This window comes from Metabacillus sp. RB-C-LZQ-3-1, assembly GCF_058315175.1.
On sequence record NZ_JBZFLI010000002.1, the window covers coordinates 403,056 to 458,971 of the forward strand.

The following is a 55,916-nucleotide window of genomic DNA, read 5'->3' on the forward strand; positions in this document are numbered from 1 at the left end:
CCACCTTCTTCACCAGCACCGCTTGTCCCGCCTTCATTACCGCCACCGCAGGCAGTAATAATCATCGCGAGTGTAAGCACCATGATGAATAAAAAACTACTACGAAGTTTTTTCATCGTGTAAAGCCCCCTTTTTATGGAAATTTTGTGTAGAAAACACATCATTATACTACCATAGGTTATTATAAGCTTGTCAAATGAAATGTTAGATTTTTCGACACGATGTTTTAGAATATTAATAGGACAATGCTTGTCAAGGATGCGTTATTCTATCAATCACTCAAACAACAACACATCCTCTAATCATGTAGAGGATGTGTTTATTAATCTTGCTTATTAATCCTGTTTATTCATCAGATTCTTCATTGGAACGATTTGTTTGGGTCGGTAAAGTATCCCAAAAACTCGTATCAGCTGAATTGATCGAACCATCTGCAATCGCTCGAACAGCAGCATCTAATGTTGTGACCGTTTGTTTGATTAAATAACCATTGCTTTTTTGACCGAGAGCATAAGATTCGATATAGTGGTCTGACATACCGCGCATTTCAAATAATAATGTCGAAATGTCATAACGAACAGCTGCACCATTACGTCCGATGTTTTCACCACTGCCGCCATTGTATTTACCGATATGACCCCAGCCAGTTTCTTCAAGTGTATGATAAACAACTGAACCTAGTTTTTTAGATCCTTCTAATACTTCTGGTTTTACATTAGAATTTGTAGGGTACAAAATCGACCCAGACACAAGCTCACCTTCTGTTTCGCTTCTTGTACCCTGGTGATGCAGATCGATCATATAATCAATATCATACTTTGCAAAAACATTTTCATGAAGGACTCTAGCTTCAGGCTCCATCTCACTAGTAGCTTTATCATGTTCACGATTTAAATCAACATAGTTGGCATTATAACGGGTTAAGTGTCGATCTCCATCAGCTAAATAATCGTCCAATGAAAAGTTAACGTCACCCATAGCTCCATCTGCATTTAACATCGGAATGATAAGAACGTTTACGTTATCTAAAACGCCTTTTGTTTTGTTTGTACCTAAATGTTTAATAAATTCAAGTGCCCCTTCAGTCGTTAACTGTTCATTACCGTGCTGCTGAGTGAGAAATAAAATGGTTGGATTTTCTGGATTAGATATGTATTTTGCCATGTAGATGTCTCTGCCCTTTACCGTTTGTCCTATTACTTCAAGCTCCATCGCATCTTGTTTGCTATCTTGAGTTTTTAAATACTCTACTAAGCTATCATATGTATGGAGAATGGACGTTTGAATCGAACCATTACCTGTATTTGGCCCATTACCAACCGCACTTACAGGTAATGATACAGATGTCATTGCACCAAAAGCTAATAGACTAGTTAGTGAAACAGATACTACTTTCTTCTTTAAACTCATTATTTTTCTTCCTCCCCTTTGGATAAAACTTCCTACAATGTTATTGTACAAATGTTTATAGATAGACTTAATAGAAAAGATCTCCTATTGTTTAGACATTTTCTGCAACCATGTTCATGGTTAGTCTTCTATTTAATTTTCCAAATATTATATTTTTATAGTAAAAAGGATGTGTTTACGAATTGGAAACACAGGTGTTTTAAACTAGAATATGGGGAATATTTTCAGTATCTATTTCTAAAGTAGCTACTAGAAAAGGAGTGTTTATACATTTTGTCGAACGAAAAGTGGTATATCTATTTTTTTCGATTCTGAAAATAAATTTACTACGAGTCACTCCATTATAGATTAAACAAAAAAGAACAACCAATAATGGATGTTCTTTTCACAAATTTTCACCCTACTCCTACTGATTCCATTTTATCTGAAGTAATCAGTCCATATTGTCCATTTTTCCTTTTGTATACAATACTAAATTGGTCTGTGTTTGCGTCCTGATAGACAAAGAATTGGTGGTCAAGCAAATTCATTTGTAAAATCGCTTCTTCCGTGCTCATCGGTTTAAAGTGAAAGTGCTTAATTCGAACAATCTCATCCTCTGCATGTTCCAATTGAGGAGGGTCTATTATTTCTGGTTGTATGCAAGCTCTACTTTTGCGTATTTTTCGATTTACTCTTGTTTTGTATTTTCGAATCTGTCTTTTCAGCTTTTCTTCAACCAAATCGATTGATTTATACATATCGTTTGTAGTTTCTTCAGCACGTATTGTCATATTTCCCAGTGGAATTGTTACTTCGATGCAATGATGATATTTAATTGTGGATAAATTAACATGTAATTGTATGTGAGTTACATCATGAAAGAAATGGTCTATGATTTGGCCGATTTTTTCGTCAATATATGCTTTCATCGCTTCTGTTAATTCAAGATTTTTGCTGTGAATAATCAGGTTCATATTTATTCCTCCAATTAGCTTAGTCCTCTTCTTTTTTCGTTCTAACGATTAAAACGTCACATTTTGCGTATCTAAGGATATGTTCAGATACACTGCCTATAAAAATTCTTTCAACAGCATTTACGCCTGTAGCACCACAAACAATTAAATCCACTTTTTGATTTGGAGCAATTTCTTTTGCAATCTTAACTTTTGGCGAGCCAAATTCGATAATCGGTTCAATATCTTGTATACCACTTTCTAATGCTAGCTTTTTATATTTTAATAATAGAGATTGTGAGAATTCTTCTGCAAGCCGAATAACCGATGGTTCGATAGGTGTGCCAAAAGCTGTCAATACTACTTCTCGTGTATCAATAATGTTGCATAAAATAAGACGTGCCTTGTTTCTTTTGGCAATGCTTAGAGCTTTTTTAAATGCCCACTCCGCTTCCGTTGAGCCATCAATCGCAACAAGAATTTGTTCATAGACCATATTCATGATCATCTCTCCCCTGGAATTCGTTTGTAGGAAGGAACTTCCTATGTCTATATTTTATCGACTTTTGGTGCAATACTATGTGATGAATATCACAATCTAGTTTTTTTTAAAAAAATCTATTAGTTTACATAATATTATTATTAGTTAGTACATATTTTCTGTATTTAAAGATAGTTGATTTTCGAATATGGTATTATCCCACAAAAAACAGCTCCTCTTAAAAACGAGAACTGTAAAATAACAATTAGTTAGTCAATGAATTTCTAAACCAATTGTTTCATGTTTTGACCCTTTTACAGTTGCCCCTATTGTTCCATATAGAGAGACGGCTATCCATTCACCTTCCTGCTCCAGCTCATATGGATTTTCACATAAAACCGCAAAGGAAAGCCCGACGGTTCTGATTACACTCCTAATTGAAACCGGCCACGGGTCACGCCATGTAAGGTTTCCATAATTGCATGTTATAAGGCATGTGATTCTCGTTCTATGGATGAACACAATAATTCAAAGTAATGGTTTAAGAAAACCTCAAAAATGTCATACTGTTTACTGGAGTCTTAAAAATAGTCATAGAGGTGATAAAAATGGCGTTACAACGGACGTTTATTATGGTGAAGCCAGATGGTGTTAAACGTGGATTAATTGGCGAGATTGTCAAACGGTTTGAACAAAAAGGATTTACTTTATTGCATGCAGAGTTAATGACTATTGATCGATCAAAGGCAGAATATCATTATGAGGAACACAGAGAAAAGCCGTTTTTTGGAGAGTTGGTTGATTTTATTACATCTGCTCCAGTGTTTGCGATGGTATGGGAAGGTGAAAATATTATCGAGGTTTCTCGTATTATGATTGGGAAAACAAGTCCAACTGAAGCACAGCCTGGAACAATCCGCGGAGATTTTGCCTTTAAAAAAGAGGAAAATGTCATTCACGGCTCTGATTCAATGGAAAGTGCTGAAAGAGAGATTGCAAACTTTTTTGATCCATTGCAAATCCGTTCTTCTGATCAATTTTACCAAAATCGTAAATCAAGTTAATTTTAATATGTCTTTTGTTTGTCAAAACCCTGCTTTGGCAACGAAAGACATTTTTAGATTGAAGGTGATGACTAGTGTTATGTCGATCAAGTGATGAATTACAGCGTTATGTGGAAAAATCAAAAGAATGGACGCAAAAAGGGAAAGTGGCAGATTATATTCCAGCACTTGGTAAAGAAAACCCCGATGATCTTTCTATTGCGATTCACTATCCAAGTGGGGATTGTGTGTCAGCAGGAGATATAAAAAAGAAGTTTACTCTTCAAAGTATTTCAAAGGTGATTAGCCTTGCTCTTGTGTTAATGGATCAAGGGAAGGAAGTAGTGTTCGAACGAGTGGGAATGGAACCGACTGGTGATCCCTTTAATTCAATTGCCAAACTGGAAACTATGGCACCTGCAAAACCATTAAATCCAATGATTAATGCTGGAGCACTTGTTGTGACACATCTGATTGCTGGAAATTCTGTTGAGGAAAGGCTGCACCGGTTATTATCATTTGTTCAAGAGCTGACGAATGACCAATCCGTTACCTACAATAAAGAAGTTGCTCAATCAGAATATGAAACAGCTGATCTAAATCGGTCTTTGATTTACTTCTTAAAACAGCACAACATTATAAATGAAGATGTTGAACAATTAATAGACTTGTATTCTAAGCAATGCTCAATTGAAATGAATTGCTCGGATTTAGCTAGAATTGGTGCTGTTTTTGCAATGGATGGGGCTGATCCGCAGAATGGTAACCAAATCATCCCTTCGGATATAGCCCGCATTTGTAAAACATTTATGGTCACATGCGGTATGTACAATGCATCAGGAGAATTTGCAATTAAAATTGGCATTCCAGCAAAAAGCGGTGTCTCCGGAGGAATTATGGGGGCTGTTCCAGGGAAGTTTGGAATTGGGATATTTGGTCCATCATTAGACGAAAAAGGGAACAGCATAGCTGGGATACGGTTATTAGAATTATTATCAAAAGATTATCATCTAAGTATGTTTTAGCGAAAATGCCCTCTATTTTTGTTAGGGCATTTTTTCTATCAGAGAGAATTTCGCCATTTGGACTTGATTTTTCCAATTAGATATCATGGGCTTATAATACCTTGTTATAAATCCCCTAAGAAATCAGTGATATAAAAAATCCCATATTTTCTCACTAAATAATTACTAAGCACACCTTGTGTAGCTTTCTCAATAGGCGGGTTTGTTAAGGTATACGCTCTTGCATTTATTTTTTCAAATTCTTCTTTATCAACTTCATTGTGGTATGTATCATCTACAATACCTGAAGTAAATGCCTGAATCGGATACCCAGTAAAAAAGACGTATGTTCGAACAGACAAATGTGGTGTGGAATGTAGGATATAGATAACGATAAGTAAAACAGTTAAGGAAATCCACGTTCTTTGTTTTTTCATCTTTTTTCTCCTAAAAATAGTATGTAAATCAATTCTAGTTTTCTACTTATTCACCAATTTTTAATAACCACTCACGTAATTGCTTTTTTGGAAAATAAATGGAGCCGTTAAGTTTTAAGTGTGGGACGTTTGGATATTCCTTTAACAAAGCTTTTGCATCATCCTTCGATGTACCAATGAAATGGTGCAAATCTTTTTCATTAATTAATTCATGATCATCATTTTCCTTAAAAATACTAGTTAAACTGTTCTCATTTGGATGACGGAAATTCTTCAGTCCTTCTCCGATAAAATATGCGGCTCCCACTAATCCAAATGCAATCCACATTAACTCCATAGTATATCCCCTCCCCCTATAAATATTGTTAACTTGCTTACGTTTTTGACAATCAAAAAGTTTCATATCGACTTTTATAAGTAACACTAATTCATAATGAAGGGCCATCCATCATGTTTTGCACCAACTAAATTGCACCATATCTATCCAGGATTGAATGATAGAAAAATTTGATTAATGAAATAATTCACAACAGCCATATGCTATAATAAAAACACTTGTTTAGTTTAGAAAGGAACAAAAATGCTAGTAGAGAAATGGCCTGTAATAAAATTTGTTAAATATAGTTTTGTTGGAATATTCTGTACGGGGATTTATTTTCTTTGTATGTTTCTTTTAGTGGAGTTATCGGGTGAAAATCCTGTATATAGTGCAATGATCGCGTTTGTGATCATGACAATTTGTTCATTTTATTTGAATAAAAGATTTACATTTGGCGGTAATTATTCTCATCAAAAACTTCTACGTTTTACAATTGTTGCGATAATTGGATTTAGTATGAATGTTGGTATAATGTTTACTGTGGTAAGCTTACTTAATTTTCATTATCTCATTGGTGAATTGGTGACAATTTTGGTAATACCTTTTGTGAATTTTTGTTTGAATCATTATTGGACATTTAATTAAGGTTGACTTCTGTTTAATAGAAGTCAACCTTATTGTATTTTATAGTTTTTTCACAAATTCCGATTTTAATTTCATTTCACCAAATCCTTCAATTTTACAATCGATGTTATGGTCTCCTTCTACTAATCGTATATTTTTTACTTTTGTTCCTATTTTTACAACAAGTGATGTTCCCTTTACTTTTAGGTCTTTGATCACAGTAATTGAATCACCATCATGAAGAATATTTCCATTTGCATCCTTCACTGCATATTGATTTTCTTCTATTTCCGGTTCAGTTTGTATCGCCCATTCATGAGCACATTCTGGACACACATAAAGCATACCGTCCTCATAAGTATATTCAGACTGACACTTTGGACAATTTGGTGTTTCTGTTATCATGATTTTTCCTCCAGATCCAGTATTGTATATTTTATATGGATCAAATACTACGCCCTATCTTGATAAAAAACTTTAACCCCGCTGTGGATCATCCCAATTATCCCACAGAAAAAGAGATAAGCCCCAAAACATGTGAGAAACGCAACAGGTGACAAGATTTTAATAAATGATAATCCTATCATACTTACTCCTACTAATAAATAATGATGAACAGCATGTAATGAATAGGAAGCTTGTTTTATATGCCATGCACGAAAATAACCTTGTAAAAAGCCTAATAGAATTTGAATAATAAGGGCAAAATAAGGAATGATTTCTATTTGTCCATTCATAAAGTAAATGGATAGATAAATCATCCCCATTACCAAATAAACGGAAGAAATACTTAAGAGTTCTTTCTTTTTAGATTGATAGACTCTATAACCCCAAGCTGCCGAAAAAGAAAAACCGGCAAAAAACCAAGCAAATAGCGTATAAGTGTAAGAAATTTCTTTTAACCAAATAATATAATAAGGGAAAATGACAACCTGACCAACAGTAACAACAAGTGGAAAGTTCTCAACTATTCCCTTTTTCATTCGTTCTTTTCTCATTTTAAATAATGCTCATAGAATAAATTTTGAAAAACACCATTTGGATCTCTCCGTCTTTTTTCTTCTTGGAAGTTTTCCCAGTTAGGGTAAGCTGCCTGAAACTGTTCCCTTGTCTGATAAGGATAATAAGGAAGATAATATGTACCACCATGTTTTATCGTTAGATTCGTCCATTTTTGGATAATGTCCTTCGCCTCTTCTAGTTCTTCTTCGTCTACACCATGCTGAATTAATACAACAAGACCTAGCATATCCTTTTTAGCATAGTGTAAGCTCGTAACATCATCTTTTGCTATATAACGAACCGTAATATTATGGATTTTAAAGTCTTTATCCTGTTCATTTCCTGAAAGCAATTTCTTTAGGTCTGATATATATTCTTCATATTTATTTACTGGTACAAAAAATTCCTGTAGAACTTCAACCCTCCCTGGTTGTGTAAACTCCATAAAGGTCGATTCAGATCTCATTGCATTATTCCGTGTAATGGTATCATGATTAAGTGATTGGATATATTGTTTTTGAGTTTCCCAAAAAAGATCTTCTAGCCAACCACCTTTCCGTCCCACATCCAAAGCTAATTTACTAATCTTTATCCCAGTTTCTTCTTTTAAATTTGTCGTTTTGTCTATTTTCCCAGTATTCTTATAGTCAATGACATACATTTCATCTAAAAACGAACTTGGGGCTACACTAATTCTCGCATAATGCATAGCTATATCTTTATCATTTAGTAGTGATGTAAGATATGGTTCATATTGATCTGGCTCAATTTCTTTAGTATGGATTGTATATACGTTATTGTCAGTTAATTCTAGTGTCATATCAAGGATAATTCCAAATAATCCATAGCCACCGAATACATATTTCATCCATTGCTCCTTATTATCTCGGGAAACGGTTTTGATATCTCCTGTTGGCGTAAGCAGGGTCATTTCCTTTACAGTGTCAGCCATTTGACCGAAACGAATATCACGTCCATGTGCATTAACAGATAGCGAGCCTCCGATCGTAAAAATAGACTGTGACTGCGTTACTTTTAGCGCTAATCCATAGGGATTTACAGCTTCTTGAACATCTTCCCATGTCGCACCAGCTTCAATCTTTACTGTTTTCTCACGTTTGTCAATGTTAATGATCTTATTCATTGCCTTCATATCGACCATTACACCATTTTTATAGTATGTATGACCACCTTGTGAATGCTGTAAGCCTGAAATTGAAAGCTTATCCCCATTTGTATTTGCTTCCTTTACAATTCTTTGTAATTCATTTCGATTCTCTGCTTTTTTAACTCTAGCGATTTTTTCAGGAAGTAAACCTGTGTAATCTGTTGCAAGAAAGTTTTGATCAACACCATATTTTCGTTTCTCTATCGGAATATACCACAGCGTTATGATCAAAAATAGACAAACCAGCATACCAAGAAACCATGGTTTTTTCGTAATACCCTTTACCGCTTGCATGTGCTCTCCCCATCTTTAATAAAGTACCTTACCTTAATCCCATCATCACTTTTTCGTCAACTACCTTGTAAGCTTAAGTTAAATGAAATTCCTATTACTGTCAGAATACCACATAATCAAAGCATTCCTAATGATAAATAAGAAAAAAATTGACCTCAATACTTGTTGATTGAGGCCAATCTTCATGCACTAATCAATAGTAAGGATAGTAGGGGTAGTAAGGATAATAAGGATATGGATAACCGAATCCATATGGGTAAACTAAAGAGCTAGCTAACAGACCACCTAATACTCCTCCTAGAAATGGGCCTCCCCAAAACGGACGGTAAAATCCAAAAGGTCTTCCGAAACCAAATCCAAATGGTCGACCAAAACCAAATCTCCCAAAAGGTCTTCCAAAGATTCGTGTGTCATTAGGGTCAATTACGTTATTTTGATACTGATTCATTGCTGGTATTTGATATTCAGTTTGCATAGTAAGCACTCCTCCCTTTTTTAATATAAACTTATGCTGCCTGGGAGGGTAACTCTTGGGTATATACCCAAAACAGGAAAAATATTCCCGAAATTTCGATCTGTTAACAGCTCATTATTTTATAAATAAGACCATTAACTCATCATCATAATACGTTTCTTCTATTTTTAACGCTCTTTTTTCGATGCCATACATTTCAAAACCGATTGAATGGTAAAGTTTTTTTGCAGGAAGGTTGCTTGCTGTTACTGTTAAATAAATTTGTTCAATTCTTGGTAATGATTTAGCTTTCTTTATAAGTTCAGACAATAACCGTTTCCCTAATCCTACATTTCGGTGCTTCGGATGAACATAAACAGACACAATGGTTGCGCGATGTTGAATTTTCTTTTTTGTTTCAACAACTAATGTAGCTGTTCCAACAAGTTTTTTGTCAATAAATGCACCTATCGTATAAGAATGCTCAGCATTTAAGCGGTTTTGCGTTTGGTGTAATGGAATATTTATTTCTTCTTCATAGCTTGAACTATAAGCTTCTGGATTATTTTGCAGAGCTTCTAGTCTCAACGATTTATAGTGGGTTGAATCTATTCCAGTTAAAAATCGAATATCCACTTATTTTTGACCTCCATTTTGAAGAAACAATCTAACCTTTATCCTTCGTACAGTCATATTTTTCTGAAATTAACACATGATAACTAATAATCATTTTTAAGAGTTGGTGAATATATGGACGTAAAGGTCCGTTTAAATAAAAATTCTATACCGTTTTTAATCCTAGTGGTTTTTCAATTATTTTTTGTTTGCTTACTAAAAAAACGTAAATTAAAGAACACGTGGACTTTACTCTTTGCCAATATAGGAATGGCGTTTTTATTTGAATATGTTGTGTTAAATTTATTTCAGGCTTACACATATAAACCCAAATTATTGAAAAAGCGGTATTTTGACAATATTTTAGGAGCCATTCTCTCACAGGCAATTTATATTCCAGTGTCATCAACATTTATCACAATTTTTAAAAAGGATTGGAAATGGAAAATTGGCTTTTCAATCTATTTTTATTGTATAGAACGGCTTTTTATATGGCTAAAGATATATGAAATCAAATGGTGGAAACCAGTTTACACTTTTTTCTTATTACCAACCTATTATGTAATGAGTGATTTCTTCTTTAAAGGACTTAACCAGCAAAAAATGATCGTAAAAAAATTAGCCCATTATTTAACAATAATGGTAATTGACACAATTTTTATGTATATTTTAGCTTATAAACAAGTGATACGATTTAAAATCAGGAAATTCGATTCAGTTCGGGTACATTTTATGATTGCACCACTATATAGTATCATTATGTCAATCATATCCACATTTCTAGGTAAGAGAAATGGAGTGTATAGTCGAATCTTTCACCTTTGCATTTATCATTTGTTTGATGCGATTCTAAAAAATTGTCGGATTCTCTTTTTCAATAGACGTCAATATAAGTGGACAATAGTTTGGCATATCTTTATGGTCTGTACTTCAAGATTCGTTTACCGAAGAATATTTCAACATAATAATCATGACTAATCAGCAGTACGAAACTAGGATTAGGGTAAACTCTCATCTTTATCTATATGGTTAGTCAAGATTATTTTTTTGTGAATTTCATTATAATTCCTTGCGTAATAAAATCATATCTCTACATTGAATTCCATTTTCTATAATAACTTCGGAATAATGGCGTATGAAAAAGTTCAGATCAACACCAATCATTCGAAAACCGCATTTTTGGTAAAACGCTAATTGACCAATACTTGAATTACCTGTACCAACCTCAAGTGCTTGATATCCTTTTTTTCTAGCCTGTTCAATCGAATGAACAAGGAGTTTTTTTCCTAAGCCTTGACCTTGAAATTCGTCCTTTATCACTATATTTTTTAATTCAATTGTATCTAAGGTTTTCTCAAGTAACACATATGCTCCAATTACTTGTTGATCTATTTCTGCTACAAAGCATTGACCTCTATGAACATAATCCATAATTAATTGTTCAGAAGGATCTGCCTCAAGTAATAATTGAATTGGCACTTGCTCGTTCAACTCTAATTTTTTGATATTCATCCTTATCTCCTAGTTAAGATGGAATCATTTTTTCATCTTCTTTATGATCTTTGAAATCCGCCCTCAGAATGAATAATTTGCCCTGTAATCCACTCCGCATCCTCACTAACTAAAAATTTAATTGTTCTTGCAACATCTCTTGGTTCACCGATTCGTCCAAATGGAAACCTTGGTAGTAAGACCTTTTTTATGTCATTTGTCATCCAACCTGTATCAGTAGGACCTGGATTGATTGCATTCACAGTGATACCTAAGGGTGCTAGCTCGGCAGCTAATGTAATGGTTAATGCATCAACAGCGCCTTTAGACGTTGCATAGGCTAATTCTCCAGGCATAGGCCCTTGAAATTGACCTGAAGTCAGATTAACAATTCTTCCACCACTTTTTTTATTAAATACTTTTGCAAAATGACTGCTAAGAAGAGTTGTCGCGCGAATATTGATTAAATAATGCTGATTCAAGTCTTCTGCAGTAATAGTTGAAAAGCTATTATTAGTACTATATGCTGCATTGTTTATCAAAATATCAGGATTACCAAGCTCTTCACAAACTTTATTCATTAAAGTTGTTGAAGCATCCTCTTTCCTAAGGTCTAATTCCATACACACTACGTCAACACCGTATTCACGTAGTTCATTTAGTAGAATTAATGGTTCATTTCCTTCTACTCCCCATGGCATTTCCTTATCATAATTCGTCCAATACGTAAAGAAGATATGATAACCTTCTTTTGCAAGCTCCCTTGATATAGCAGCTCCAATCCCTTTTAGCCGACTTACTCCCGTTATGATTGCAATTTTATTTTTCAATTTGTTCATCCCCCAATTATGATTTGTTGGCGAATCCCAATCATTTATCAAACCATATGCTTTGTACAATTAAACAAAGGACAATGCCATCCGCTTTCGTCTCTTTGTAACATCGTAATAGATGTATTCAAAAGAGGTTTTTCAAATGATTCATTGGGTAGAATCCTTTTTATTATCTTTTTTAAAAAAGAACCATGACTAACAATGAGTACATTTTCATAAGGATGCTTTACACAAATCTCATCTATAAAAGAAAGACCGCGTGAAAATACAGCATCATCTGATTCAATTCCTAGATCTAATTCTCTCCACTCTTTTCCCCATGTTAAAATTCTTTCCTCTTCAGTCGTTCCTTCAATTAATCCTCCCCCAACCTCTCGAAGCCTTGAATCTAAGTTTACGTTTTTCATTAATTTTTCTGCAATAATATTTGCGGTTTGATGGGCTCTTAATAGATCACTGGAATAGATCATATCCCATTCTTCAGAGAGTAAGCGCAGTGCAAGCCGATTTGCTTCCTCAATACCTTCATTATTTAAAGGGATATCACACCATCCTTGGGCTTTTCCTTCAATATTCCACGGTGTACGCCCATGACGAATAAAACCAATTTTCGTCAAGTATTATCAACTCCTTATTTTTACATAACGATGAAACGTTTATTTCGTATTCTCCTTAAGTACATTCATGAAAATGATGAATAAAATTAGAGAGAATAAAGATACATTAAATAAATGAAATTAACTCTATCATTTTTTTACTCTCCTAAACTTAGCTTTATTCACTTCATTTTATAACAATTAACTGGAAAAACACACCTATTTATCCAACATTTTTAGCAGGATTTATACAGGAATGGATCAGGTTATTTGTACAAAATCGTGTAAAATACCACATTATTTTTTATTCTCTAGGCGGTTTCATAGTCCAAAAGTTTATGAGGTGAATAGGTTAATAACATAGTCGAGGTGAAAAATGATGAAGAAAATAGATAAAGAAAATGAAAAACAACTGGAAGAATTAAGAGATCAACTAAAAAAACAAGCTGAAATTGCCACTTGGATACAAGCTGTTGGCATCATTGCAGAAGCAATTATTTTAACAAAGCTCTTAGCGATAAGTGAAGAATCTGAAGGAGAAAACAAAGTCGTTCTTGGGATGTGGATTCAAACCATTGGACAATTATCTGAAGCAATTGGCGTATCTAAACAAGTCAGAGCAAAGGATCTCCAGTCGTTATTATCTGCGCAGGAGTTGAGCGTTAATGGAGATATTCTTCAATCTATTGGCGCGGCTATTGAAGCAATCGGAGGAAAAGAGGTCATCGTAGAAGAACAAATCAAAAATAATGGTGGTTTTGTCACGTAGCTCAATATACGATAAAGAAAGGGACAGACACATCCCCCTCTTTAAAGATATTGTCATCGAAGCTGTTGCAATTCATTTACCGTTAGAAATTTATATCCTTCTTCTGACAAGGACTTTAATATCTGTTCCAATGTCTCTAATTCTGTTTCATCATACATCGGGTGTAAGAGGATAATAGATCCCGGTTTAACATGTTCAGTTACATAGCTTACCTTTTCAATGACCGATGAATAAAAAGTGTCCGGCTCAAGATTCCATGTAATGGTCTCAATGCCTTGCTTATTTAAGAAGTATGGTAAAAGGAATAGCTTTTTACCATTGGGTGGACGAAAATCAATATCTCCTGAAAACCCTGATTCTTCAATGAGTTGATTCGTTTTTTCAATTTCTCGTTGGATAAATGATGGTTTTTTAAAGATCATCCGTTGATGGGAATATGTATGGTTTCCAACTTGATGTCCAGCTCCGACAATTTTTTGTCCTAGATCCATATTTTGTTCAAGGTCATTTCCAATCAAAAAAAAGTCGCTTTGGCATTATATTTCTCGAGTAAAGGCAGAATTATTTCAACATTTTTTGTTGGCCCATCGTCAAATGTTATGGCGACAACCTTTTCCTCTGTTTCAATTTGATTTGTTAACCCGCCAAATAGTTGAAATGTTCTTGAATTCATTAATTTATATGTACCTATTAACAGTAATACAATTACCACAACTGAAAGGCCAATGACCAATAATTTTTTTCGCATGTTTTCTTATCTCCTCTTTTTATCCTTTCATATTATACCAAATATAAAGACAAGAAAAAGTTATGAAACGCTTTTCCTTTATCACACGACTATTTAGAAAAGGAGGAGAAGATGGTGAAAAGATTATTCATGCTTTTATTTCTTCTTGGATGTTTAACAGGCTGCACAATAAACACTTTAAGCGATCATGAATTTGATGCACTATCAGAAGATAAGATTATTGAAGGGCGCGTAATAGAAATTAAAAAAAATAACCTCATCCTTTCAATTGATGAGGGTTCTAATTGGGGTTCAGGAGAAATACATGTTTCTACCCAAGAAGCTAAAACGGAAGAAAATATAACAAAAGGTCAGAACCTTAAGATTTGGTTCTCTTATATAAGAGAGTCTTATCCACCACAAACCAATGCTTTAAAAATTGAAATTAAATAATTTGATCATTGATTATGATATTGCAAACCTCCTGACTGACCTCTTTAGCATGCATTATCAATTAATTAAGGAGGTTTATTCCTACTTCAAAATCCCTAAGTATTCCTGCCATGGCCCAACATCTTCGCGATATCTTTTTGCCATTACTCGAACAATTTGTGACAGATGGGTTAAGTCATGAACAGCCCAGGTTGAAATTAATTCTTTAACCTTTACTGTTCCAAATGCAGGATGAAAACCAATTTGGTCAAGTTGGAAATCAGAAGTTACAATGCTTTTTAGCTTTTTTATATTTTCAGATCTAATACGAATAAATTCTTTTAAAAGATTATCAAATGAGGTTTGGGTCACGTTGTGTAAATGTGAAAAGCGATCAAATGCCGGAAACGGCTGACTATCACCTTCTTGAAGAATAAATTCTAACCTGGGAATCCAATTATGTTTTTCAGCTTCGATTAAGTGCTCAATCACTTCCTTAGTATTCCATGTTCCGTCTCCTTCATTACATTGCAGCCAAACATAAGATAAACCTGTTAAAAAAGTAGACAATGTTTTCGGTGTACGCTCCAAAATTTCTATTGCTTCATCTATCCTAAATTCCATGATCTCACTCCTATCGTTTAAATAAGATCCATTCTGCCTGATTGTGCTTTACTGTAATATCTCATCATTGGTTTATTTTCTATCGTAGTAATCTATGTGCAATGTTATGCCCTAAATAGACAATAACAATGGTTATAAGCCCATAAGGTAAGGATGTCATTATGGTTGATATCTCGATTATGTTCTCATCTACTAGCCTATAAAATAAGTAAAGCGAGTATGGTAATGTAACAGTCACAGCTGTCCCTATTCCAAGAGCGTATACTCCTAAAAACAACGATTGGCCAATATGCATAACCACATGGAGAAGTAAAAATAAATTAAAACCAAGAAACATCGGGTATAAATGATGCTCAACAGCTAAGTAAGTAGAAATAGTGTACATAATGAATTGCAGGGCAACCGGTAAAGTAAATTGCGCTGCAGTGACCGTTGACATTTGATGAAATGTCTTTTTAAAAAATCCAGGTACTTTTTGAGAAGCCTTTGAATAGTTCTTTTTAAACCATAATTCTACAAAAAGAATTTCTTCAAAATCATGCAATAAAAACGTTATTGGAAATAACCACAAAAGGGTTGCTAGACTAAAATGGAGATTTAGCCATTCATACATTTACATTCTTCCTTCTCTAAGTGGATTTAATTTTTTGGGATTATATTAACAATATGATTCAAATAGCTAGAGTCAGCATGCATTAATGTTCCTTTTGTATATTTATTTTGTTAATTTGCATATTGAACTTTTTGTAAAATTTCGTTAATGTTGAGGAAGAATAGATTGCCAATAAATACCAATAGAAAAAGGAGAATTTCATTGAAAAATGTTGCATGGGGTTTTTTATTATGGTTAGTAGCCACTTTATTTTTTCGTTTTTGGGGTCATCTGTTTTTGATACCGGAACATAAACCCCTATTGTTCGTCACCTTTTTAATGGGGATCCCCCTTATTACAGCAGCTACCTATCCATATTATTATTTTATGAAAATACCAGGACATAAGCTCACGCTAACAGCCATTCAAATAGCTGTTCCCGGCATGTTTTTGGATATATTTAGTATGATCTTCTTTAGCAACGTTTTTCCTAACCTGCATAATGATTCTCTCCCTTATTTTGCTGCTTGGTTACTATGGGCTTACAGCTTGATCCTAATAACTGGTATACCACTTAAGAGAAAGAGAGTATAGGTGTCTGCGAGGAACTTTTATTCAGAAAAAGTTCCCTCTTAAAATAAATAAGGAGTAGCGGGAGTTAATAACAAATTCATTTCATTCCAGGGATTTAAAATATTAACTCCATTTCTGAATCCTTATCAGTAAAACCCAACTTCTTATAAAGGAAATAACCTTCTTTTGAAGAATGTAACCAAATTCTTCCTACTCCTAAGCTCTTACATTCAGAAATACAGTCTTCTAATATTGAACGAGCTATTCCATATCCTCTATATCCTGGTTTTGTGTACATATTCATGATATATGCTTCTAATCCACTTATGTTTTCGCCGTGAGGAGGCCTTATAAAAAACACCAAACCGCTTATCGCAACAATCGTTTCCTTAACTTCTCCCACCCAAGCCGAAAAACCGCCGTTAGACAATTTTTCTTTAAAGTAATTTTTGTTTGCATTCCATACTTCTGACTTATTTCCCTCATTTACATCGCCTATTTCTGTTAAAAGCTCTATCCGCAATTCAGTTAAAGCATCAAGATCATTTAGGGTTGCTTTTCGAATAATAAAGTCCATCGTTCATTCTCCATATTTTACATTGCATTTTCGAACACCAACCTATTCTTGAGTTTAGTTTGATGTTGCCTTTGTTATATCATTCTGTTTTGCACATGCAAAACAATAAACCTCGGAATCTATTACTATACCATCCAAAAATCCATCCACACAATAAATGATTTTTTCGCATGATACGCATTCTCCGACTTTTTCAACCACAGGAACTCCTCCTATTTTTGATGGAATACCTCATAGTGGACCAGGTCCTCTTTCGGGATTATTTTCTTTTTGGATGGTTGTTCATCCATATAGCCTAAACCTAAAATAGCAATAATTTTTCGATCAACAGGGATTGAAAGTGCTTTTCTTACGTATTCTTCTCTTTGGAATGACTCCTCTTCATCTTTTATATTAAAAACGGCTCCAAAAGCACATCCTAATCCTTGATTTACTGCTGCCAGCCATATGTAACTACAAGCGATGGAGGCATCCTGAAGCCAATACTTGCTTATGCTTGGGCGCCCTGTTACCACAATTGCTCCCTGCGACTCTTTTAACCATTTCATATACGGGGTGGTTTCAGATAAATGGTCTAAATTTTGGCGATTTTTTATGATGATAAATTCTCTAGATGGTAAATTATTTCCGGTTGGTGACAAACATGCTTGGTGAATCATTTCCTCTAATTTTTCAGTAGGAATGGCTTCGTTTGTAAACTTCGTAATTTCCCTTCGCTTCTGGACAACTTCTTTAAAATCCATTAAAAAGCTCCTTTCGCATTCTATATAAAACATACATTTAATATATATGTTTAGTTTACAGGAAAAGGAGAAATATGTTAATTTTATCTTTCCTATTTTTGTCTAATATAGCCTTATTATTTTATAAAGGCAGAGTCACATCGATGACTGTTCCTTTATTAACTTCACTCGTAATCTTGACTGTACCTTGATGGTTTTCGATAATTCTTTTACTAACCATAAACCCTAGGCCAGTCCCTTTTTCTTTTGTTGTGTAAAAGGGTTGTCCTAATTTCGATAGTAAATGCTTTGGAATCCCGCATCCTTCATCTATGAAACGGATCAGCACTTCTTTTTCACCAGAAATAAGCTTGATCATTAAAATGCCACCATTCGGCATCGCTTCGATCGCGTTTTTTATAAAATTAATAAAAACCTGCTTTAGTTGGTTTTCTTCGCACCTAATGCTCACATCATGATGTTCAAACTCGGTTATGATTTGAACATTATTCATGATCGCTTGAGGATTTAACAAGGTGACCATATCATAAATAAGTAGCTTGAGATCCTTTGGTGCAAAACGAACAGCCTGTGGTTTAGCGAGCATTAGGAGTTCACTAAGAATGAGCTCAATCCTTTCAATTTCAGACTTCATAATGTCATAGTAAATTTGTTTTTCAAATCCACTTGCTTGCAATAACTGAAGGAAACCCTTGATTGAAGTAATAGGATTACGTATTTCATGAGCAATCCCAGCAGCAAGCTCCCCGGCAATTGACAATTTTTCAGATTTGATTAAGAGTTCTTGCGCTGCTTTTTTTTCTGTAACATCCTTATATATAACAGCCCAACCATTTGGGGAGGAAGCTTCATCTAATAAAGGGAAGCTTGACAATAAAATATGAAGATTTTTTCCGTCCTTTGTTTTTCGAATTGTTTCATAACTTTTCAACTTTTCTCCCAAAATTGCGTAGCTTTTGCTTAAATTCGCTTCAAAGATTCTTTCATCAGGAATAATTGGCAGTTCAGAAACATTTAATCCAACTATTTCATTCGAAGAGTAACCAAATATCGACTCAAAAGCACCATTTACTGAAATAACCTGATCAGATTGATTATAGATAATGATCGGATCTAAATTTTCTTTAATAAATGACCTTAATTGATGTTTGGTAGCATTTAGCTCTCCTTTTAGTTTTGATTGTTCTTTTTGGCCAGATAAAGATGGAAAAGCAACAGACTTATAATTGTATAAACTTGACTTACCTAATTCCTCATCCGTCATAAAGTACTCATGATTTCTAAGCATATGATTTTGAAGAGATGCGGATATTTTATTACCGTCATAAGCACAAACTGAAATTAGGTTTGCACATCGTACACTATAATCAGCTCTCTTTTCAAATTCTTTGAGCTCTGAAAGAATGTTTTCTTGTGCTTTAAATTCAACATTAGCCCAAGTTCGTACAGTTAAATTTTTATTCTTAAATTGATCAATTACATTAGAGAAATGTTCGACAATAAGGTCACATTGAAAGTCTCCGTATAATCGGTAGAATTCAGAATTATCCAAGTAATGAATGTGTGTTAATTGTTCATAAGATAAGATTTCCTGCAAATTAAGTAATAGCCTTTGATATATTTCTCGATTTTCAATGCATAATACATGTTGACCTTGTTCTATTCCTGTAAAAATATAGTAAGAAGCATTTTCGATATAATTATCAATTGAGTCATAGATGTATAAAATATGTCCATGATTATTCATTTCAATCATTTGAGTTAATTGCACAATTTTCTCTTTCATATGTACCTCATGTATATATATAGTTTGATATTATTTTTAGAAATTTATAAAAATTTTGTATTATCTATTATTGTATACGATTTCGTCATAATTACAAAATGAATAAGAAAAAAGACCAACTTTATAAAAGTCAGTCTTTTGTGTTTAAGTCTTCTTTCTCATTTTCCACGAGATGTTTTAACATTGATAGTTTGTTATCCCAAAACTTTTCGTAAAATGAAAGCCAATCCTTTAGCTCAAGAAGTGGTTCTGGGTGAAATTGATAGATTTTTTCTCGTCCCACCTTTTTCCCGGTTACTAAATCTGCTTCGTTGAGGATATGGAGATGTTTTGTGATTGCAGTTCTGCTTATTGGAAAATGAGCGGTTATTTCAGTAATAGGTAATTCCTTTTCAGCTAGTAAACGAAGAACTTCTCTTCTTGTAGGATCAGCAATAGCTTGAAATATATCATGCTTTGCTTGGCCCACTTACCCTTCAACTGCCTTTCGAAGTTTTTCGTGCACAATGCTTTCCCAACCGCCGCTCATTCTATCACGAATAACAGAGGCCTTTTCATTCGCTTTTTGTTGGATATGGTCATCATCTTTCCATCCACTGTGAATTAACGTAAATTCTGTTTTCCCGCCTAAATCTTTTAAGAGAAATGAGACAATCCAACCATCAGTGTCCCAAGAAAAAACGACTTTCGATGGTTCGTCTATTTCTAAAACTTTACATGGCGAAGGTCCAAATGGTGATTGCACGTGAAATTCATGCCCAACCTTTGCTTCGAAGTCATTTGGCATGAACCATTCAGCAATTCCATCTGAAGTTGAAACAACCTTCCATACTTTACTAATTGGTGCATCAAAAATTGCTGTTTTCTTAATATCCTGTAATGACATATTATTCACTCCTAAGATTAACATAAAATGAAACCATTTGGTTACACTTAATTATAACACCTTTTGGTTACATGTCTATTATTAATTATATTCTTTGTTATATTCAGTCAAACGGAAAATTTGAATTCCCTTTAGTAACGAAAAGATAATTTGGGTAACATAATAATAAAACAGAAAAAATGTGGTGCTATTATTGAATATGATTATTGATTTTTTTCTAATTCAATTTATACATTCTATATCGTTAGATCAACTACTAAAAGAGGAAAAGCATTTTTATGAAGCGCTCCGCACTTATTGGTATGCACATAATTACTTAACTTTTAGATGGTGGATTTTGGTTTCGTTAAGTTGTCTGTCTCCTATCGTATGGTTTCTATTTGTTGATAAAAAAAGAATTACAGAAATAACAGCCTTTGGTATGTTTTTTGGCATTATCGCTATTTTCTTAGATTCTATTGGAAGCAATGCAATGGTATGGACATATCCTGTTCGATTAACACCGTATTTATATCCGCAGATGTATCCGTATGATGTAGGAATTATTATCATTCCTTTTATGTTTGTCTATCAAAAATTCGGAGAAAACTTTAAAAGGTTCTTTTTTGCAACAGGCTTACTTGCGTTATCTATTGCATTTTTCGCTGAGACGACAATGGAATGGTTGCAAATGTACAAAGAAATAACATGGGAAAACTACTATTCCTTTCCGATTTATTGGTTAATTGGATTGTTTTGTTGGAGTATTTTAAAAGGATTTAAAAAGATCGAACAAAAGTATAACAATGAATGATAGGAAGAAAATGACAGCAGTCAAATTTCAAATTGACTGCTGTCCCTATTTAATCAGTTAATGTTCTTTTATTTGTTAAAAATTCCTTTAAGTCAGTCATTTTCTTTTTAGAAACAAGGATATAAAGAATATCACCTGATTTTATTTTCGTTTCACCATGAGGTGTTACTAAGTCTCCTTTTCTAATAATCGCATTAACAAGAACATCTTTTGGAAACCTAATATCCTTTAGCGGCTGGTTAATAATATGTTCATGATCATTTATTTCTACCTCTATAATTTCAGCATTTGCTTTTCCAATTGAAACAAGCTCAAGAGTATGAGGTGCCTCCGATTTCTTTGGGCCATTTAGACCTAGTTTTTCTGCAATCATTGAAATTGTTGAACCTTGAATAAGTGCAGAAGTTAAGACGACGAAGAAAACAACATTAAAAATTAACTGGCTATTTTCAATTCCCATCGTCATTGGAAATGTCGCAAGTACAATTGGAACTGCCCCTTTTAGTCCTGCCCATGATAAGAAGATTTTTTCGTTAATACTAAATTTCATGTTTATTGTAGAAAAGAATACAGCAACAGGTCGAGCAACAAAAATTAAAATGATAGATAGCAACAAACCTTTAAAAATAAGATCAAAAGATAAGAATTGAGAAGGGAAAACTAATAATCCGAGGATAATAAACATTAAAATTTGCATCATCCAGGCAAAACCTTCATTGAAACGAAAGATTGAATGCCGATAGGTTAAATCTCTGTTGCCAATGACGATTGCTGCGATGTATACAGCTAATAATCCACTTGCGTTGATTAAATCTGTCAGACTGTAGGTAAGTAACGAAAAGGCCAATGCAAATATAGGATATAGACCACTTGAATCTAGATTGATTTTATTGATCGCATAACTTGCAAAACGCCCAAGGAAATATCCTAATCCTAATCCTACACCCATTTGCCAAATAAAGGAGCCAATTAACAATAAGTAAGATGTTGTATCAGCACTTAACATTTCAATAAGAGTTAGCGTAAGAAAAACGGCCATCGGATCATTTGTTCCGGACTCCGCTTCTAGTGTTGAACTAAGTCGTTCATTGATGTTTTGTCCTTTTAATACAGCAAAAATTGCTGCAGCATCTGTTGAACCTACAATCGCGCCAAATAGAAATCCCTCTACCCACCCAATATCAAAAATTAATTTTGCAGCAATAGCAACAACGATCGTTGTTAATAAAACACCTAAGGTAGCAAGGGATAGTGATGGGATAGCAACAGCTTTAACAGAAGACCACTTCGTTTGTAATCCACCTTCAAATAAGATGACAACGAGAGCAAATATTCCAATTAATTGAGCGAGCTTAGGATTATCAAAATATATGATGCCCAACACATCACTTCCCATGAGCATCCCAACCCCCATAAACAAGACAAGAGCTGGAACTCCAAGTCTTGATGAAAATTTAGTTGTGATGACCCCCATTATGAGTAAAAAGGCTGTAAAAAAAATAAAATAATCTATTTCGAAATTTTCTAACATCTATACTTCTCCCTCCCATATAGAAATAATTATAAATTTACATCAATTCTAACTTCATATACTTCCTTTTGAATTCCTATATATCTTAATGTTTCCGCACGTGTGGAATGATTAAATAGGTTTTGTAATAAAGAAACAGCAATTCCTTTTCGATAGGCGTGATACCCAAAGGTTTTTCGTAATGTATGTGTTCCAATCTTTTCGATCATTCCAGCCTCTCGTGCAACATTATGGATAATTCGATATGCCTGTTGTCTCGTAATAGGCTGATCGTTTTTCTTTGATTTAAACAAATAATCGTCATTTTTCAACTTAGCTTCATGTAAATATTCAATTAATGCCTTTTTTATTTTGTTGTTCAGATATATTTGTTTGGGGTGTGTACTCTTCGTTTCATATAATGGATAAAATTCCTTAACTCCATGTTCATCTAACACATCGCTTACTTTAATTTTTAGTAAATGGCTAACAAGAAGACCAGTGTTTATTCCAAAGACAAATAATAAATAGTCCCGGTGTGATTTTACTTTAAGGATCCTTTTTATCTTTTCAATCGTTTCAACATCTTTAATTGGTTCAACATACTCCATTTCATCACCCTATATAATGTTACATAATATAATCCTATCATATGTTATGTAACATTAATAATGTTTTGCTCATATGCAATTATTGTTTACTTAAAAGGATACATATACAAAAAGAGACTGCATAAAGCAGCCTCTTTAGTGTACCTATATCCACTGTTTTGGATATTGTCTATTTTTAAATAAATTATTATAAAGAACTGAAAACAAAATCAAAAGGATAGACGATAAGATAATCGATATTAGGAATCCCCATCCTGCTTCAGTATTGATTGCCACCATGGCGCTAGCTGCAGCAGGCGGATGGATTAGTTTAAAGGTAATCATAAGGAATAACACAATAGCTAAAGTTAAACCGATTGATAAATGTGATTTACCAAATATATTCCATATCACTAAAGCTGTAGTGGTTGAAATAAAATGACCACCAAAAATTGGTCGTGGTTGTGAAAATGGAAGCGAATGTGCAGCAAATACTAATAAACAGCTTGCTCCCATCGGACCTAATATCATGGGATAACCTAACATAACGGCTACAATACTTATAATAGTAATAGCAATCAATCCACCGCTTGCTGAAATGATCGTATCCCCAAAATTTACGTTTGTTTGGATTCTTTGATTGCCCTTCATTTTCATTATATAAGATTGAAAAAATATAATTTCATTTTGTTGTTTTTGAAGAGTTTTCTCAACATTCATTTATATTCCCCTTACGTTGAGTTTTTCAATAAGTATGTAAGATAATCTTCCGCAAAACTTATTGTAAAGGAATTTGTTTGAAATTTAAAGGATATTTTTCATCACTTAATGTTAAAAACGCTTACAAATAAACAGGTGTTTAGAAGGTTGAAAAGATTGACTGAAAATGTCGGATGAATGGTGGTTTAAACGCAGAAAATTTGTTGATAGAATAATAATTGTGTCAAGTTTAGTTGAGATAGTGTTCCTATCTCCAATATTAGTTGATCTATTGCTTTTGGTCATAACAGTTGGTTCAATGGTAGCGAATCCTGCTTGAAACTAACCGTCATTCTTCTTAAGCATGCTTTCATTCATTTGCATGGTTAAGTATTGACGGTTTTTATTTTTTGATCAAGAGGATTATCATAGAGCGAAAAATATGAATCATAATCTTAAGAGGAGGAGTAATTATGTTAAACCAAACGAGTACAATTAGTCAGCAAATTGTGGTGTATAAAGGAATAGAGTGTGAAGTCATCTATAATTATGGGAATGGGAATTATGAAATTGTTTTCGGAGAGCAAATTTTATTAGTAAAAGAATCAGAGATAAAAATGCAAAATAAAAAACATTAATTCCCAATAGTGTGGACTATATTTCTAATTCGGAAACAACATTCACCTTGATTACGATCGTAAAGAATTTAAAAATAAAAAACCAAAAGTTTTACTTTTTCCTATGGATTATAGGTTTCGTATTTTTTCAAAAGCTGTTGGAAATGGTCCATGCTTTATTCTTTGTTTAATCTGGTACGCACACTCTTCTGGAGAAAAAATAGATGTATCTACTTCTACATCGTAGATGCCTGGTTCATGAACGAGGTTTTGCCATAATAGAACTGGTTTTGGAATCTTCCCTTCAGTTGTGTAACCGATTTTCCAAGTATCAATTCTCCGTTCCATAATCACCTCAATGGGACATCGAACACCTACAAAATAAACAGGATAACCTTCTAAGATAGATGCGCATTTTTTGAGAATCCCTAATGGGGTTGAATAACCATCATGATGACCAACATCTACTACTACATTCAGACCTAGACGACTAAATGAAGCAATCGACTCGTACATAGCCATGTATAAAACTTCAACAATAGGCTCAAGATCTGGTCTTTCACCTCCAGGACGTAAACCAATACTTGGTTGATACGCATCTGGTGTCATTTTCATCAATTGATCAACACCAAAATTCATCCACACTCCTTCGAAAGTGGTTTGAATGACATTTGCAATGTTTGATTTACCGGACCTTGGAGTACCGTTTAAAATGATGATATTTCCTGTATTCTTCATTTTCCCCCTCCTAATAAGTAAGAAGTTGTTGAACATCTTGGAGTTATAACATTTATATTCCACTACTTTCGAAGACCTGTAAGGATGCAACTCAACCACAGATCTTCGATTTTTCCTATTATTAATGGGCTGTACTCTTTTTGAAATTACTTCCAGATACATCTGCCACATTTTCAATAGCAATCAATGCGCCAGGATCAATTTCTTGAGTAATAGATCGTAAATTAGATAATTCAATCCGAGTAACAATCATATAGATGATTTTTTTTGGTTCATTTGTATAAACCCCTTGACCGTGAATAAAGGTAATTCCACGACCTAATTTTTTCGTCAATATATCTGCCATTTCATCAGGTTTTTCCGAAATAATAGTAACAGATTTCATTTCTTCTATACCCTCAACGACAATATCAATCATCTTAAATGCTATGTAGTAAGTAATGATTGAATACATGGCTGTTTCCCAGCTAAACACTAATAAAGCAGCCAAAATAAAAATAAATAAATTCATAATCATAATAAATTGACCAACAGAGACAGGGCGTTTTTTGCTTACGAGGATCGCAATGATTTCCGTTCCATCAAGTGCCCCTCCTGTGCGAATAACCAATCCAACACCTGTTCCTAGGATGACTGCTCCTATAATTGTTGCTAAAAACAAATCATCTGTGAAGGGTTCATAATGATGGAAAATGGCAGTACTAGTTGATAAAATAATGACACCATATAGAGTATGGAGTGTGAATTTTAATCCTAGCCTTTTATATCCAATCACCAAAAACGGCAAATTTAGTAGAATTAGGAAAATACTCATCGTTAAGCCTGTTATTTCAGCGGCAATAATCGATAATCCAATCACTCCGCCATCTAAAATATTGTTAGGGACTAAGAAAAATTCAAGTCCAATTGCCGCGATAATTGCTCCAATTGTAATCATGACGATTTGTTTAATTTCTGTCTTAATAAATTTTCTCTTATTTTGTTTCATTCCTACTTTACCTCTCTCTCTCGAAAACCGGGAAAATACTTTTCAATCATATCATAAAACTCAAAAACGAAGGTTCATCGGAAAAAAGCATGACAATTTCCTTGTCATGCATAAACATTACACTAATTCATTTCGTCTATGAAGAATCTGATATAAAATATAGCAACTTCCAGAACATAATAAAGCGAGTAATGCAATAAATCCATAGCCTGCTTGTAAACCAATTAGTTCACTTTCAGCGTTGCTAAATAAATTCGCGACAAAATCAATGATGAAACCTATCATAAAGTTTCCGATTACACTAGCTATCCCCATTAAGGTTACTGTAAACGTAATAGCCGTTCCTGTTCCGTTTGGATATCGCTTAGCTAATAGCGCCATTACGGTAGGATATATAAGGGCAATTCCTATACCTGAAATCGCAAATAAAATGGCACCCTTCTCTCCTATCAATATCGCAGCAAAGCTGCAAATTCCTGAAAAAGCTGAAAAGAACATAATCGATTTGGTAAATCCAATTTTATCTGTTAAAGGGCCGAGCAATAATCTGGATAGCATGAAACAGAGAAAAAATAAAGACAGCATATGAGAAGCATCTGTTAACTCCCATTGATAGGCCTTTACTAAATAATTAATTAACCATCCACCAACAGCTAGCTCTGAAACAACTCCAAAGGATAAGATTGCAACGATTAACCAAGCAATTGGATCCTTCATAAGAGATTTAAAAGAAAGACCTGACCCCTCTTCAACATTTTCAGTTGGGAATTTTCCAAGTAATGAAGGGATAATTGGCAATAACGAAAAACATAAAATAAACAAATACATTCCCCGCCAGCCAAATACTTCTCCTTCAAACCAATTCCACCCCATGATGGAAGCGGCCATTATAGGTGCAACTGTTGAGCTTAACCCATAAAAAAAGTGAGATAGATTCATCATCATCCCGGTATTTTTCGTGAAAATCTGTGCTGCCAAAATCCCGAGTCCAATTTCTAACATACCGTTTCCAATGTATAAAAAGAAAAAGGAAGCGGAAAGGGATGTAAATGTTGTAGAAAAAAAGATTACCAATCCTGCTGCTGTCATGGACAAAAATGCTGCGATACCCGTCTACTTTATACCAATTTTGTTCGCTAGTATTGATGTAAATGAACATGCAATTAAATATCCGAGTGAATTTAAGGCTAATAGTGATCCAAGATGGGTTTGACTTAATTGAAAATCACTTTGAATTACAGGGATGGCGGGTCCCCTCACATTTTCGGATAATCCAAATATGAGAAAACCCCCAAAGACAATAAAAAGCATGAGCATATAATTATATTTCGCGTTATTCGAAACTGCTTTAAGTGATGGTTGCTTGTACTCAAGATCATTCATAAGTTGTCCTTCTTTCTAATTTGAGAGGAAGTTGTATGTTTTATGAAACAGTCTGTAATAAATAAATCGCTTTTACTTCATCTTCAATTTTTACGTAAATATCATAATGGCTTTGACCTGCTGTGGGAGGTTGAATTTTGTATGGTATATCTGCTGTTTTTAAAATGTTAATGATTAACAAATATTCCTCTTTATTTATACAGGAGCTAATAAGTTTCCATTTTCCATTTTGGTGTGAACGGTAGAGTGAAAAAATAACAAATAGCAAAGAAAGTACAGCAATGATCTCGTACAAAGGTTTCCCCCCTAATTGTCATATGTTATTCACTATATTAGCGGACTGTATAATTCATGTATGCTTCTTTAGTTCCACATATCCATTTGGAACTCCTGCAACTTTTACAGCGGATAACAAACAATTTTTATGTAATTAACACTCATAAATAGCCCGCCCTTATCAGATAAAGTAACGAGCTGTTTCATTATTAAGAGGAAATTTTAAATGTGTCAACGACTTAACAGATAAGGATAAAAATAATGATCTGCTTAATGTGAAAAGATGAAACGCAAGCCAAAGTTGATGAGGATTCAGGCTCCAATTAAAAATCCATAGAGTGACAAGAAATACAATCAGCGCATAAAAAATAGAGTTCCGAATAAAATGAGCCTCTGTTGCACCTGAAAAGACACCTTCTAATTGTAGCCCCCAAAAAGCAACAATTGGATAAACAGCCATCCAAATCATTAAATTAGCAGCTTGATTCTTTACTTCTCCAATCGATGTAAAAGCTAGTAATATAAATTCACCGCAAATGATCATGAATAAAGACAGGCAAATGGCTGAACCGATTCCCCATAAAAACGATAAGGAAAGAGTTCTCTTAAATAAAGAAAGCTGATGGCTTCCAATTGACCTTCCAACTAGAACGCTTGAAGCATTAGCAAAACCAGAAATTAAATATGCCATGATATAGTGTATTTGTAATAAAATAGCATTTGCAGCTAGAGTAATTTCCCCCATCCTAGCCCCAATTGTGGTAAAAATTCCTGTCATTAACAGTAAGCAAACTGATCGTAAAAATAAGTCGCGATTTACAATGAGCATTTTGATTAACGGTTCTCTTTGTAAAACCAAGGATAATCGGAGAGAAATCGAAGTTATCTGTTTAGACTTGACCACAAAAGCTAATCCAATTAATACCGTACTTATTTCAGCGAAAACCGTTGCATAAGCCACTCCGGCTACACCTAATCCGAAAGCCAACACAAACAGAAGATCTAAGGAAATATTTACAAGATTCATATAAATTTGTGTGGCAAGTGAAAGCTTTACCTTTCCAATTCCCATCAGCCAACCAATTAGTACATAATTTAGTAATGCAAAGGGCGCACCCCATATTCTGATAGAAAAATAGGTAGATGTCAGTACTTCAATTGTTGGACTTGCTCCAAAAAAATATAGAGATAACTGTAAAATAGGAAATTGAAGACAGATAAAAAGGCATCCTATAAAGATGGCAACAAACATTGGCCTTATAAACGATAACACAATCTCTTTATCATTATTGGCTCCACTTGCCTGTGAAGTTAAACCGGTGGTACTAACTCTTAAAAAACCTAGAAGCCAGTACATAGTATTAAAAATAACGGCTCCAACTGATACGGCTCCAATTGCTGAAGCTTCAGGCATTCTCCCTACAACCGCTGTGTCAACAGCACCTAATACCGGTGTAGAAATACCGGATATAATGAGCGGAATAGCTAATGTTAAATATTCTCGGTGTGTTACACTTTTTTTCATTTCTAATTGAAACGAGGATGGATCATGTTTCATTTCTTTCTCCTTAGATAAAAAATATGTATAAATTCAGGGTTAGATTTAAAATCGAAATAATTACGATTTATATTATAGACTGTTAGAATAATTGTCAAGTTTTAATAAGTTTAAAAATGAGCTGCCTCATTAAGATTTGAAGAGTTTCTTACGACTACGAAGATATATTCACGAATTTGAGAATATATTTACGATTTAAACAAGATATTCACGATTTTTGGCTATATATTTTCGATTTGCCAAAATTCGACATAGATCTTCAAGCGAAAACTGTCTAAATCAGCAGTCCCTTCCTTTGCAAAAGAAAATGCAATTCTTCTTTATGGAAGAATTGCCCCAGTTAGCCATCACTGCCCATTTATTAGAATAGTTCAAAAAAATTTAACAGAAGTTCCACAAATATATGAAAATAGCTGAAAGTATCCGTGCAATAAAGAGTAAACATTAAAAATTCAGATACTAATCAACACGACATATTCTACCCATGCTGACATGTTAATAACTAATCATCCCAAAGAACATTTATTTTTGGCTGTCAGTATCATACCCATTTTATATGAGAAAATAGCAAGTCTCCATAATCTGTAGAGTCAAATACCTCAAAAAATTTATATGTTGGTTTTTCATTTGTGAAATTTTGAAGTTCTTTTTCTAATTTTGGAAACAAAACTTGGTGTGCCGACTCTGCATCTTCTTTTGTATCCCAATAGTTTAATGCTCTATACTCACAAAGTGGATCATCAAAGAAATATACGTTACCTCTAAATCCAGACAATCTTCTACTCAATTTATCAAACTCTTTACTTAAATTCTCAGCAACTCCTCTTTGCCCAGTTCCTAATTTATAATGTACCAAGCGTGCATAATACATTTTATACCCTCCCCTATTCAGTTACTTCTAAATTTATGAAAATTTTAATAAGAATATGAAAATGAAATTCTTACTTAAGCGGAAGGGCTTTTTTATTACTTTATGAGAGAAATCTATAACTTTCTCTTTATACTTTATTAAAAAATCTTTTTTCTGTCCCTCTCATCTTTTAATATTTCTACAGCTTCACGAAAACGTTGTGAGTGTACAATTTCACGTTCTCTTAAAAACCTCAAACTATCGTTTAAATCCGGATCATCTGAAATATCAATTAGCCATTGATATGTAGCTCTTGCTTTTTCTTCCGCGGCTATGTCTTCATAGAGATCCGCAATAGGGTCTCCTTTCGCTTGGATATATGTTGCTGTAAAAGGAACACCCGCAGCATTATTATAAAAAAGGGCGCTGTCATGATTAACATAATGTTCTGTTAAACCAGCTTCTTTCAATTGTTCTGGTGTAGCATCTTTTGTTAATTTATAAATCATCGTTGCAATCATTTCTAGATGGGCAAATTCTTCGGTGCCTATATCATTTAATAATCCAACAACTTTATCTGGAATAGTATACCGCTGATTTAGATAACGTAGTGCAGCTGCTAATTCTCCATCTGCTCCCCCATATTGTTCCATAAGATATTTAGCAAGTGTAGGGTTACAGGTGCTTACTTTTACAGGATATTGTAATTTCTTTTCATAAAACCACATAAAGTCACCCCTTTGTTAACCTATATTTGCCAAGGCCATGGAGTTGTTCCCCAACTCCAGTTTGCATCAGTATAACTATTTCCAAATTGTTGAAGAGGTCCATATTTAGCTTCAAAATTCTTTTTTAGCTGTTGGGCATATTGAGCATATTCATTAAACTGGAGCATTGCCTGTTGATCATTGGGATGTGTATCTAAATAAAGAGTTAATTCAACAAGTACAAAATCAACAGCTTGAATTTCCTCTAAATCTTCGTAATACTTCGGAGGCACTTTTTTCATTTAGGATCCCTCTTTTTCACTTTATATGGGTTTTCATAATAATCCCAAAATGCTGGCCATAATGTTCCTTTTTTTAAGGCTTCTTTTGGAGAGAATTGTTGCATATTAGGTTGTTGAAATCCCATATAAAGGTTTGGAGGAGTAGAATAGTATTTTATTTCAATTGATCTGCAAGGGTCATAGAAGCCATGAAACGGTCTGTACGCTTTTAAAGGCGTAAATGTGGATTGTTTATGATTGTTCATTTCGGACCTCCTTCGCTTAAAAGACCTTGATACATCATATGCATCTAGAAAAATGATCATGTTAAAATTTAAAATGTACTTCAATATTGTATTTAGTGAAAAACATGATTAGGGCATCAAAAGACTGATCTAAAGGTTTTCCCACAATATCTTTGCCTCCATTAATTAAAGCTGTATAAAAAAGAGAACTCAATTTAGGATCTCCTTTGTGCTGCTTGTTTAAAAACTAATTCAATCAAGATATTCCATTTATTAATATTTGCGTTTTCGTTTATCTGATATATGATACAAAATATTCAGCAAATATTTTCAGATGATTTCTTGAAAAAACAAAAATTATCTTATTTAATATACCGGCGTACAATAACTTAAATATTTCCTATTTCTCCCTCTAACAATCTGATCATAATAAGTTCTTATTTCTTTTGTAATTTGTCCCTCTTCACCAGTTCCAATTATTCTATGATCAATTTGTATGATAGGTTTAATACCGATGGCAGTACCTGTAAAAAATGCTTCATCAGCTGAATATAGCTCAGATCTTGTTAGGCTCTTTTCAAAAAAGGGTAACCGTAATTCATGTTTTGCTAATTGCATAACGGTGTCACGAGTAATACCTGCAAGAATATCATCGGAAATTGGAGGTGTCATTAATTGGTTATTTTTTATGATGAAAATATTTTCACCTGGTCCTTCACTTACATTTCCTTCTTCTGTTAGAAAAATTGCTTCATCAAACCCATTTAACTTAGCTTCGGTAGAGGCTAATGCTGAATTTAAATAACCTCCTGTGGGCTTTGCTTGAGGCGGTATCATATTACTTCCTAAGCGCGTCCAGGAAGAAACACTAACATTTAAAGCTGGTTTTGAAAAGTAATGTTTAAACTGCATGCAATAAATCATTACTCGATTAAATGAACCTATCAAATCAGGACCGAGTGTATTTTCGCCTTTAATGCATATCGGACGAATATAAACATCTTCACGAACATTATTTATTTTTAATAATTGAATCGTCCAATTAAATAATTCTATCGGAGAGAAAGGTATATTTATATTTAAAGATTTCCCAGATTCATAGAATCGTTTATAGTGATCAAAGAGTCGAAAAATAAACAGTTGTTTTTGATTCTCATTCCAAAAAGCCCTTATTCCTTCGAAACATCCCAATCCATAATTTAATCCTTTATTTCGCACGCTAATAGAAAACTCTGACTCATGTAAGAATCTGCCCTGATCAAAAATATACACTATCGACCCCTCCTGTTTTATAGTTCAACATATATGTATAAAAAATGGAGGGAATTAATTCTTTAATGATTATAAAAAAGCAAACGAACATGACACCCTTAATGCATTGATACATTAACAGATTAATAAACAGTGTTTTTCACTTACTGTAGAAAAATCCTTGCTATATTAGATGACCAGATTGCTAAAGACGATCCTATGATTAAACTGGCTCAGGTTATCGACAATAAAAAAGATCTTCAATCGAAGATCCTTTTTGCTGATCGTTGTATTAAAACGCCATGATTGCGGAAGATTAAAGACTTCCTTAAAATATAGTAAATAATACTGATAACCACATTGAAACTATTATAATAACAAACCAAAAACCGATAAATTTAAGGGAAATAATTATATATTTATTCTTTTTCCATGAAGGTTTAATCCATGCTAATTCTAAAAGAGAATGAGTATTTTTAATGAATATATATGCAAATCCGCAAAAGATTAACGAGAATAGAAACAAAGACGAAACTTGACCTGCCATCCCTAACCCCCATTTATTTAGGCCGATTTTATCTTTTTACTTTTTAAACTAAAATTATTTTTAGATACTTTATTTTTTTCTAAGAAAAGACCCTTATCCTATTATGGATAAGCGCCTCAAATTGTTGATGATCCATTTTAAGTAATCTGTACTTTACTTTATGAAGAACTGTCAAGTTTAAAGAAATCCGCTGGATACATAAAACCTTTAATAACTACTCGTTTTTCATCATTTTCTACTTGAAAAATTTGCATGCCTTCATCTGTTTTACCAATTTGTTTGCCAATCTTGAATTGACCATAATAATCAGGATTGATAAACTGTTCTGGTTCAGATAGATATATGTTACCGTTAAGATTTAATTTATGAAAGGCATATTCTTCATCTTCAATAACAGTTGTATTATAGTTTTTCTCTAACTCATACGTCGGTAAATTATTGCTACAACCACCAATAATAAATAATAATGTGATCAATAAATTCATCAAAAGTTTTTTCATTTTATGGTATATTCCTCTACTCGTTATTAAGCATGCTCATTAACTTCAATACATTTGTTTACGAATTGCCTAATATCCTTTACATATCAAAGAATTTTAAAGCACATTTCTATTTATGAAAGTGAACAATGAACTTCGATTGTTGAAGAGTTTAGGTATAATATTTTTTTGATTAATGTATTTGTTGGTTTAAGTCTTTTTATCTTTAAACCTTACTAAGAACGGAGTTAGTAAAGAACCAATAAATGCTATGAAGATCCCAAGACCAAAAGTTAATAATGCATGATCAAAAAGGCGATAGAAATTCATAAAGGTTAGCATCGGTAAAACAGTAAGAAAAGTAACTACAAACCGTCCAGAAAAAGTAATACGATGCTTCGTACCACACTTATCACATATAATTGGAGAGTACACCCAACCCAAAAACGACCGATAAATACTATTCCAAATAAAAGGCATATTGCATTTTTGGCATTGTTGCACAGCAAGAACCACCTTCATCACAATATTTTCCTAATTTACATAATCTCAATCCTAATTATTCTACAATATGGCACTTTAATGAAAAATGCCGTTAGTCTTGTTCAAGATAAGCTCCTCGATTGTGGAAGATGTTTAATGAAATAAAGCACCTTATAGTTTAGTTTAAGTATAATCCTTCACAATTTAAAGTTAACTATTTTCAATAAGCTTTTTTATTGCATTGACTACCACTTCTGGTTCATCATTTTGTATATAATGAGCACTGTTTTCAGCAATGACGAATTCACCGTCTGAGGATATTTCAAGAATCTCTCTCTGCATTTCATTCCATAACACTTGTGATTCCTTTGAATAATGATCTTTTTTACCAGCCGATAGAACAATTAGTGGGATATTTAATTTTTGTCTAGTTTCTTTTAACTGCTTTAGGCTTTCCATAAATTCATCATAATTACCTTCATAAATAAATTGGTTATTGTATGCTTCCTGAAAATCTTTAGACATCGTTATAAGAAATCTTTCTCTATATTTTTCTGGTGTAGAGTCAACTAATATTAAGCCGCAAACCTCGTTAGGATATTCAGTAGCATAAATCCGTGCATTGACTCCACCAAATGAATGACCTACTAATATGTAAGGTGGTTTTATTTTTGCTCGATTTAGAAGTTCATTCAGTTCTTTAACCATCTCTCTACTAGTCCTAGGATTAGAACTTTTTTCGCTTTTCCCTAAACCAGCTCTATCATAAATAAGTACTTCCGTTAACATTGAAATTTTTGAAATGATCGAATCCCAAGATTTTGAATAATCTCCATACCCTGATTCCATTACAATTGTTGGTTTGTCTTTTTTCTGTCCAAACAATTTTGCAAATAGTTTAAAATCACGAATTTGCACAAATATTTCTTTTGTCAAAAAACTCTTCCTCTCACAATGTATTAGATTTTTATACAAGGAATATTTAACGGAATACATTTTGTTTATCAAGGATAAATGAATCCCTTTTTGATTATTTTAATTTTACAAACTGGAACTTGGCATTCCTATTTTGTTGTAATATTACGATATACGATAAGATTTATTGTATTTAATATGATGGTACCAATAAGTAGAACTGTTGCTGCAAACGCCACAGCATACATGGTGTCCATTAGAGCACTCCAATCCTCAATCTTTACGAGATGATAGTTATAGAAAATTTGGAAACATAGCGAAATAGCACATGCACTGATGCTCATAAGAGAAAGAACAACCCAATTCTTATAGTTATGATTTTTAGATCTCAAGAGATTAACCACTGGGAGTGTCCAAGCAATTAATCCAAGCACGAGACTTCCAAGATTAAGTAAACCAACCATGTTTTTCTCCCCTTTTTATATCCTCATTCTTGTTCAACAATTCTGGTCGTTTATATAAACGCAAACCCTTCCTAATTTTAGCATAAATGACAAACTTTGTTGCTCCAAAATAAAACCCTTAATGTTACTCCTAAACATGGTATAAAAAAGATAAGGTCTACTCTTAGGTTTGATAAGATATTTCGCATTGCATTGAAGTAGTTTTCTTAACAAGTTTATATACTGAAAATGCTAATTGGAGAAAAGGAAAACCCGATTGGATCTAATTATCGACTTCTGAATAAAAAACCTAACGAGACAAACAATATAAATAATGAAGCTTCAATATCAGGAGGGTGTACATGGTAAAAGTATGGGAAACAGTTATGGATGCCATGAAATCCATGGCTGATCAGGATGAGGATCAACCTCTACATGTTGGAGAGGTAATGTCATGTTGGATTTATTTATCAGGTCTTGAATTAGCAAAAGTTTCTGTACAAGTAGGTTTAAATACCACAACGGATAGTGAACTAAAAGCAATACTTGAAGAGGATATGAAACTAGGAACAAGTCAAAGAGAACGACTCCATGAATTTATGATGAAGGAAGGAATTACATTACCTCCTGCACCAGAGGATATGCCAATATCAGACCCTAACAGTGTTCCTCTTGGTGTTAAATTAACAGATGAGGTAATTGCGAACGAATTATCTTTAAAAATAATTAGCTTAATTATGCGTGCAGCTGGGTCAGCATCAGAATCTATTCGTACAGATGTAGGTTTATTGTTTATTCAGTTTCAAGCAGAAAAATTAGCTTTCGCGACTAGATTAAAACATTTAATGCGAAAACGAGGATGGATAAAAGTTCCCCCGTTTTATCTACCACCTGGTTCTAAACAATAATAAACAGAGCTTTTACAGTGATACTCCGAAATCGTATACAAATGATACAGAGTAAGAATGTATTTTTTCTAGCCGGCTACTATATACATATTGAAGTATTATCGGGTATTAAAAAAAGGATCTTCAAACGAAGGTCTTTTTTGCTGCTTATTCAATAAGCGACTGAATATTGAAGATCGTTATTGATTAAAGGTTTCGAAGCTAGAATTTATAGAAGTAAAGGCTGCTTGGCTATCTTTCTTCTTTTTCAAATTAACAATATCACCACAATATTCCCCACATAAGTTCCTAAACCAATCTCCCTTAATAAAAAAAGGCGATTATTCTTCTTGAATAATCGCACCTATTACTAGAACATAAAAAAGAAAAGCCCTATGGTATGAAACGTCATTATAATTAGTCGTCTTCATCTTCCTCCTTCTCTCTTTCTTTTTCTCTCTCATCCTTTTCTTTTTCTCTCTTTTCCATTTCCTTCTTTCTCTCTTCCTTTTCTTCTTCTTTCCTCTTCTTTTCTTCTTCTTTCCTCTTCTTTTCGTCATCCTTGGCCTCTTTTTCTCTTTCTTTCTTGGCCTGTTCTTTTGCCTTTTCTGCCTTTTTCTCTTCCTTTTCTCTTTGCTCTTGCATTTTTTCTATATTCCTAGTAATCAGTGAAAGATCAAATGATGTTTTCGTTAATTCTGATTTAGCTTGTGTGATGATTTCTTTAAAGACAACTGTAGCGGTTTGACTGCTAGAAGATGACAAGTAGTGTTGTTCATCTGTTTTATCATACCCTAGCCATATGGCACCTACTAGTTCCGGGGTATACCCGACAAACCAGTGATCATTTGAACCGCCAGCCATTTCAAAAGGTAATTGTGTTGTTCCAGTTTTACCTGCTATGTCAATCCCATCTACTTGTGCTTTTTTTCCTGAACCTAGTTCCACTACTCCCTTTAATAAATAAGTGATTTTTTTGGCAACTTCAGATTCTGTCACCCGAGTTGCTTTACTTTGCCACTCGGCAATGACATCTCCGTTTGTGTCCTCTATTTTTTGAATTGAATGGGCTTCAACCATTACACCATCATTTGGGAAAGCAGAAAATGCCTGAGCCATTAATAAAGGTGATGTTCCTTTTGACATTCCACCAAGAGCAAGGGATAAACTATGGTCTTCTTTTTCCAATGGAATACCGAACCTTTCTACAGCTTGTATTCCTTTCTCTAGTCCTATTTCATTTAATAGCCATACGGCTGGCACGTTATACGAATGAATAACGGCATCAAATATAGTCGTTTGGCCGCGATATTGATGATCATAATTTTTAGGCTGATATCCACCTTCAAATGTAATAGGTTGATCAATTAATAGATCAAATGGTTCATAGCCTTGCTCTAAAGCTGGTGTGTAGACCGCTAAAGGCTTCATTGTTGATCCTGGCTGACGTACCAATTGGCTTGCATGGTTAAACCCACGGAATGTATGGTCGCCTCTACCTCCAACTAATGCCTGAATTCCCCCTGTGGAAGGATGAAGAAACACTCCACCACTTTGAATGATCTGATCCGGCTGGCTCTCTGGAAATAATGTTTGCGTTTTGTATACTTTTTCAGCAGCCTTCTGAATAACAGGATTTAATTCTGTGTAAATATGAAGGCCGCCAGATAATATCTCATTTTCAGTGACATTGTATTTTTTTATTGCTTCCTCGATTAAATAATCGACATAATAAGGATATTTCCCCTTATATTCGTCCTTAACCTCTCTTTTATCCAAAACGATTTGCTGTGCTTTTGCATTTTCCATTTCGTCTTCAGTGATGTATCCTTCTTTTTTCATCAGTGATAAAACAATATTTCTTCGCTGAATTGATTGATCAATATTTTTTATAGGAGATAATGTTGAAGGCGCTTTGATTAGTCCAGCAAGCATAGCTGATTCACCTAATGTTAATTGTTTAGCGTCTTTTCCAAAATAGGTTTGTGCTGCTTTTTGAATCCCCCAAGCTCCTTCTCCAAAATAAATTTGATTTAAGTACCTTTCCATAATTTCATCTTTTGAATAAGTACGCTCAATCTTTTTCGTCAAGATTACTTCCTTTATTTTTCTTGTATAGGTCCTTTCATGAGAAAGAAATACATTCTTTGCAAGCTGTTGAGTAATCGTACTTCCACCTGCTACGATTTCACCACGTAACAGATTGGTTACACTCGCTTTCAATATAGCAAAATAATTCACTCCATGATGATGATAAAAACGTTGATCCTCAGTGGCGATAACTGCATGAACCATTTCTTCCGGTATTTCATCTAATGTAATACCTTCAATACTAGAATTCGAGATTTTACTTGCTATATTTCCATGTTGATCATAAATAATCGTTGGCTGCGGAGCAGGTTTTTCTAATTTGCTCACATCACTTGACCAAATCAATATATTTAGGATGAAGATACCACAGATTGCTATAATAAACAGAACTGCCAGTATTTTGATTATCAATCGATTAGAAAAAAGCCTTTTAAATGATCTTTTTTCCTTCCTTTTTTCCATTCTCCCCAAGTCTTGTCCCACCTTCAAAGCTGTTAATCTCTTGATTGTTTTGTATATTGGTTTATTGTTGATCAGTATACATTTTTCGTCAACATGTCATAAGTCATGTCCTTTTCATGTGAAATTAGACTTATTCAATTCGAACAGAAAAGGCCCAAAGAGAATTTCTCTCTGGACTTATACCTTTTTCTTAAATGGGAAACGCATTCACTATATTTTATAAACTTAGGATAGATCCTTAAATTTTTCTTTTATAAGCTTTAAAGACTCAACTAAACCTGGAAGTTTATCAAAATATTCAGCTTCATTTTTTAGTAGGATTTCATTAATTCGAGACTGTAGCAACTCCTCAATCAACTCAATGGTTTGTTGATGAATCATTGTTCACACTCCTACATGATGTTCCTGTATTATATTCTTCTCCTTTAAATATGATTCTATATTTTTCAAAAAAATTTATTTTTCACGCTACTCTCCTTCCAAAAATCCCTATATAAAGGATGAATGGATCATTTTATTTTGGAGGGAAAACCATGATGGAGCGTTTAAATTATGACACGATTAAATCATATCAGTCCTTTTCAACTATCGAAGATATGGATCAATCAGTTCGCGGATTTTTATATGTACATAAATCATCCTTATCAGAGGGCACCAAAAAAGTATTGAATTTTATTTGGAGGCATTCAGTAAAAATAATCGGGGTTTCCTTTGCGAAGTATGACACGATTGCAAACGAAGTTGAGTTAAATCGTAGAACGGTTATTCGTTGTGTTAAAACCTTGGAAAGCTTAGGCATCCTAAAAAAAATTTCAACATCTCGTATGAACCGTAAGCAAGGGGTTAATTTACTTATAATCCAACAATTTGAACAAGTAGATGATCTCTTTCTAATAATATGTCACCCCATGATGACACCCCTCTTGTCACTCCTAATAAAACAGAAAATAAACAAAGATCACTCTGTGAGAATAAAGCAATACAACTAAATAACGTAAGATTGCAGGGGGACACACCTGTTCATAGTCAAGAAAACTCCAGTGATGGTATGGAAATTGACGTAAAAAATTTGGACGCAAGTTATGTTCCAGATACAGTTCATGAGAGATTTGTTAAAGCTGCTCAACCCTTCTTCAAAGCAGCAGATATCTACCGTTTATGGAACCGTGTATTAATTGCCTATAACAAAATGGATTCTAATCGACTTATTGAAGACTTGATTGATATTGTCATTAAAGCGTTCAAGCAAAGTGTATTTATGAAAAAAATGCGTAAAATCCACAAATCTTTTGAAGGTTATTTTTACAGTGTTGCATATGGGATGTTTGTCGTGGAAAAAAGAAAAGAAAGACGTCATTTATATTACGATTTTTTAGGGGATGAATAGGCAGGGGCTTATTTTTGTCAAAAGCTCTCTATAGAAATAAAGGAGTTATTGAGTTAAAAATAACTCCTTTATTACGAATAACTAGTTTACTTCAACGACAAATGGAAAGACAGAAACTCTTCCATTTATTTGGAATTCTGCCCATATCTTATAGATACCTGATTCTGAAAACTGAGTCTCAAATACAGGGGTTTCTTCGTTCAGCGGATGAACATGTAAGTACTCTTCAGCATGTTCATCTAGAATAACCACATGTCCCATCGCACCTAGATATGGTTCTAACTTCGCTCCATGCACATCAAATGTTAAGGTTACGGGTTCATCACTCACTAATGATGTTGGTTTCAATGTGACAGTATTTCCATCAATTGTTTGAGTGAAATTCTGATCAACTTGAAGTGATGGATGTGAATGTTCTTCTGTTGAAGAGGTTCCAGCCGTAAATTTTATTGGTTGGACTTGATAGCTTAAGTTTGTTGGTTTTATATCAACAAATGCTTTGTACGGTCCATCTTTTAATTGATGATCTACTTCAAATTTCCCTGGACCTGTTTCTTCCGGGTGAAGGTGATCATATTGATCTAGATGTTCATCTACGATAATAAGATGTAAAAGCTTTTCATGATTCACCTCTAAATTTGAGACCGGATTTCCTTTAAGATCTTCAAGTGACAGCAAGACTTTGCCGTTTTCTTCCGTTACAGTTACTTGGACTTCACTATCTGAGTTTGCCTTTTCAACATGATTATGTTCGTCCTCTGTTTCCTGTGAAGAATGACTTTCCATACTATTATCAGGTTCTGTTGCAATATGTTCAGCATCATGTGTATTTGTAGATTGCTCTTCTTTAAATAACCCATAAAAGGTATAGTAGGCTATTATGACGATTGCTAAATAAATGACCGCTGAAAAAATCCACTTTTTCATAGCTTATATCTCCTTTTGTTAAAGTTTCACTCTTTGTAAACGCAAGGCATTTAAAACAACAGAGACTGAACTGAAAGCCATAGCTGCACCAGCTAACCAAGGTGCTAATAAACCGATTGCCGCAATTGGAATTCCTAGTGAATTATAGGCAAATGCCCAAAAAAGATTTTGTTTTATATTTCGAATGGTTTTTTTACTCATGAAGATTGCATCAGCTATACTATTTAAATCTCCTCTAATAAGGGTGATATCTGCAGCTTCCATTGCGATATCTGTACCTGTTCCGATGGCCATACCGATATCAGCAATCGCTAATGCCGGAGCATCATTGATTCCATCTCCAACCATGGCAACAATTTTTCCTTGTTGCTGAAGCTTTTTGACTTCCTCTGCTTTTCCCTCTGGTAACACTTCTGCCACAACCCGGTCAATTCCAGCTTCACTAGCAATTGCTTTAGCTGTACGCTCATTATCTCCCGTAATCATAACAACTTCTAATCCCATATTCTTTAATCGTTGGATTGCTCCTTTTGATGTTTCTTTTATCGTATCTGCTACTGCCAACATGCCAGCGTATTGTTCGTTAATTGAAATTAACATAGCAGTTTTTCCTGTTTCTTCAAGACTTTCCATTGTTTGAAGGTGTGTTGTTATTGTAATATTGTGTTTTTGCATTAATTTTCTCGTTCCAGCTAAGACCGTTTGACCATTGACTTTCGCTTTAATGCCATACCCTGGAATTGCTTCAAACTCCTCTACATCAAAGAGTTCAATGTTTCTTTCTTTAATCCCGGCTACTATCGCCTGTGCAAGCGGATGTTCTGATTGCCTCTCAGCTGAGCCAACTAGTTGTAAAAATCGATTTTCATCAAAACCTTCTTTTACGAAAACATCTGTTAAAACTGGTGCCCCATTCGTTACGGTCCCTGTTTTGTCTAAAAGAATGGTTGTTACACGATGGGTACGCTCTAGGTGTTCCCCACCTTTAAAAAGAATACCGAATTCTGCAGCTCTGCCTGATCCAGCCATAATCGATGTAGGTGTTGCAAGCCCTAATGCACATGGACACGCAATGACTAAGATAGCAATCATTTTTTCAAGCGCCTCTGCAAAATCACCAGGTGCTACCCAAATAAACCAAATGAAAAACGTCACAATACCAATCCCAACAACTATCGGAACAAAGATACCGGAAATTTGGTCTGCTAAGCGCTGGATTGGTGCCTTTGATCCTTGTGCTTCCTCAACAACTTTTATGATTTGTGCGAGTGCTGTATCACGCCCAACTTTTGTTGCTTTTACTTTTAATACGCCATTTTTATTAAGGGTTGCTCCAATTACAAAGTCTCCTGGTATTTTATCAATAGGTATACTTTCCCCTGTTAACATCGATTCATCTAGGGCAGAACGACCCTCGATAATTTCTCCATCAACAGGTATTTTTTCGCCAGGCTTAACAATAAAAATGTCGCCAACAAGAACCTCTTCAAGGGGGATTTCTTTTTCAACTCCATCTCGAAGGACTGTTGCTGTTTTAGCCTGTAATCCTATTAATTTTTTTATGGCTTCAGAAGAACGTCCTTTTGCACGTACTTCAAATAATTTTCCTAAAATGATTAAAGTAATAAGAACAGCACTTGTTTCATAATAAAGCTCTACCATATGTTGATTTGAACCAATTGATGCTAACGATAAATATAAACTGTAGAAATATGCAGCTGATGTTCCTAATGCAACGAGCACATCCATATTAGCACTTCTGTTTCGAAGCGCTTTATAAGCACCTACATAAAACTGTTTTCCTACAATAAATTGAACGGGTGTAGCTAGCGCTAACTGAACCCATGGATTCATAAACATTTCAGGTAAATAAATAAATGAGGTAAATCGAAAGTGACTTACCATTGCCCATAGTAAGGGGATAGATAAAATCAAAGAAAACAGAAATTTTCCTTGCTGCACTTGTAATTCCTTCGCTTTAAGGTCAGCCATATCTTCTTTCTCGTCATCTTTTAAGCTTGCTTGGTACCCTAGGTTTTCAACTTTTTTGATCATATCTGATGTGTTGATTTGTAAGGGATTATACTCAACTGTTGCACTTTCTAAAGCAAGATTTACAGATGCTTTTGATACACCCTCCAGCTTTTTTAGACCTTTTTCAATACGGGTCGCACACGCCGCACATGTCATCCCGATAAGATTTAGTTCCGCTTTTTCACTTACAACATCATAACCTAAATCATTGATTTTTCTTTTGAAATCCTCTATGTTTGTCATATTTGGATCATATTTGATTGATGTTCGTTCTAAAGCAAAGTTGACGTTTGCATTTTCAACACCTTCCACTTTTTTTAGTCCTTTTTCTATTCGAACAGCACATGCTGCACAGGTCATTCCGGTAATTGGAAGAACAGTTTCCTTTGTTTGCTTAGACATCATTTATGCCTCCTTATACCCTGCCTGGGTATATTATATTCCAGAATGAAACGTGCCAATTTTGATAGCACGTTTCATTCTCTTATTCATATCAAATACCTTTATTCTACATCATACCCTTGATCATCAATTATTTCCTTTATTTCATTTAAAGAAACAATATTTGCATCATATTCTACTTCCACTTTTCCTTCAGATAGATGAACCTTGACATTTGCAACGCCATTTTGTTTTCCTACATTTCCTTCAATTGCATTTACACAGTGGCCGCAAGACATTCCTTTTACTTCTAATGTTACTTTTTCCATTCTAAACACTCCTTATTTTTTCATTAGTCTTTGGATTGTGACAAGTAGCTCATCAACAATCTCTAAGTCACCCTCTTGAATTCTTTCTGTTACACAACTCTTCAGGTGAGCTTCTAATAATACCTTTGAAAAGCTATTTAAGGCTGATTGAACGGCTGAAATTTGTGTGATAACATCATCACAGTACGTATCTTTTTCAATAAGCCCTTTGATCCCGCGAACTTGACCTTCAACTCTATTTAACCGACTAATTAAGGCTTTTTTTAGTTTATCATTATGATGACTTTGCCTTTCAGAGTGGGTGTTACAACTATGTTCAATTTCTAATGCCTCTTCTTCAAACATCTTGATAACCTCCTCTTGAATATAATTTACCATACCCCCCTACCCTATGTAAAGTAGTTTGTTGGAATAAATTTATTATTAGTATGGACTATCTTCTAAAATAATGCTAATGATTCGCCTATAAGGTTATTGCCAAGGCATTATAAGAGTTTTACACGTATTTAGCCATCCCTTCATATAATAATTTACCTTATCAAGGGGTGGTAGAATGAACCGTTGGTTAAAAGCCGTAATTTTACTTTATCTTTCCCTGTTGTTTTTTGGTAGTTTTTTAGCTGTTGGTGCATTATGGACAGGTGTACTTGAACAAATATTTCCGTTTATATCTTCTATTGAGATCTTTCTATATTATTTTTTTGCTGGAGCGATCGGCGGCTCCTTACGACATCTTTATATGTTTTGCTCCCACTATATGAGAGGTGAGCTAACAGACTATAGAGAGTGGATTATGTATATATTTTATCCGATCTTTGCAACAGGCACGGCAGTTATAGCAGTCACCTTGATTCAAAGCGGAATCTTTTTAATTGATTTTATTGAATATAAAGACACTCCTTTGGCGCAAATCAGCATTGCCTTTTTTGTAGGTTTTGGCTTTAATCGATTTTTAAATAAATTAAATGCTTTTTCAAAAAATCTGTTTAAGCATAATAGGGTTAATGGAAATGATTAGAGACAAGAAAAATTTAAAAAGGCCATAAAAAAGTCAAAGGGTTCCGTTTTCGGATGTATTTATCAAGGGTAATGACCATTTTATCGTTCTGACATTGGTCATCAGCCTAAATGAAGACCACTTTTTTTGATTTTCAAAAGCGATTTAGTCATCGTTGTCTTAATCTAGTCCATTTTCTCCCATTCAAAAAAGATGACTCCTTATCATTTTTTTGGAGTCATCTTTTTATATCGTATGTAGAACCGTGCACCTCTTATTGATACGGTCACATAAGTGTTACTTATACAGCCAGCTCGATCAGGGCTGCCCAGCGGCACACAGACGAATTTACTTATGGCTGCTCCCTTCCAGGCCTGACCAGTTTCATAAATGTCTGTTGCGCGGACCCCGATGTTCATCACCGCTTGTATAAGGCAAACCTTACATGAACCGTGCCGCTAAGAGGGATTCAACCCCGCTAAGGCGGATTGCAGGTTACAGGGCACCGCCATCTCCCCGTCTAGCACGGTATGTAATTTCATTTTTAAATAGATACAATACGCAATGGCGTATCGTATATGAATATAATAACATGAAGAATTGGTCGTTAATACAAGAAAATAAATCCAAGTATTTAAATAAGTGTATTCATCAAATTGTCTATTACAGTGTTTATCCGGATTCAGTTGTATCCAAACGATTATATTTATTACTTCCTGGCAATCTCTTGATCTTATTCCATTCTTCGATCGCATCATTCCGTGATTTTCCTTTGTTTATAGGGTCATCAAAAAAATCTCTGATAAATTGGTTATATTCAAATTGAGGAGCAATGACTTTCTTATACGAGGGATCTTTTTTACGAATTTCTTCCTTATTCCAAGCCTCAACAACATCATAATATGTTTTACCAACGTTTTGTTTGATGAAATTCTGTATGTAGGTAGAAAAATGGAAATTAGGAATGACTGATTTAAAAAATGTCCGCACCTGTTGGCTGCAACGATGGTTTTCCGATATTACTGTATCAAGATTTAATTCTCCTGTTTCTTGAGTTTTATTTTTAGAGGTCTTCTTTCTTATAGTTTTTTTTACCTCTCCTGTTTGGAGAAACACTTCAATTCTGTCGGAAATTTCAATTTTTGAACCTTAAGGACTTATGCCATTTTCTCTACAAAATTGTTGCAGTTCTTTCTTTAACCAATAAAAATTCCTAAAGCTTCGTATACTCGTTTCTTTCATCAATTTAGGTCTCATAAAAATACCTCCTTTTTCCATTTTAGAACAAGTGTTCTTTCCTTTCAACCATAAAGATTACTTCCTAATAAATAGATCAAAAGAACTATTTCCTTTTAAAAACTCTTTTAAGGTAGAGACTGTTTTTGTGAATAATGATTCATTTTTTGTATTTTCAAAAAAATACTTAGTTTATTTAATATACAAACTATGTGTTTGTTGATATAATCAATTTCGAGTTAAGAGGAGTTGTACATAACACCGAAATGTAAACCCTTACTTCTCTCCTCTTCCTTACAAATTTGTAAAGGAGGTTAAGCTGAATAGTATTTTGTAAGCACTTTCTTACCATTCTTTATTAAAGGAGACGATACGATGTTAAAAGTTTTAAGAAAACCCATTATTTCAGGTTTAGCTTTGGCTCTTTTATTACCTGTTGGAGGAAATGCAGCATCTGCTGCTACTGAAACTAGGAGTGCTTTAGAGGTTCCTTCTATTAGTGAAAGATACGAAAATTCCTTTAAAATTGGGGCAGCTGTCGAGCCATATCAACTGGAAGGAATTAATGCAGAGGTTTTAAAACGCCATTATACTAGTATTGTTGCAGAGAATGTAATGAAGCCAGTAAATATTCAGCCTGAAGAAGGTAAATTTAATTTTACGGAAGCTGATAAAATTGTACAATTCGCAAGAGAAAATAATATGGATCTACGCTTTCATACATTGATCTGGCATAGTCAAGTTCCAGATTGGTTTTTCCTGGATAAAAAAGGAAATCCAATGGTTGAAGAAACAGATCCAAAACAAAGAGAGAAAAATAAGAAGCTCCTCTTAAAACGAGTTGAGAACCATGTAAAGACAATTGTACAACGTTATAAAGATGATGTTGATGCGTGGGATGTTGTCAATGAAGTAATTGATGATTATGCTCCAAATGAAAAAGGCTTACGTGAATCACCGTGGTATCAAATCACAGGAACAGACTATATTAAGGTCGCTTTTGAAACAGCGAGAAAATATGGCGGTGAAGATGCTAAATTATACATCAATGACTATAACACAGAAGTAGAAGGAAAAAGAGATTTATTATACGGTTTAGTGAAGGAATTATTAGACCAAGGTGTACCTATTGACGGTGTTGGTCATCAAGCACATATCCAAATCGGTTGGCCTTCCATCCAACAAATTGAAGATTCTATTAATCTATTTGCTAGTCTAGGGTTAGATAACCAAATTACTGAGCTAGATGTTAGTTTATATGGCTGGCCTCCAAGACCTGCTTACCCAACTTATGAAGAAATACCAGATTCAGAATTTGAAAGACAAGCTGTCCGTTACAATGCTCTTTTCGAACTTTATGAAAAATTAGATAACAAAATTAGCAATGTTACTTTTTGGGGAATTGCTGATAATCATACGTGGTTAAATGATCGAGCAGAACAATATAATGATGGAATTGGGAAAGACGCGCCGTTTGTGTTTGACCCAGATTATAATGTAAAACCTTCTTATGATGCAATTATAGATTAAGAAATTGAAAATCAGCTCCAGTGAGGAGCTGATTTTTTAAAAAATTATTTTGTCGCTGGAGCAACGGACGCTTCAGGAGAAGTAACCTTGTCATAGAAGTCAACAAACTTATCTCGATCCTCACTATCGCGGTATGCCATTGCAACACGAGGATGTTCATTTAATGTACCAGAGATCATGTAAGGGATTATATACCCCCACTCCCATTTTTGTCTCATGTCCAGCATATGCTTTTCGATCACACCAAGCACTGGCTTAAGCTCATAGCTTGCTTTTTGAATATGTGTAACAAGGAGCTCTGTATGGCAATTTCCTGCAGCTCGACCCATTCCATAAACCGATGAATCAAGGAAGCTAACACCATTACGCATCGCAGTTAATGTATTGGCAAAAGCAAGCTGCATATTATTATGTGTGTGAATGCCAAATTTCTTATTAGGAAGCATTGCTTTAAATTTCTTAACCTGGTGCTCGATATCAGAAGGATCTAAACTTCCAAACGAATCAACAATATACACAACATCTACAGGACTTTCCTTAACCATATCAAATGCCTCAATTAATTGATTTTCTGGGACACTAGATAAGGCCATGATGTTAAGTGCTGTTTCATAACCAAGGTCATGGAACATTTTAACAAGCTCTAGTCCCTTGTCCACCTCACGGATATAACATGCTACACGGATCATATCTAACACACTTTGTTCACGTGGTAACACATCGTCTGGATCAACACGACCAATATCAACAAGAGCAGATAGCTTGGTGGTCTTTTTCTCTGGAATGACTTCTTTTAAGAACTGGTCATCTAGAAATCTCCAAGGATTTGGTTCAGTAGCCTTTAAAAGCTTAGGTGAATTTTTGTAGCCAATTTCCATATATTCAACACCAGCCTCATTTAGGCCGTGATATAAGTCTTGAACAAATTCCACGCTAAAATCCCAGTTATTCACTAACCCGCCATCACGAATGGTACAGTCAATTATGTTCGTGCGATTTTCCATAGTCATCATTTCCTCCTGAATTATGTAAATATATCTTTTAAATTTGCCATAACGAATTGGAAGTGTCAACAGATTTTGTAAAAGTATTAGGAATTATGAAAAAATTTATGTAATTTTTTTGTTGAAATTTATTTTTGGAAAATTACTATGGTAATATATGTTATAATTTGATACTACACTATGAAAAATATACAATAGAAAAAATGATTGATGAAAATCTTTTAAAGTTTACTACTAAATAGAGGTGTAATGTAAGCATGCGTCCATTTACAGAAAGAGCTATTGATATTATTCAGCAAATACCAAAAGGCCATGTTATGACATATGGACAAATTGCCCGTTTAGCTGGAAGCCCAAGAGGAGCCAGACAAGTTGTTCGGATTCTTCACTCTATGAGTTCAAAATATCAGCTCCCTTGGCACAGAGTCGTTAATTCTAAAGGTGAAATTGGTTTTAAAGACGCCCCCTCCTTTTTATTACAAAAGAAATGTCTAGAGGATGAAGGGATAAAATGGATAGAACATGGTCGAATAGATTTAAGTAGATTTCAATATCATCCATTAATATTGAATGAAGAGGATTGGTAAAGGCAATAAAAAATCATTTTGGTTTACATAATATTGTTATTGTTTATCTTGAACGTCCGTTCCCCCTTCACTTGGGTTTACTGCTGATACCCTATTATTCTATAAAATAATGACGATTGTTGGATGATAATGGTAAAATTAGATGAGACTATGGAGGTGTTGAAACAAAGTGAAATATGCATTAGATTTTATTTTAGCTATTGTCCTTACAGCTATCTCATATGACTTAGGCAGTTTAATCATTGGTAATGGGATTGCCATTTGGCAGGCACTTTTGATTGGATTTTCAGTTGTTTCCCTTGGCGCTATCACAGAAACTGTTGGAGCACCAATATGGTTAATTGTTTTCGTTCCCTTTCCGGTTGGTATGATTTTATTCTATTTATTTTTAGATGCTTCAGTTGGACAATGGTTTCTTACCTATTTGACGACACTTACGATCTACACAGTGATTCATATCGTGATGAGCTATTTTTTCTATTTTCACTCTTTAATCCCTGCATGGAAATTATCTAAAAAATAGGTACATAAAAAGACTGCCCTTTATTGTAAAGGCAGTCTTTAAAATTTCTATTTATCTTACATTCATCTCATTTGGATGTGGACCTTTACGACGGTCACGGTTAAGCTTATTAATTGCGCTCATATCATCTGCAGTAAGTTCAAAGTCAAATACTTTGAAGTTCTCTTCAATTCTTGAAGGAGTTACAGATTTTGGGATAACGATAGTGTTGTTTTGTAAATGCCAACGTAAAATCACTTGAGCTGTCGTTTTGTTATGTTTTGCTGCGATGCTCTTAATGACTTCATCTTGTAATGCCTCTCCACCTTGATCCAGCGGGCTCCATGCTTCTACGAAAATATTATGTTTCGCACAGAACTCTTTTAATTCATTTTGTGCTAGGTATGGATGACACTCAATTTGGTTTAGAACAGGTACAACTTCACACTCATTTAATAAACGCTCAAGATGTTCAATTTCAAAATTACATACACCAATTGCTTTTACTTTTCCATCTTTGTATAGTTTTTCTAATGCTTTATATGTATCAACATATTGATCATACTCTGGAGTTGGCCAGTGAATAAGGTAAAGATCAACATAATCAAGACCTAATCTTTCTAAACTTGCATCAAATGCTTTTAATGTATTTTCATAACCTTGATCTGTATTCCAAACCTTGGTAGTAATAAATAGCTCTTCACGTGGAACAGATGCTTCCTTGATTGCTTTTCCAACACCGACTTCATTTTGGTAGATCATTGCAGTATCGATAGAAGTGTAACCAACTTCAATGGCTTTTGCAACTGCTGCAGTTGCTTGATCATCCTCAACTTGCCATACACCAAAACCAAGCTGTGGCATTTTTAACCCGTTGTTTAATGTAACAAAATTCATTCTACACACTCTCCTTTTTAAAAGTCCATGTTTCATTTTTTACTATACTAGAATTCCAATTAAAAGAAAAAGAATACGCATTCAGACTGGCAAGAAACGCTCATTTTCTTCTGAAGTCCTGCTAAAGCGCCAGCTATCAGTCTGAATGGTTAACTTATTATTTAGCAGTTTGAACGGTAATCGATGTTTTTCGGACCAAGCCATAATATGATAGAAATGCCAGAAAGCTTGCTGCAAAGATAACAACACCCATTGGAATGGCATTATATTCTCCTGCAATCCCTACTAGAGGTGCAGTTAAAGACCCTAACACAAACGGCAGTAACCCTAATAAAGCCGAGGCACTCCCAGCAATATGACCTTGAGTTTCCATCGCTAAAGCGAAGGAAGTAGTCGAAATAATTCCGATGGAAGCGACTAAAAAGAAGATCGGAATTGCAACTAAAATAAGCGGTGCTTTAAAAAGCAGAGCAATAAGTAAAAGTGCACCTGCTGAATTTGAAAGAATCAATCCAAACTTCAGAAATGATTTCTCAGAAATAAAATCGGTTAACCTACCTACTAACTGAGTACCAATAATTAATGCAACACCATTTACTCCAAATAACAAACTAAAAACTTGTGGTGACACGCCATAGATATTTTGATAGACAAACGGGATACCAGATACATAGGCAAAAATCCCTGCAATAATAAATCCTTGTGTAAGTGCATATCCTGTAAATTGCCGGTCTTTTAATAGAGAACCAAAGTTCCGGACTACTTGTTTAAAATTGCTAGGCACACGGTTTTCTTCCGGCAAGGTTTCTTCTAACTTAAATGAGGCTGTTAGAAATAAGATTAACCCCACACAAGCTAACACAACAAAAACCCCTGACCAATTTGTAAACGCGAGGATTCCACCACCAACAATCGGCGCTACGATCGGACCTAAATTCCCGACCAGCATAAGTAATGAGAAAAACTTCGTTAACTCTTTACCACTATATACATCTCGAACAACTGCTCTTGAAATAACAAGTCCGCCAGCTGCTGCAAAACCTTGGATAAAGCGTGCTGCAATAAAGGTATAAATATTTGGAGCATACGAACAAGTTAAAGAAGCTAATAAATATAAAATAAGAAAAATAAGCAATGGCTTACGTCGTCCTTGAACATCACTCATTGGACCAATGATCAATTGACCTAACCCGAGACCTAAAAGACAGGTAGTTAAACTGATTTGTACTAATGATGCTTGAGTTTGATAATCTTCTACAATAGTAGGAAAAGATGGTAAGTACATATCAATTGTAAAAGGTCCTAAAAGTCCAAGTGATCCTAAAAGCAATGCAAGCTGAATTCGTTTTTTTCCGGATAATTGATTCAAGATTTTCTCGCCTTTCTATAAATAAAAGTAATGGTTATGAAAAAGATATCGATTGGAGCATTAAAAGTTGAAGTATCAGAAAATCAACTTTTAATACCCCTACCTAACATATTCTTCTAACCGGTTAACTTTTCCTTCTATATTCTTGGAAAGCCAGGAATATATTGTTTTGGCAACTCGATTTCTTTTTGTAATGTTGTTGAAGCTTCTAATGTCCAGTAAGGATTTCTTAGCATTCCGCGGCCAACAGCGACAAGATCAGCTTCTTCATTACCAATAACAGAGTTTGCTAATGAAGGTTCATCTAATCTTCCAACGGCAATGACAGGAACATTTAATGCCTCTTTTATCGTTCTAGCCATTGGTACTTGGTATGCAACATGTGTACCTGGTCTTCCTGCTGCAGCAATTGGACCTTCCCCGCCAGCACTGACATGGAACATATCAACTCCTGCTTTTTGGTATACACGTGAAAATTCGATGCTCTCGTTTAAACCATATCCACCTTCAACATATTCTCTAGCAGAGATTCTCATGATTAGCGGCATTCCTTCTGGCATTTCACCTTTTGCTGCTTCAATGACCTCTCTGCCAAACTTTGTTAAATCTTGGCCGTATTCATCTGTTCGTTTATTCGTATAAGCTGAATGGAACTGATGGATTAAATATCCGTGTGCTCCATGAAGCTCAATCGTATCAACTCCTGCTTGAACAGCACGGCGAACAGCGAGGCGGAATTTTTCAACCATTCCCTTCACTTCTTCTGTTGTCAGCTCTCTAGGTGTTTTTGATTGCTCATCGAAAGCGATGGCAGATGGAGCAACCGGTACTTGCGCATCTTCAGCTTTTCGACCAGCATGTGCAATCTGAATCCCAACCTTAGCACCGTACTGATGACAAGCATCTACAATACGCTTAAGTGCTGGGATTTGTTCATCTGACCACAAGCCTAAGTCAAAGTCAGTAATACGGCCGTCCGGTTCAACATCCGTCATTTCAATAATAATTAGGCCTGCTCCACCAATAGCACGACTGACATAGTGCAGATAATGCCAATCAGTTGCAATCCCGTCTTTGTTTGTGACCGAATATTGACACATTGGCGGCATGACAACACGATTTTTTAATGATAAATCTTTCATTTCGTATGGACTGAATAAATGTTTCAACACGAAAACTCCTTTTCTAGAAAAAATGTATGTGCATGCATACAAAATTAGCACATGAGAAAATATTCCGTCAAGCGAAATGAACTTAACGAAAATGAAGGAAGAATGTTATCTGATCATGTTCTAAGGTAACATTCATTCCATTACTGAATAAATTGGGAGAGCAGTGTTTTTAATTCTCCTTGTATATCTTCATCTGCAAAGGAATTTCCTAACGTTTGATTCACTGTTTTTACAGCTTTTTCTAATTTTTCTTCTCCAGCTTCAGTAAGGGCTGTGAAGATTGCCCGGCGATCATCAACACAAACATGTCTTCTTAGTGTTCCACAGCCTTTTGCTTCAAATCGACTCACTAATCGTGACATCGCACTTTGGCTTAGTCCGACCATGTTTTGCAGCTGTTGCAATTTCAATTTTTTATTTGGAGCTTGAGAAAGAAATAACAATACATAAAATTCCTTTAATGTTAATTGATGAGTTTCTTGAAGAATACTTTCTAATTTATTTTCTACTCGCATTTGTATATTTGTGAGTGACAACCAATTCGAGATTAATTGATTGGTTTCATTTGATTTCATTTGCAACCACCTTTATCCTAGGCCATGTTTATTCATAGTTTTTCTTTTAATACTATCAAGTAACTATTTTAATAGTCAAATGTCACTATATGATAATAAGACCTAGAATTGATGATAAGGATGATGAAAACAATCCTTATCACATCATTACAATCCAATGGAAGGGTTTAAAATCCTTTGTAAAAATCTTTTTGTTCTTTCTTCTTTAGGTGACTTAAGGACATCTTCAGGTGTACCTTGCTCAACGATATACCCGCCATCCATAAACAACACCTTATCTGATACGTCACTGGCAAATTGAATTTCGTGAGTTACGATAATCATTGTCCAATTTTCCTTGGCTAAGTCTTTCATTACAGTCAAAACTTCTCCAATTAATTCAGGATCTAATGCTGATGTTGGTTCATCAAAAAGCATTAATTCAGGCTTTAATGCCAGTGCCCTTGCAATCCCTACTCGTTGCTGTTGTCCTCCTGATAATTGATGGGGATAAAAATTCAATTTATCCTTTAGCCCTACTTTTTCGAGGAGAATTTCAGCTTCTTTTCTTGCTTCATTCTTCTTTCTTTTTTGTACGTAAACAGGACCTTCCATCACATTTTCTAACGCAGTTTTATGTGGGAAAAGGTGATAGGCTTGAAACACCATACCTGATCTTCTACTAAATTGAATTAAATCTCGTTTATTGATATTCTTTGCAAAATTTAATGTAAGTCCATCATCAAACGTAAAAATACCTCGATCAGGATGCTCTAACCCGTTAAAACAACGAAGTAGAGTCGTTTTTCCTGAGCCAGAAGGACCAATAATGGATAGCACTTCACCTTTTTGAATGTCAACATTCACATCTTTTAGCACTTCATTATTTCCGAATGATTTAGCTAATCCTTTGATTGATAAATACATTCTCCTCACCTCCCTTATCTTGCTACATAACGATCTAAACGTTTTTCTATCATCATTTGAACAAGAGATAATAAAAAGCAAATTACCCAATAGATAAGGGCTGCTTCAACATATAAAAGCAAAAAGTCATAGGTTCTTGCTGCAATTTCTTGAGCTTTTCGAAATAATTCTGCCACTAACACCAGAGATGCAAGTGACGTATCTTTTACTAAGCTAATAAATGAGTTTGAGAGTGGCGGCACTGAAACTCTTGCTGCCTGAGGGAGGATGATTCGATAAAGTGCCTGCCATCTCGTCATTCCAATCGTATAAGCGGCCTCCCACTGTCCTTTTGGTATAGATAAGATAGAAGCTCGAATAATCTCAGATCCATATGCACCAACATTAAGAACAAATGCAATGACGGCACTGATAAAAGGGTCAAGATTTACACCTATATTCGGTAAGCCGTAAAAAATAATGAATAATTGCACAAGTAATGGTGTTCCTCGGATTGCTGATACATACACAGCTGCTGGAAATTGTAAGACGCGTGATTTCGAAATCCGCATCATTGCTGTAATTAGAGCTAAAATGATTCCGCCTGTAAAAGATATTAACGTAAGTGGGATCGTATATTGGATCGCACCCATTATCATAGGGAGAAGAGAGTTAACAAATAACTCCCATCCTCCCATATTGGCTGTTATCGTATTACTTTGTAGATACATCTTCGCCAAACCATTCTTCTGAAATTTTTGCTAAAGTTCCATCCTCTTTCATTGCTGCTAGTTGTTCGTCAACTGCTTCTACCAGCTCTTCATTTCCTTTATTAAATGTAAAAGCCATTTCAGAAACATCATCAGAATCTGCTACAATTTTAACACTTTCATCAT

At 34.4% G+C, this 55,916-nt stretch carries 68 protein-coding genes, 1 other RNA gene and 4 pseudogenes (2 of these 73 cut by a window edge); 16 read left to right on the plus strand and 57 right to left on the minus strand.

Annotation, left to right across the window (positions count from 1 at the left end; translation table 11 throughout):
* From AC4GZ8_RS05380 to AC4GZ8_RS05400, 5 genes and pseudogenes are all read right to left on the minus strand, one after another.
* Positions 1-116, minus strand: partial view of a TAXI family TRAP transporter solute-binding subunit gene (locus tag AC4GZ8_RS05380; protein ID WP_491080770.1) — the beginning only. 892 nt of this gene lie to the left of the window's left edge; 116 of the gene's 1,008 nt are visible here — the first part of the coding sequence; its start codon is at positions 114-116; its stop codon lies off the left edge, out of view.
* Between the two features lie 229 nt (positions 117-345).
* The gene (locus tag AC4GZ8_RS05385; protein WP_491080771.1) at positions 346-1,410 is read right to left on the minus strand and encodes a M14 family zinc carboxypeptidase; all 1,065 of its coding nucleotides are present in this window, start codon (positions 1,408-1,410) and stop codon (positions 346-348) included.
* 395 nt (positions 1,411-1,805) lie between these two features.
* Positions 1,806-2,366, minus strand: coding sequence for a ribosome hibernation-promoting factor, HPF/YfiA family (hpf, locus tag AC4GZ8_RS05390; protein ID WP_491080772.1), 561 nt, complete (start codon positions 2,364-2,366; stop codon positions 1,806-1,808).
* Between the two features lie 19 nt (positions 2,367-2,385).
* Positions 2,386-2,847, minus strand: coding sequence for a universal stress protein (locus tag AC4GZ8_RS05395; protein WP_491080773.1), 462 nt, complete (start codon positions 2,845-2,847; stop codon positions 2,386-2,388).
* Between the two features lie 252 nt (positions 2,848-3,099).
* Positions 3,100-3,332, minus strand: a pseudogene (locus tag AC4GZ8_RS05400) (HutP family protein); the annotation flags it as partial.
* 102 nt (positions 3,333-3,434) lie between these two features.
* Between AC4GZ8_RS05400 and ndk the strand changes: the two are divergent.
* Both ndk and glsA read left to right on the plus strand, forming a co-directional pair.
* On the plus strand, positions 3,435-3,890 hold the full coding sequence (gene ndk / locus AC4GZ8_RS05405) for a nucleoside-diphosphate kinase (protein ID WP_491080774.1): 456 nt from the start codon (positions 3,435-3,437) through the stop codon (positions 3,888-3,890).
* 74 nt (positions 3,891-3,964) lie between these two features.
* Entirely contained in the window at positions 3,965-4,894 is a 930-nt protein-coding gene (gene glsA / locus AC4GZ8_RS05410) for a glutaminase A (protein WP_491080775.1), read from the plus strand.
* A 104-nt stretch (positions 4,895-4,998) separates the two neighbouring features.
* Here the strand turns inward: glsA and AC4GZ8_RS05415 are convergent, their stop codons facing one another.
* Positions 4,999-5,310 (minus strand): YjcN family protein, encoded by a 312-nt coding sequence (locus AC4GZ8_RS05415; RefSeq protein WP_491080776.1) that lies wholly within the window; start codon positions 5,308-5,310, stop codon positions 4,999-5,001.
* A 46-nt stretch (positions 5,311-5,356) separates the two neighbouring features.
* On the minus strand, positions 5,357-5,647 hold the full coding sequence (locus tag AC4GZ8_RS05420; RefSeq protein ID WP_491080777.1) for a DNA-binding protein: 291 nt from the start codon (positions 5,645-5,647) through the stop codon (positions 5,357-5,359).
* A gap of 243 nt (positions 5,648-5,890) precedes the next feature.
* Here AC4GZ8_RS05420 and AC4GZ8_RS05425 point away from each other — a divergent pair, with 243 nt between their 5' ends.
* The gene (locus AC4GZ8_RS05425) at positions 5,891-6,274 is read left to right on the plus strand and encodes a GtrA family protein (RefSeq protein ID WP_491080778.1); all 384 of its coding nucleotides are present in this window, start codon (positions 5,891-5,893) and stop codon (positions 6,272-6,274) included.
* Positions 6,275-6,313: 39 nt separating this feature from the next.
* On the opposite strand, the gene AC4GZ8_RS05430 is transcribed toward AC4GZ8_RS05425, so the two are convergent.
* The 5 genes from AC4GZ8_RS05430 to AC4GZ8_RS05450 form a co-directional block, all read right to left on the minus strand.
* Positions 6,314-6,655 carry a zinc ribbon domain-containing protein YjdM gene (locus tag AC4GZ8_RS05430; protein WP_491080872.1) on the minus strand — a complete coding sequence of 114 codons (342 nt, stop codon included), beginning with the start codon at positions 6,653-6,655 and terminating at the stop codon, positions 6,314-6,316.
* A gap of 50 nt (positions 6,656-6,705) precedes the next feature.
* Complete coding sequence (locus tag AC4GZ8_RS05435) at positions 6,706-7,236, minus strand: hypothetical protein (RefSeq protein WP_491080779.1); 531 nt, start codon at positions 7,234-7,236, stop codon at positions 6,706-6,708.
* A gap of 11 nt (positions 7,237-7,247) precedes the next feature.
* Positions 7,248-8,717, minus strand: coding sequence for an FAD-binding oxidoreductase (locus AC4GZ8_RS05440; protein WP_491080780.1), 1,470 nt, complete (start codon positions 8,715-8,717; stop codon positions 7,248-7,250).
* A 193-nt stretch (positions 8,718-8,910) separates the two neighbouring features.
* On the minus strand, positions 8,911-9,165 hold the full coding sequence (gene ymaG / locus AC4GZ8_RS05445) for an inner spore coat protein YmaG (RefSeq protein WP_491080873.1): 255 nt from the start codon (positions 9,163-9,165) through the stop codon (positions 8,911-8,913).
* A gap of 141 nt (positions 9,166-9,306) precedes the next feature.
* Positions 9,307-9,807: a GNAT family N-acetyltransferase gene (locus AC4GZ8_RS05450; protein WP_491080781.1), complete on the minus strand. Its 501-nt coding sequence runs from the start codon at positions 9,805-9,807 to the stop codon at positions 9,307-9,309.
* A gap of 114 nt (positions 9,808-9,921) precedes the next feature.
* Here AC4GZ8_RS05450 and AC4GZ8_RS05455 point away from each other — a divergent pair, with 114 nt between their 5' ends.
* Positions 9,922-10,764: a hypothetical protein gene (locus AC4GZ8_RS05455; RefSeq protein ID WP_491080782.1), complete on the plus strand. Its 843-nt coding sequence runs from the start codon at positions 9,922-9,924 to the stop codon at positions 10,762-10,764.
* Positions 10,765-10,845: 81 nt separating this feature from the next.
* Here the strand turns inward: AC4GZ8_RS05455 and AC4GZ8_RS05460 are convergent, their stop codons facing one another.
* Genes AC4GZ8_RS05460 through AC4GZ8_RS05470 form a run of 3 tightly spaced genes read right to left on the minus strand, consistent with a single transcriptional unit; the run spans position 10,846 to position 12,727 of the window.
* On the minus strand, positions 10,846-11,298 hold the full coding sequence (locus tag AC4GZ8_RS05460) for a GNAT family N-acetyltransferase (protein ID WP_491080783.1): 453 nt from the start codon (positions 11,296-11,298) through the stop codon (positions 10,846-10,848).
* Positions 11,299-11,339: 41 nt separating this feature from the next.
* Positions 11,340-12,116, minus strand: a complete 777-nt coding sequence (locus tag AC4GZ8_RS05465) for an SDR family oxidoreductase (RefSeq protein WP_491080784.1) — start codon at positions 12,114-12,116, stop codon at positions 11,340-11,342.
* Positions 12,117-12,154: 38 nt separating this feature from the next.
* Positions 12,155-12,727: a histidine phosphatase family protein gene (locus tag AC4GZ8_RS05470; protein WP_491080785.1), complete on the minus strand. Its 573-nt coding sequence runs from the start codon at positions 12,725-12,727 to the stop codon at positions 12,155-12,157.
* Positions 12,728-13,085: 358 nt separating this feature from the next.
* Here AC4GZ8_RS05470 and AC4GZ8_RS05475 point away from each other — a divergent pair, with 358 nt between their 5' ends.
* Complete coding sequence (locus tag AC4GZ8_RS05475) at positions 13,086-13,475, plus strand: hypothetical protein (protein WP_491080786.1); 390 nt, start codon at positions 13,086-13,088, stop codon at positions 13,473-13,475.
* A gap of 53 nt (positions 13,476-13,528) precedes the next feature.
* Here AC4GZ8_RS05475 and AC4GZ8_RS05480 read toward each other — a convergent pair.
* Positions 13,529-14,223 (minus strand): annotated as a pseudogene (locus AC4GZ8_RS05480) (polysaccharide deacetylase family protein).
* Positions 14,224-14,337: 114 nt separating this feature from the next.
* On the opposite strand from AC4GZ8_RS05480, the gene AC4GZ8_RS05485 reads away from it, so the two are divergent.
* Complete coding sequence (locus AC4GZ8_RS05485; RefSeq protein ID WP_491080787.1) at positions 14,338-14,655, plus strand: DUF3221 domain-containing protein; 318 nt, start codon at positions 14,338-14,340, stop codon at positions 14,653-14,655.
* A gap of 81 nt (positions 14,656-14,736) precedes the next feature.
* Here the strand turns inward: AC4GZ8_RS05485 and AC4GZ8_RS05490 are convergent, their stop codons facing one another.
* Both AC4GZ8_RS05490 and AC4GZ8_RS05495 read right to left on the minus strand, forming a co-directional pair.
* A complete protein-coding gene (locus tag AC4GZ8_RS05490; RefSeq protein ID WP_491080788.1) occupies positions 14,737-15,258 on the minus strand; it encodes a DinB family protein in 522 nt (173 codons plus the stop codon).
* Positions 15,259-15,337: 79 nt separating this feature from the next.
* Positions 15,338-15,871 carry an HXXEE domain-containing protein gene (locus AC4GZ8_RS05495; RefSeq protein ID WP_491080789.1) on the minus strand — a complete coding sequence of 178 codons (534 nt, stop codon included), beginning with the start codon at positions 15,869-15,871 and terminating at the stop codon, positions 15,338-15,340.
* A gap of 201 nt (positions 15,872-16,072) precedes the next feature.
* Between AC4GZ8_RS05495 and AC4GZ8_RS05500 the strand changes: the two genes are divergently transcribed.
* Positions 16,073-16,444 carry a DUF5367 family protein gene (locus tag AC4GZ8_RS05500; RefSeq protein WP_491080790.1) on the plus strand — a complete coding sequence of 124 codons (372 nt, stop codon included), beginning with the start codon at positions 16,073-16,075 and terminating at the stop codon, positions 16,442-16,444.
* Between the two features lie 94 nt (positions 16,445-16,538).
* Here the strand turns inward: AC4GZ8_RS05500 and AC4GZ8_RS05505 are convergent, their stop codons facing one another.
* From AC4GZ8_RS05505 to AC4GZ8_RS05530, 6 genes are all read right to left on the minus strand, one after another.
* Positions 16,539-17,000 (minus strand): GNAT family N-acetyltransferase, encoded by a 462-nt coding sequence (locus AC4GZ8_RS05505; RefSeq protein ID WP_491080791.1) that lies wholly within the window; start codon positions 16,998-17,000, stop codon positions 16,539-16,541.
* 54 nt (positions 17,001-17,054) lie between these two features.
* Positions 17,055-17,201, minus strand: a complete 147-nt coding sequence (locus AC4GZ8_RS05510) for a hypothetical protein (RefSeq protein WP_491080792.1) — start codon at positions 17,199-17,201, stop codon at positions 17,055-17,057.
* An 11-nt stretch (positions 17,202-17,212) separates the two neighbouring features.
* On the minus strand, positions 17,213-17,743 hold the full coding sequence (locus AC4GZ8_RS05515) for a nitroreductase family protein (RefSeq protein WP_491080793.1): 531 nt from the start codon (positions 17,741-17,743) through the stop codon (positions 17,213-17,215).
* Positions 17,744-17,864: 121 nt separating this feature from the next.
* On the minus strand, positions 17,865-19,529 hold the full coding sequence (locus AC4GZ8_RS05520; RefSeq protein ID WP_491080794.1) for an ATP-binding protein: 1,665 nt from the start codon (positions 19,527-19,529) through the stop codon (positions 17,865-17,867).
* A 130-nt stretch (positions 19,530-19,659) separates the two neighbouring features.
* Positions 19,660-19,998, minus strand: a complete 339-nt coding sequence (locus AC4GZ8_RS05525; RefSeq protein ID WP_491080795.1) for an ArsR/SmtB family transcription factor — start codon at positions 19,996-19,998, stop codon at positions 19,660-19,662.
* A complete protein-coding gene (locus AC4GZ8_RS05530; protein WP_491080796.1) occupies positions 19,999-20,415 on the minus strand; it encodes an SRPBCC family protein in 417 nt (138 codons plus the stop codon).
* Between the two features lie 199 nt (positions 20,416-20,614).
* Between AC4GZ8_RS05530 and AC4GZ8_RS05535 the strand changes: the two genes are divergently transcribed.
* On the plus strand, positions 20,615-21,208 hold the full coding sequence (locus AC4GZ8_RS05535; RefSeq protein WP_491080797.1) for a CBO0543 family protein: 594 nt from the start codon (positions 20,615-20,617) through the stop codon (positions 21,206-21,208).
* 49 nt (positions 21,209-21,257) lie between these two features.
* On the opposite strand, the gene AC4GZ8_RS05540 is transcribed toward AC4GZ8_RS05535, so the two are convergent.
* The 3 genes from AC4GZ8_RS05540 to AC4GZ8_RS05550 form a co-directional block, all read right to left on the minus strand.
* Positions 21,258-22,739 (minus strand): potassium/proton antiporter, encoded by a 1,482-nt coding sequence (locus AC4GZ8_RS05540; protein ID WP_491080798.1) that lies wholly within the window; start codon positions 22,737-22,739, stop codon positions 21,258-21,260.
* A gap of 29 nt (positions 22,740-22,768) precedes the next feature.
* Positions 22,769-23,329 carry a tyrosine-type recombinase/integrase gene (locus AC4GZ8_RS05545; RefSeq protein ID WP_491080799.1) on the minus strand — a complete coding sequence of 187 codons (561 nt, stop codon included), beginning with the start codon at positions 23,327-23,329 and terminating at the stop codon, positions 22,769-22,771.
* Positions 23,330-23,473: 144 nt separating this feature from the next.
* Positions 23,474-24,028, minus strand: coding sequence for an HPP family protein (locus tag AC4GZ8_RS05550; protein WP_491080800.1), 555 nt, complete (start codon positions 24,026-24,028; stop codon positions 23,474-23,476).
* 452 nt (positions 24,029-24,480) lie between these two features.
* On the opposite strand from AC4GZ8_RS05550, the gene AC4GZ8_RS05555 reads away from it, so the two are divergent.
* A complete protein-coding gene (locus AC4GZ8_RS05555) occupies positions 24,481-24,645 on the plus strand; it encodes a hypothetical protein (RefSeq protein WP_491080801.1) in 165 nt (54 codons plus the stop codon).
* A gap of 108 nt (positions 24,646-24,753) precedes the next feature.
* Here the strand turns inward: AC4GZ8_RS05555 and AC4GZ8_RS05560 are convergent, their stop codons facing one another.
* The 14 genes and pseudogenes from AC4GZ8_RS05560 to AC4GZ8_RS05625 form a co-directional block, all read right to left on the minus strand.
* Positions 24,754-25,362: a chloramphenicol phosphotransferase CPT family protein gene (locus tag AC4GZ8_RS05560; protein ID WP_491080802.1), complete on the minus strand. Its 609-nt coding sequence runs from the start codon at positions 25,360-25,362 to the stop codon at positions 24,754-24,756.
* Between the two features lie 121 nt (positions 25,363-25,483).
* Positions 25,484-26,350 (minus strand): YitT family protein, encoded by an 867-nt coding sequence (locus tag AC4GZ8_RS05565; protein ID WP_491080803.1) that lies wholly within the window; start codon positions 26,348-26,350, stop codon positions 25,484-25,486.
* Between the two features lie 117 nt (positions 26,351-26,467).
* Positions 26,468-27,733: pseudogene (locus tag AC4GZ8_RS05570) on the minus strand (MFS transporter).
* A gap of 40 nt (positions 27,734-27,773) precedes the next feature.
* Positions 27,774-28,028, minus strand: coding sequence for a hypothetical protein (locus AC4GZ8_RS05575; RefSeq protein ID WP_491080804.1), 255 nt, complete (start codon positions 28,026-28,028; stop codon positions 27,774-27,776).
* A gap of 162 nt (positions 28,029-28,190) precedes the next feature.
* A complete protein-coding gene (locus tag AC4GZ8_RS05580) occupies positions 28,191-29,567 on the minus strand; it encodes an MATE family efflux transporter (RefSeq protein WP_491080805.1) in 1,377 nt (458 codons plus the stop codon).
* Positions 29,568-30,108: 541 nt separating this feature from the next.
* On the minus strand, positions 30,109-30,438 hold the full coding sequence (locus AC4GZ8_RS05585) for a hypothetical protein (protein WP_491080806.1): 330 nt from the start codon (positions 30,436-30,438) through the stop codon (positions 30,109-30,111).
* A 137-nt stretch (positions 30,439-30,575) separates the two neighbouring features.
* Complete coding sequence (gene cotJC, locus AC4GZ8_RS05590; protein WP_491080807.1) at positions 30,576-31,145, minus strand: spore coat protein CotJC; 570 nt, start codon at positions 31,143-31,145, stop codon at positions 30,576-30,578.
* A gap of 20 nt (positions 31,146-31,165) precedes the next feature.
* On the minus strand, positions 31,166-31,426 hold the full coding sequence (locus AC4GZ8_RS05595) for a spore coat protein CotJB (protein ID WP_491080808.1): 261 nt from the start codon (positions 31,424-31,426) through the stop codon (positions 31,166-31,168).
* Entirely contained in the window at positions 31,423-31,671 is a 249-nt protein-coding gene (locus AC4GZ8_RS05600) for a spore coat associated protein CotJA (RefSeq protein WP_491080809.1), read from the minus strand. Before AC4GZ8_RS05600 ends, AC4GZ8_RS05595 begins: the two co-directional genes overlap by 4 nt.
* Positions 31,672-32,016: 345 nt before the next feature.
* Positions 32,017-32,922: a branched-chain amino acid transaminase gene (locus AC4GZ8_RS05605; RefSeq protein WP_491080810.1), complete on the minus strand. Its 906-nt coding sequence runs from the start codon at positions 32,920-32,922 to the stop codon at positions 32,017-32,019.
* Between the two features lie 684 nt (positions 32,923-33,606).
* The gene (locus tag AC4GZ8_RS05610) at positions 33,607-33,948 is read right to left on the minus strand and encodes a hypothetical protein (RefSeq protein ID WP_491080811.1); all 342 of its coding nucleotides are present in this window, start codon (positions 33,946-33,948) and stop codon (positions 33,607-33,609) included.
* 189 nt (positions 33,949-34,137) lie between these two features.
* On the minus strand, positions 34,138-34,431 hold the full coding sequence (locus AC4GZ8_RS05615; protein ID WP_491080812.1) for a TIGR04104 family putative zinc finger protein: 294 nt from the start codon (positions 34,429-34,431) through the stop codon (positions 34,138-34,140).
* 189 nt (positions 34,432-34,620) lie between these two features.
* Positions 34,621-35,346 (minus strand): alpha/beta fold hydrolase, encoded by a 726-nt coding sequence (locus AC4GZ8_RS05620; protein ID WP_491080813.1) that lies wholly within the window; start codon positions 35,344-35,346, stop codon positions 34,621-34,623.
* 128 nt (positions 35,347-35,474) lie between these two features.
* Positions 35,475-35,789 carry a hypothetical protein gene (locus AC4GZ8_RS05625; protein ID WP_491080814.1) on the minus strand — a complete coding sequence of 105 codons (315 nt, stop codon included), beginning with the start codon at positions 35,787-35,789 and terminating at the stop codon, positions 35,475-35,477.
* 341 nt (positions 35,790-36,130) lie between these two features.
* Between AC4GZ8_RS05625 and AC4GZ8_RS05630 the strand changes: the two genes are divergently transcribed.
* Entirely contained in the window at positions 36,131-36,676 is a 546-nt protein-coding gene (locus tag AC4GZ8_RS05630; RefSeq protein WP_491080815.1) for a DUF3231 family protein, read from the plus strand.
* Between the two features lie 396 nt (positions 36,677-37,072).
* Here the strand turns inward: AC4GZ8_RS05630 and AC4GZ8_RS05635 are convergent, their stop codons facing one another.
* Together AC4GZ8_RS05635 and AC4GZ8_RS05640 are read right to left on the minus strand one after the other, a co-directional pair.
* Complete coding sequence (locus tag AC4GZ8_RS05635; protein WP_491080874.1) at positions 37,073-39,208, minus strand: transglycosylase domain-containing protein; 2,136 nt, start codon at positions 39,206-39,208, stop codon at positions 37,073-37,075.
* Positions 39,209-39,433: 225 nt separating this feature from the next.
* Positions 39,434-39,589 carry a hypothetical protein gene (locus tag AC4GZ8_RS05640; protein WP_491080816.1) on the minus strand — a complete coding sequence of 52 codons (156 nt, stop codon included), beginning with the start codon at positions 39,587-39,589 and terminating at the stop codon, positions 39,434-39,436.
* 152 nt (positions 39,590-39,741) lie between these two features.
* Between AC4GZ8_RS05640 and AC4GZ8_RS05645 the strand changes: the two genes are divergently transcribed.
* Positions 39,742-40,197: a helix-turn-helix domain-containing protein gene (locus AC4GZ8_RS05645; RefSeq protein ID WP_491080818.1), complete on the plus strand. Its 456-nt coding sequence runs from the start codon at positions 39,742-39,744 to the stop codon at positions 40,195-40,197.
* 59 nt (positions 40,198-40,256) lie between these two features.
* A complete protein-coding gene (locus tag AC4GZ8_RS05650; RefSeq protein WP_491080819.1) occupies positions 40,257-40,595 on the plus strand; it encodes a hypothetical protein in 339 nt (112 codons plus the stop codon).
* 81 nt (positions 40,596-40,676) lie between these two features.
* Here the strand turns inward: AC4GZ8_RS05650 and AC4GZ8_RS05655 are convergent, their stop codons facing one another.
* From AC4GZ8_RS05655 to AC4GZ8_RS05670, 4 genes are all read right to left on the minus strand, one after another.
* Positions 40,677-41,522 carry a DUF8832 domain-containing protein gene (locus tag AC4GZ8_RS05655; protein ID WP_491080820.1) on the minus strand — a complete coding sequence of 282 codons (846 nt, stop codon included), beginning with the start codon at positions 41,520-41,522 and terminating at the stop codon, positions 40,677-40,679.
* 18 nt (positions 41,523-41,540) lie between these two features.
* Positions 41,541-43,958, minus strand: coding sequence for a heavy metal translocating P-type ATPase (locus tag AC4GZ8_RS05660; RefSeq protein WP_491080821.1), 2,418 nt, complete (start codon positions 43,956-43,958; stop codon positions 41,541-41,543).
* Positions 43,959-44,059: 101 nt separating this feature from the next.
* On the minus strand, positions 44,060-44,266 hold the full coding sequence (gene copZ, locus AC4GZ8_RS05665) for a copper chaperone CopZ (protein WP_491080822.1): 207 nt from the start codon (positions 44,264-44,266) through the stop codon (positions 44,060-44,062).
* 12 nt (positions 44,267-44,278) lie between these two features.
* Positions 44,279-44,611 (minus strand): metal-sensitive transcriptional regulator, encoded by a 333-nt coding sequence (locus AC4GZ8_RS05670; protein WP_491080823.1) that lies wholly within the window; start codon positions 44,609-44,611, stop codon positions 44,279-44,281.
* A 208-nt stretch (positions 44,612-44,819) separates the two neighbouring features.
* Here AC4GZ8_RS05670 and AC4GZ8_RS05675 point away from each other — a divergent pair, with 208 nt between their 5' ends.
* A complete protein-coding gene (locus AC4GZ8_RS05675; protein ID WP_491080824.1) occupies positions 44,820-45,284 on the plus strand; it encodes a hypothetical protein in 465 nt (154 codons plus the stop codon).
* A 242-nt stretch (positions 45,285-45,526) separates the two neighbouring features.
* Here AC4GZ8_RS05675 and ffs read toward each other — a convergent pair.
* Both ffs and AC4GZ8_RS05685 read right to left on the minus strand, forming a co-directional pair.
* Positions 45,527-45,792, minus strand: an RNA gene (gene ffs, locus AC4GZ8_RS05680) — signal recognition particle sRNA large type.
* Positions 45,793-45,935: 143 nt separating this feature from the next.
* Positions 45,936-46,520, minus strand: a pseudogene (locus AC4GZ8_RS05685) (DUF6434 domain-containing protein).
* 354 nt (positions 46,521-46,874) lie between these two features.
* Between AC4GZ8_RS05685 and AC4GZ8_RS05690 the strand changes: the two are divergent.
* Entirely contained in the window at positions 46,875-48,029 is a 1,155-nt protein-coding gene (locus AC4GZ8_RS05690; protein WP_491080825.1) for an endo-1,4-beta-xylanase, read from the plus strand.
* A gap of 44 nt (positions 48,030-48,073) precedes the next feature.
* On the opposite strand, the gene AC4GZ8_RS05695 is transcribed toward AC4GZ8_RS05690, so the two are convergent.
* Positions 48,074-49,033, minus strand: a complete 960-nt coding sequence (locus AC4GZ8_RS05695) for an aldolase catalytic domain-containing protein (RefSeq protein WP_491080826.1) — start codon at positions 49,031-49,033, stop codon at positions 48,074-48,076.
* 257 nt (positions 49,034-49,290) lie between these two features.
* Here AC4GZ8_RS05695 and AC4GZ8_RS05700 point away from each other — a divergent pair, with 257 nt between their 5' ends.
* Both AC4GZ8_RS05700 and AC4GZ8_RS05705 read left to right on the plus strand, forming a co-directional pair.
* Positions 49,291-49,620: an MGMT family protein gene (locus AC4GZ8_RS05700; protein ID WP_491080827.1), complete on the plus strand. Its 330-nt coding sequence runs from the start codon at positions 49,291-49,293 to the stop codon at positions 49,618-49,620.
* Between the two features lie 169 nt (positions 49,621-49,789).
* A complete protein-coding gene (locus tag AC4GZ8_RS05705; protein WP_491080828.1) occupies positions 49,790-50,143 on the plus strand; it encodes a hypothetical protein in 354 nt (117 codons plus the stop codon).
* A gap of 51 nt (positions 50,144-50,194) precedes the next feature.
* Here the strand turns inward: AC4GZ8_RS05705 and AC4GZ8_RS05710 are convergent, their stop codons facing one another.
* The 7 genes from AC4GZ8_RS05710 to AC4GZ8_RS05740 form a co-directional block, all read right to left on the minus strand.
* Positions 50,195-51,019: an aldo/keto reductase gene (locus AC4GZ8_RS05710; protein ID WP_491080829.1), complete on the minus strand. Its 825-nt coding sequence runs from the start codon at positions 51,017-51,019 to the stop codon at positions 50,195-50,197.
* 157 nt (positions 51,020-51,176) lie between these two features.
* Positions 51,177-52,388 (minus strand): Bcr/CflA family multidrug efflux MFS transporter, encoded by a 1,212-nt coding sequence (locus AC4GZ8_RS05715; RefSeq protein ID WP_491080830.1) that lies wholly within the window; start codon positions 52,386-52,388, stop codon positions 51,177-51,179.
* 137 nt (positions 52,389-52,525) lie between these two features.
* Positions 52,526-53,557: an NADH:flavin oxidoreductase/NADH oxidase gene (locus tag AC4GZ8_RS05720; protein ID WP_491080831.1), complete on the minus strand. Its 1,032-nt coding sequence runs from the start codon at positions 53,555-53,557 to the stop codon at positions 52,526-52,528.
* 143 nt (positions 53,558-53,700) lie between these two features.
* Complete coding sequence (locus tag AC4GZ8_RS05725) at positions 53,701-54,135, minus strand: MarR family winged helix-turn-helix transcriptional regulator (protein WP_491080832.1); 435 nt, start codon at positions 54,133-54,135, stop codon at positions 53,701-53,703.
* 147 nt (positions 54,136-54,282) lie between these two features.
* A complete protein-coding gene (locus AC4GZ8_RS05730; protein WP_491080833.1) occupies positions 54,283-55,041 on the minus strand; it encodes an amino acid ABC transporter ATP-binding protein in 759 nt (252 codons plus the stop codon).
* 14 nt (positions 55,042-55,055) lie between these two features.
* Positions 55,056-55,751, minus strand: a complete 696-nt coding sequence (locus tag AC4GZ8_RS05735; protein WP_491080834.1) for an amino acid ABC transporter permease — start codon at positions 55,749-55,751, stop codon at positions 55,056-55,058.
* Positions 55,735-55,916: the 3' portion of an amino acid ABC transporter substrate-binding protein gene (locus AC4GZ8_RS05740; protein ID WP_491080835.1), read on the minus strand. It continues 613 nt past the right edge of the window; only the last 182 of its 795 coding nucleotides appear in the window; its start codon lies off the right edge, out of view; it ends in the stop codon at positions 55,735-55,737. The genes AC4GZ8_RS05735 and AC4GZ8_RS05740 overlap by 17 nt, the downstream gene beginning before the upstream one ends.

What these genes read in the sequence shown, in the direction of transcription:
- AC4GZ8_RS05415 (WP_491080776.1), bottom strand. Translation starts at nt 5,310, where the DNA reads ATGAAAAAACAAAGAACGTGGATTTCCTTAACTGTTTTACTTATCGTT.
- AC4GZ8_RS05490 (WP_491080788.1), bottom strand. Translation starts at nt 15,258, where the DNA reads ATGGAATTTAGGATAGATGAAGCAATAGAAATTTTGGAGCGTACACCG.
- AC4GZ8_RS05395 (WP_491080773.1), bottom strand. Translation starts at nt 2,847, where the DNA reads ATGAATATGGTCTATGAACAAATTCTTGTTGCGATTGATGGCTCAACG.
- AC4GZ8_RS05535 (WP_491080797.1), top strand. Translation starts at nt 20,615, where the DNA reads ATGATTATTGATTTTTTTCTAATTCAATTTATACATTCTATATCGTTA.
- ndk (WP_491080774.1), top strand. Translation starts at nt 3,435, where the DNA reads ATGGCGTTACAACGGACGTTTATTATGGTGAAGCCAGATGGTGTTAAA.
- AC4GZ8_RS05420 (WP_491080777.1), bottom strand. Translation starts at nt 5,647, where the DNA reads ATGGAGTTAATGTGGATTGCATTTGGATTAGTGGGAGCCGCATATTTT.
- AC4GZ8_RS05655 (WP_491080820.1), bottom strand. Translation starts at nt 41,522, where the DNA reads ATGAAAAAGTGGATTTTTTCAGCGGTCATTTATTTAGCAATCGTCATA.
- AC4GZ8_RS05630 (WP_491080815.1), top strand. Translation starts at nt 36,131, where the DNA reads ATGGTAAAAGTATGGGAAACAGTTATGGATGCCATGAAATCCATGGCT.
- AC4GZ8_RS05465 (WP_491080784.1), bottom strand. Translation starts at nt 12,116, where the DNA reads ATGAACAAATTGAAAAATAAAATTGCAATCATAACGGGAGTAAGTCGG.
- AC4GZ8_RS05515 (WP_491080793.1), bottom strand. Translation starts at nt 17,743, where the DNA reads ATGGATTTTAAAGAAGTTGTCCAGAAGCGAAGGGAAATTACGAAGTTT.
- AC4GZ8_RS05610 (WP_491080811.1), bottom strand. Translation starts at nt 33,948, where the DNA reads ATGAAAAAACTTTTGATGAATTTATTGATCACATTATTATTTATTATT.
- AC4GZ8_RS05600 (WP_491080809.1), bottom strand. Translation starts at nt 31,671, where the DNA reads ATGAACAATCATAAACAATCCACATTTACGCCTTTAAAAGCGTACAGA.
- AC4GZ8_RS05540 (WP_491080798.1), bottom strand. Translation starts at nt 22,739, where the DNA reads ATGTTAGAAAATTTCGAAATAGATTATTTTATTTTTTTTACAGCCTTT.
- AC4GZ8_RS05475 (WP_491080786.1), top strand. Translation starts at nt 13,086, where the DNA reads ATGAAGAAAATAGATAAAGAAAATGAAAAACAACTGGAAGAATTAAGA.
- AC4GZ8_RS05675 (WP_491080824.1), top strand. Translation starts at nt 44,820, where the DNA reads ATGAACCGTTGGTTAAAAGCCGTAATTTTACTTTATCTTTCCCTGTTG.
- AC4GZ8_RS05700 (WP_491080827.1), top strand. Translation starts at nt 49,291, where the DNA reads ATGCGTCCATTTACAGAAAGAGCTATTGATATTATTCAGCAAATACCA.
- AC4GZ8_RS05560 (WP_491080802.1), bottom strand. Translation starts at nt 25,362, where the DNA reads ATGAAGAATACAGGAAATATCATCATTTTAAACGGTACTCCAAGGTCC.
- AC4GZ8_RS05455 (WP_491080782.1), top strand. Translation starts at nt 9,922, where the DNA reads ATGGACGTAAAGGTCCGTTTAAATAAAAATTCTATACCGTTTTTAATC.
- AC4GZ8_RS05735 (WP_491080834.1), bottom strand. Translation starts at nt 55,751, where the DNA reads ATGTATCTACAAAGTAATACGATAACAGCCAATATGGGAGGATGGGAG.
- AC4GZ8_RS05725 (WP_491080832.1), bottom strand. Translation starts at nt 54,135, where the DNA reads ATGAAATCAAATGAAACCAATCAATTAATCTCGAATTGGTTGTCACTC.
- AC4GZ8_RS05660 (WP_491080821.1), bottom strand. Translation starts at nt 43,958, where the DNA reads ATGTCTAAGCAAACAAAGGAAACTGTTCTTCCAATTACCGGAATGACC.
- AC4GZ8_RS05550 (WP_491080800.1), bottom strand. Translation starts at nt 24,028, where the DNA reads ATGAATGTTGAGAAAACTCTTCAAAAACAACAAAATGAAATTATATTT.
- AC4GZ8_RS05545 (WP_491080799.1), bottom strand. Translation starts at nt 23,329, where the DNA reads ATGGAGTATGTTGAACCAATTAAAGATGTTGAAACGATTGAAAAGATA.
- AC4GZ8_RS05505 (WP_491080791.1), bottom strand. Translation starts at nt 17,000, where the DNA reads ATGGACTTTATTATTCGAAAAGCAACCCTAAATGATCTTGATGCTTTA.
- AC4GZ8_RS05440 (WP_491080780.1), bottom strand. Translation starts at nt 8,717, where the DNA reads ATGCAAGCGGTAAAGGGTATTACGAAAAAACCATGGTTTCTTGGTATG.
- AC4GZ8_RS05695 (WP_491080826.1), bottom strand. Translation starts at nt 49,033, where the DNA reads ATGGAAAATCGCACGAACATAATTGACTGTACCATTCGTGATGGCGGG.
- AC4GZ8_RS05595 (WP_491080808.1), bottom strand. Translation starts at nt 31,426, where the DNA reads ATGAAAAAAGTGCCTCCGAAGTATTACGAAGATTTAGAGGAAATTCAA.
- AC4GZ8_RS05460 (WP_491080783.1), bottom strand. Translation starts at nt 11,298, where the DNA reads ATGAATATCAAAAAATTAGAGTTGAACGAGCAAGTGCCAATTCAATTA.
- AC4GZ8_RS05580 (WP_491080805.1), bottom strand. Translation starts at nt 29,567, where the DNA reads ATGAAACATGATCCATCCTCGTTTCAATTAGAAATGAAAAAAAGTGTA.
- AC4GZ8_RS05710 (WP_491080829.1), bottom strand. Translation starts at nt 51,019, where the DNA reads ATGAATTTTGTTACATTAAACAACGGGTTAAAAATGCCACAGCTTGGT.
- AC4GZ8_RS05385 (WP_491080771.1), bottom strand. Translation starts at nt 1,410, where the DNA reads ATGAGTTTAAAGAAGAAAGTAGTATCTGTTTCACTAACTAGTCTATTA.
- AC4GZ8_RS05730 (WP_491080833.1), bottom strand. Translation starts at nt 55,041, where the DNA reads ATGTATTTATCAATCAAAGGATTAGCTAAATCATTCGGAAATAATGAA.
- cotJC (WP_491080807.1), bottom strand. Translation starts at nt 31,145, where the DNA reads ATGTGGTTTTATGAAAAGAAATTACAATATCCTGTAAAAGTAAGCACC.
- AC4GZ8_RS05625 (WP_491080814.1), bottom strand. Translation starts at nt 35,789, where the DNA reads ATGGTTGGTTTACTTAATCTTGGAAGTCTCGTGCTTGGATTAATTGCT.
- AC4GZ8_RS05645 (WP_491080818.1), top strand. Translation starts at nt 39,742, where the DNA reads ATGATGGAGCGTTTAAATTATGACACGATTAAATCATATCAGTCCTTT.
- AC4GZ8_RS05670 (WP_491080823.1), bottom strand. Translation starts at nt 44,611, where the DNA reads ATGTTTGAAGAAGAGGCATTAGAAATTGAACATAGTTGTAACACCCAC.
- AC4GZ8_RS05640 (WP_491080816.1), bottom strand. Translation starts at nt 39,589, where the DNA reads ATGATTCATCAACAAACCATTGAGTTGATTGAGGAGTTGCTACAGTCT.
- hpf (WP_491080772.1), bottom strand. Translation starts at nt 2,366, where the DNA reads ATGAACCTGATTATTCACAGCAAAAATCTTGAATTAACAGAAGCGATG.
- copZ (WP_491080822.1), bottom strand. Translation starts at nt 44,266, where the DNA reads ATGGAAAAAGTAACATTAGAAGTAAAAGGAATGTCTTGCGGCCACTGT.
- AC4GZ8_RS05565 (WP_491080803.1), bottom strand. Translation starts at nt 26,350, where the DNA reads ATGAAACAAAATAAGAGAAAATTTATTAAGACAGAAATTAAACAAATC.
- AC4GZ8_RS05585 (WP_491080806.1), bottom strand. Translation starts at nt 30,438, where the DNA reads ATGTATTATGCACGCTTGGTACATTATAAATTAGGAACTGGGCAAAGA.
- AC4GZ8_RS05425 (WP_491080778.1), top strand. Translation starts at nt 5,891, where the DNA reads ATGCTAGTAGAGAAATGGCCTGTAATAAAATTTGTTAAATATAGTTTT.
- AC4GZ8_RS05555 (WP_491080801.1), top strand. Translation starts at nt 24,481, where the DNA reads ATGTTAAACCAAACGAGTACAATTAGTCAGCAAATTGTGGTGTATAAA.
- AC4GZ8_RS05495 (WP_491080789.1), bottom strand. Translation starts at nt 15,871, where the DNA reads ATGTATGAATGGCTAAATCTCCATTTTAGTCTAGCAACCCTTTTGTGG.
- AC4GZ8_RS05635 (WP_491080874.1), bottom strand. Translation starts at nt 39,208, where the DNA reads ATGGAAAAAAGGAAGGAAAAAAGATCATTTAAAAGGCTTTTTTCTAAT.
- AC4GZ8_RS05650 (WP_491080819.1), top strand. Translation starts at nt 40,257, where the DNA reads ATGGAAATTGACGTAAAAAATTTGGACGCAAGTTATGTTCCAGATACA.
- AC4GZ8_RS05520 (WP_491080794.1), bottom strand. Translation starts at nt 19,529, where the DNA reads ATGAAAGAGAAAATTGTGCAATTAACTCAAATGATTGAAATGAATAAT.
- AC4GZ8_RS05690 (WP_491080825.1), top strand. Translation starts at nt 46,875, where the DNA reads ATGTTAAAAGTTTTAAGAAAACCCATTATTTCAGGTTTAGCTTTGGCT.
- AC4GZ8_RS05530 (WP_491080796.1), bottom strand. Translation starts at nt 20,415, where the DNA reads ATGTCATTACAGGATATTAAGAAAACAGCAATTTTTGATGCACCAATT.
- AC4GZ8_RS05435 (WP_491080779.1), bottom strand. Translation starts at nt 7,236, where the DNA reads ATGAAAAAGGGAATAGTTGAGAACTTTCCACTTGTTGTTACTGTTGGT.
- ymaG (WP_491080873.1), bottom strand. Translation starts at nt 9,165, where the DNA reads ATGAATCAGTATCAAAATAACGTAATTGACCCTAATGACACACGAATC.